The sequence below is a fragment of the Streptomyces sp. NPDC021020 genome (assembly GCF_044333285.1).
Classification (GTDB): Bacteria; Actinomycetota; Actinomycetes; order Streptomycetales; family Streptomycetaceae; genus Actinacidiphila.
In genome coordinates this window covers 1-54248 of the sequence record NZ_JBIRQQ010000010.1, presented here as the reverse complement: position 1 = coordinate 54248, position 54248 = coordinate 1, and the positions used below count along the sequence as shown (strand labels likewise).

Sequence of the window (54248 nt, the reverse complement as noted above, 5' to 3'; positions counted from 1 at the left end):
GTGAAACAGGCGGCGCCCTCCGCCGGGCGCGTGGACCGAGGTCAGGCCCGCGCCTTCGCGCCGGCTCGCCGCCCACGCCGCTACCGGGGAGGTTTGTCATGCCGAGCGTGTCCACGAGTGTTTTCGTGCCGAGGCCGGACACCGAGGTCTTCGACTTTCTCGCCGACGCCCGCAATCTCGCCCTCTGGAGCTCCGGTGTGACCGCCGTCGACTCCGACGACGTGGTGCCCGGCCGCGACGCCGCCTACCGCTACCGCTACCCCGGGCGGCGACGCCCGCACCGGCTGGTGTGCGCCGACTTCCAGCCCTCGCGCCGCATAGTCTTCCGCGGCCAGCGCATGTGGAGCCCGCTGGGCACCCAGGTGCCGGTCTACGGCTTCGACCTCATCCCGCACGCCGACGGCACCATGGTCCGGCTGTCGGTCACCAGCTGCCTGAGCGCGGCGCTGCTGCTGCTCGCCCCTGTCGTCGCGATGGCCTGGCGCCGCGACCTGCCGGTGGACGCCGGGAAGTTCCGCGACCTGCTCGGCGGCGCCGTGCCCGCAGCGGCCGCCCTGAAGAGCCCGGCGCTGCCTGCCGCCGGAGCGTCCGCGGGCCCGCCCGCCGGACCCGCGGCCGGGGCTCCTGCACCGGCCGCCGGAGCCCTGCCCGCGTCGTCCGCGCCCGGCGGATTCGACTACGCTCATTGAGTGTTAAACTAAACCTCGTGGCGCGGCGCTCCCCCGAGCCCGCCACTGCGACCGCCCCGGCCTGGTCCCCCCGTCCCGGCCGGGGCTCCGCATGTCCGGGGGCCCGTCAGGCCCCCTCCCGCTCACCGGCGGCGGCGTCCGCGGCCTCCTCGCCGACCCGGGAGAGCTTGTCCGGGTTGAGCACCAGGTAGATGTCGGTGACCTTGTCGTCGACCGGATCCAGGTCCACCACCATGACCGCGGTGGGGGAGTCGTCGGTGACGACGACCACGGACGGGTCCCCGTTGACCTGCCGGTAGCGGATGTCCGCCGACCGCGGCAGCCGGTTGGCCGCGTAGCCGGTCAGCAGCCGCGCCACGTTCTCCTGGCCCGACACCGGCCGTACCAGCGCGCCCGGCAGGCCGCCGCCGTCCGCCCACAGCGTCACGTCCGGGGCCAGCAGCGTCATCAGGCCCGCCAGGTCGCCGCCCAGCGCCGCGGCGATGAAACGCTCGGTCACCTGCCGCTGGAGGCGCCGGTCGGCCTGGTAGCGCGGCCGCCGCGCCTGGACGTGCTCGCGCGCCCGGTGCGCGAGCTGCCGCACCGCCGACGGGCTGCGCTCCAGGATCCCGGCGATCTCGGTGTGCGCGTAGCCGAACACCTCGTTCAGCACGAACACCGCCCGCTCCAGCGGCGTCAGCGTCTCCAGCACCACCAGCACGGCCATCGACACCGACTCCCCGCGCAGTGCCGCGTCGGCCGCGTCCGCCGACCGGGTCGCCTGCGAGGAGTCCGCCACCTCCGGCGCCGCCTCGGTGAGCAGCGGCTCGGGGAGCCACGGCCCGACGTACGTCTCCCGCCGCCGGCTGATGCTGGCCTGCCGGGCGAGCGCCTGGTTGACGGCGATCCGCACCAGGTACGCGCGCGGGTTCACGATGTCCGCCGCGCGGCCCGGCTCGTTGCGGCGCGTCCAGGCGAGCCAGGTCTCCTGGAGCACGTCCTCGGTGTCCGAGGCGCTGCCGAGCATGTTGTAGACCACCGAGAAGAGCAGCTCGCGGTGGCTGACGAACTCCGCGGTCGCGCGGTCGTCCTCGCCGCCGGTGCCGCTGGTGCTTCCCGTGGTGTGTGCGGCGTGCGTGGCCGGTGTGTCGGACACGATGAAGGCCTCCCGTGGTGCGATTCCCCGTCACCCGTTCAGAGGGCGCGCACGGCCTCCAGCGTGACATCACGCGCGCGGGTGTGACGCGCGTCTCCCCACGCGCCGCGGATGTCACACTCCGCGCGCCGGGAACCTCCTATGTCCGTGGGCCGCCGCGCCGGCCCGCACCCCTGCCGTGCCACCGGGCGGCGGGACCACCGGACAGGAGAGGAAGCGGGCCGCCGTGACCGACCGCCAAGCCGAAGAGATCGATTTCAGCATCATGTACGCGACCCACCGCGCCTTCCGCCGCGACCTGCAGCGGCTCGCGGCCGCGGCGGAGGCCGGCCGGGGGCGCGCATCGCAGGCGCTGGCCGGCTGGGAGAACTTCAGCAGGCAGCTGCACCACCACCACTCCGTCGAGGACGCGGCCCTGTGGCCGCAGGTCGAGGCCAAGATCACCGGCCGCCCCGACGCCCAGCAGCTCATGAAGGACATGGAGGCCGAGCACGCCGAACTCGGCCCGCGCATCGACTCCGTCGACGCCGCCCTGCACAGCACCGACCCGGACCTCGCCGCGAGGATCGAGGACCTCTACCAGGTCATGGACAACCACTTCCGGCACGAGGAGGACAGCGCGCTGCCCCTCATCCAGGAGGTCCTGACCCCCGCGGAGTGGCGGAAGTTCGGCCTCGCCAACGCCCGCAAGTTCGGCCTCAAGGGTGTCGCGAACTACGTCCCCTGGGTCCTCGACGGCTCCACACCCGCCCAGGAGCGCGAATTCCTCGGCGCCTTCCCCCCGCCGGTCCGCGTCGCCAACAAGCTGTTCTGGCAGCGCTCCTACGCGAAGAAGGCCCGCTGGCAGTCCTGAACGTCCAGGCCGGGCGGGCGCCTGCCCGCCCCGTCACCCGCGTCAGTACCTGAGCACCGCCGCCACGTGCCCGACGTCCGCCAGCTCGCCGTCCGGCACGAACCGCACCCGCGCACCCGTGTCCAGCGCCTGCTCGGCGATCTCGTCGACGATGTCGTCCCTGGCACCCCGGTCGCCCGTCGCGGCCGGGACCAGGTGGTCGCCGTCGTCGCGCACCGTCGCGCGGTAGCCGTCCTCGATCGCCACCAGCGCCACCCGGGCCTCGGCCACCGACTGCCACACCTCGTCCACACCGCCCGCGAAGGCCTTCCGGCTGCGGGCCTGGTCCAGTTCGGCGAGCACCTCGCCGACCTCCTCCGCGGCCCGCTGCCCCGCCGCCTCGGCGAGCGCCTTGCGCAGCGCCTCGGCGGGACCCTCGGCCAGCCCGCCCTGCACGATCCGCCCCGCGGACTCCTTGACCAGCTTGCCCGCGTCGTCCAGCGCGGCCAGCGCCTCCGACTCGGCGACGACGTACAGCGGCTGCGGGTCGGCGGCCAGGACCACACCGGCCTTCTCGGTCACCTCCCGCAGGAACTGCCGGGTCGACTCGTCGTTGAAGATGCTCGGCGTGTCGCCGATGCGCTCCTCGCGCTCCGGGTCGAAGTCCTCCTGCACCCGGCGGATCGGGAAGGACCCGGTGACCTGCTCGGGCGCCCGCCCCTTCGACCCGCTCCACATGGTGGCGACGTCGGCGGACAGCGCCAGCACCCAGTACGGCTGGTTCGCCACGTGCGCGGCCACCAGGTTCCGCGTCAGGAAGGTCTGCGCGAGCAGCACCCGGGCCGGGACCGTGCGGGCGAGCGTCCACACCTGGTGCTCGCCCGGCGCGGCGAAGATCGCCAGCCCGTCCTCGGCGTGCACCAGGTCGACCTCGCCGAGGGCCTGGTCGAGCTGCCCGATCACATCGATCCGGTCCGCCCGGGAGACCTCGGGATCGTTGTGCACCGCGTCCTTGGCCTCCTCCAGCAGATTGCGCAGCCGTACGGCGTCCTGGGCGTTGTCCGGCTCGCGGCGGTGCGTGGGGAGCAGGATCGAGACGGCCGGATACGGCCGGGGACGGCGCAGGTCGGCGAGGACGGCGGGACTGATCGGCGCGTGCATGTCGGTGCCCTTTCGGCGGCTGCAACATCTGCCGGAGACGTCCCCCGGGGCGTCTCTTCGTCCCTTCCTGGATATATCAATGTGCGGCCCCCCGCAGCTTGTGGGCGTCCCGCCGCCCTCCCGGCCGGGCGCCGCGGGCCGTCACCCGTACGGCCCGCCGGGCGCTGCGGGCACCGCCGGGACCCCGCACGGTGAGGGGGACCGGGTCGCCGCCCGGGGAGCAGAAGGGGAGCCCGTGACCCGGAACCGGATACGCGTCCCGGCCGCCGGCCGGCTGCGCGCCGCCACCGCCGCGGCGCTGGTCGCCGCGGCCGCGGGCGGCCTCGTGCTGGTGGGCGGCTGCGACGACTCCTCGGGCGGAAGCTCGCCGTCCGGCACCCGGCTGCCCTCGGCGGTGCGCTCGGCGGTCTCCAGCGGAGCCGCGGCCGCCTCGTCCGCGGCGTCCTCGGCCGCCGCGGCGGCCTCCAGCTTCGCCGCCTCGGCCGGCGCGGGCGCGACCAGCGCCGCCGCGTCCTTCGACGCCGCCGTCGCCAAGGCCGCCGGGCAGGGCAACGCGATCGACTCCGTGCAGCTCACCACCGTGCCGCCCGCGCAGACCGGCGGGCTGAACGCGGTCGTCGTCGGCATCGCGAACAGCACCGACAAGACCGCGTCCTACGCGGTCAAGGTCGAGTTCGCCGACTCCACCGGCCACGTCGTGGACAGCTCCGTGGTCGGCGCGACCGGCGTCGCCGCGGGCAGGAGCACCCAGACCATCGCCTTCACCACCAAGGACCGCGGCACCGTGCTCACCCCGCGGGTCGCCAAGGCCCAGCGCTTCTGACCGCCCCCTTCCCGGCGGCCCTGCCCGAAGCCGCCCCCGCCGGGTATCCGGGCGAAGTCCCGGCCAGGGGGCCGCCGCTGACGTTGTCGGACCCGTGTGCGAAGCTTCCGACTTCGGGGTGAGGGGAGGCGGCGGTGGACGGGCAGGACACCACAGCCGGGACGGACGGGCAGGCGGAGCCGCCGGAGACGGCGGACGGAGCGGGACACCCCGCGCCAGCGCCGGTCGCCGGACGGGGGAGCAGGACGGCGGCAGCGGGCACCGCGCTCGCGCTGGTCGCCGCCGCGGGCACCGCGCTGGGCGCGCTGCTGCTGCACCCGGGCCACTCGCTGCTCGCCAAGAGCGGCGGGCCGCTGGACAGCACCACCGCCGTGATCCTGCTCGCGCTGGCAGCCCTCGGCGCCGGACTGGTCGCGGCCGGCCGCTACCGGGCCCGCGTCGCCCGCCGCTACGACCTGCCGCCCTTCGAGCAGCGACTCTCCGAGGCCGTGAGCATCACCCTGGTCGCCGCCGCCCTGGTCGTCCCGCTGCTGCTGCTCCTCAAGCACCCCTTCCCGCACTCCTCGGCCACCCCGCCGGAGCGTGGCGAATTCACCGTCGCCCCGCCCCCGCTCCGCACATATCCGGTCCACGCCCCTCCGACGCACAAGCCCGGTCACGGCCCGTCGATCACCATCCCGCACCTGGTGGTCGTGCTGGCCCTCGTGGCGCTCGCGGCCCTGCTGCTCGTCGCGGGCTACCGGCTGTGGCGCCAGCTCTACGGGCCCGCGGCGCGGGAGGCGGCGGAGCCCTACGCCCACGAGCCCGACGAGCAGGAGGCGCTCGCCGAGGCCGTCGACTCCGGCCGCCGCGCGCTGCTCGGCGACGGCGACCCGCGCGCCGCCGTCATCGCCTGCTACGCGGCCATGGAACGGTCCCTGGCAGGCTCCGGCGTCGCCCGCCGGGCCTCCGACAGCCCGCAGGACCTGCTGGAGCGCGCCGCGGGCAGCGGTCTGCTCGGCGGCCCGCACGCCGCCGACCTGACCTCGCTGTTCCGCGAGGCCCGCTACTCCACGCACCCCATGGACACCACCCACCGCGACCGCGCCGCCGCCGCGCTGGACGCCATCGCCGCCCAGCTCGCCGAGGCCGCCGCCCGCGCGGCGGCGGCAGCCGAAGCGGCCGAGGCAGCCGCCGCGGGCCCGGCCGCCACGCCCGCCGACCGCCCGCAGGGCCGCGGACCGCAGCCGACGACGGGAGCCCACCGGTGAACGAGCCGCCCGAGCCCGGCACCCCCGGCTCCGTACGCCACTCGCTGCTCCTGCTCGGCGCGACCGGTGCGGCCGTCGTCGTCGTGCTCGCCCTCGCCGAGGGAGCCGCCGGCGCCGCCGCCGCGCTGGCCGTGTGCACCGTCGCGGGCCTGGCCGTCGCCCGCTACGCCACCGGCGCGGGCGCCCAGGACAGCGGCTTCCGGCGGAACGTACGGCTGCTCGGCAGCCGCGCGCCCGCCCTCGGCGAATGGCAGCGCATCGTCGACAAGTCGATCGGCGAGGGCGCCGACGTGCACTTCGTCGCCACGCTCCGCCCGCAGCTCCAGCGGCTCTTCGCCGCCCGCCTCGCCGAGCAGCACGGCGTGCACCTGCACCGCCAGCCCGAGCGCGCCAAGGCCCTGGTCGGCGCCGACCTGTGGCCCTGGATCGACCCGCACCGCCGCCCCGCGCGGCGACCCGACCACCCCGAGCGGGTGCTGCGCGCCCTGCTCGACCGGCTGGAGACGCTGTGACCGCGCCCGCGCCCGCGCCCCGCCGCCGCCCGTCCCATGTCCAGGCAAGGTGAGGAACCGCACGTGACCGAAGACCGCATCGCCGACGCCGCCGGCCCGTACGCCATGACGCCCCGGGAGGCCGGTGAGCGCGCCGCAGGCGTGCTGGCCGAGATACGCACCGCCGTCGTCGGCAAGTCCCGGCCGCTGGAGATGGTCATGCTCGGCATCCTCGCCGGCGGCCACGTCCTCATCGAGGACCTGCCGGGCCTGGGCAAGACGCTCATGGCCCGCTCCTTCGCCGCCGCCCTCGGCCTGGACTTCCGCCGCATCCAGTTCACCCCCGACCTGCTGCCCTCCGACGTCACCGGCGCGCCCTTCTACGACCAGCGCAGCGGCGACATGGTCTTCCGGCCCGGTCCCGTCTTCACCCATCTGCTGCTCGCCGACGAGATCAACCGCACCCCGCCCAAGACCCAGGCCTCGCTGCTGGAGGCGATGGCCGAGTCCCAGGTGTCCATCGACGGCAGCACCCGCCCGCTGCCCGACCCGTTCGTCGTCATCGCCACCGCCAACCCCATCGAGTACGAGGGCACCTACTCGCTGCCCGAGGCCCAGCTCGACCGCTTCCTGCTGCGCGTGCGCATGGGCTACCTGACGGCCGAGCAGGAGACCGGGATGCTGCGCGCCCGCATCGCCCGCGCCGCCCCCGAAGCCGTGCTGCGCACCCTGGGCAGCCCCAAGGATGTACTGGCCATGCGCGCCGCCGTCGAGCGGGTCGAGGTCGAGGACGACCTGCTGGACTACGTGGTCGCGCTCGTCGGCGCCACCCGCTCCCACCAGCACATCCAGGTCGGCGCCTCGCCCCGCGGCGGCCTCGCGCTCGTGCAGCTCGCCCGCGCCCGCGCGGTCCTCGACCTGCGCGACTACGCCACGCCCGAGGACGTCAAGGACGTCGCGGTGGCCGCGCTCGCCCACCGCGTCACGCTCAAGCCCGAGCTGTGGGTGCGGCAGATCGACGCCGACGACGTCATCGCCGAGATCGTGCAGTCCGTCGCCGCCCCGCAGACCCTGCCCCGCAGCCGCGTCGCCTCATGACGACCCGGACCGGCCGGTCCGCGGCCATCGAGCGGGCGCTCGGCGGCCGCGACATCTCCGACGGCGGGCCCACCGAGCCGCCGAGCCCGCCGCCCCCCGGCTGGCGGGCCTCGGAGAGCGCGCTGCGCCACGGCACCGTCGCCGCCGTCGCGGTCGCCGCCGCCCTGGTCACCGGGCACGCCTGGCTGCTCGCCGCGGCGGCCGTACCGCTCGCGCTGCTGGCCCTCGCGCTGCCCGCCGGCACCCGGCCGCGGCGGATCGACCCGGTCGTGGACGTCCAGCCGCGCCGCTGCTTCGAGGGCGAGCAGCTCACCGTCACCGTCACCCTCGGCCTCGACGGCACCGCCGGGCGCCTCGACCCGGGCATCACCCCCGGCCCCGGCCTGCGCCTGGACGAGCTCACGACCGGCCCGCGGCACCTGACCCTCCGGTGCACCGCGGAGCGCTGGGGCCGCTGGAGCGTCGGCACGGTCGACATCGACGTGTACGACGCGGGCGGCGCCGCCCGCCGCACCGTCCGCGTCGACCTGGGCGAGGTCGCGGTCTTCCCCGTCCCCAGCGCCGCCGGCGTCACACCCATCCCGGTCCGGCTGCCGCAGCGCCTCGGCGAGCACACCTCCACGCAGCGCGGCGAGGGCGTCGAGGTCACCGGCGTCCACCCGTACGTCGTCGGCGACCGGCAGCGGCGCATCCACTGGCCCGCGACCACCCGCCGCGGCGAGCTGCAGCTCCACCAGTTCGCCGCGGAGAAGGCCTCCGACACCGTCGTGCTGCTCGACGTGCTCGCCGACGTGCGCGACCCCGCGACCGGGGCGTCCTCGCTCGACGAGACCTTCCGCGCGGCCGCCGGACTCGTCCGCGCCTATCTGCGCACCCACGACCGCATCGGCGTCGTCTCGGTCGGCGGCGCCACCCGCTGGCTCCAGCCCGGCAGCGGCGGAACGTACTTCTACCGGATCGTGGAGAGCGTCCTGGACGTCCGCAAGGACCTCGGCTACCGCACGACGGGCCTGCGCCGCCTGCCGCCGCCCGCGCTCCCCGAGAACGCGCTCGTCTACGTCTTCACACCGCTCACCGACCAGCGCATCCTCGACGTCCTCGACCAGGTCAGGTCGCGGGCCAACCCGCTCGTCGTGGTGGAGATCCCCAGCGGCGACCCGGCCGTCGAACCCGGCGACTCCCGCGCGCAGCTCGCCCTGCGGCTGTGGCGCGCCGACCGCGAGGCGATGCGCTTCGCGCTCACCGAACGCGGCATCGCCGTCGTCACCCACACCCCCGGCGAGACGCTCGACCTCGCCCTCGCGCCGCTGCTGCGCACCCGGATCCGCGGAGGAAGCCGATGAGCCGCACACCGGGTGCCCACCGGCTGACCGCCCGCGTCCTCGGGGCCGCGCTCGCGGTCGCCGCCTGCAACCCGCCGCGCACCGTGACCGGGCCGCGGATCGGCTGGCTCCTCGTCGTCGCCGCGGTGGCCGTGGCGTGGTGGGCCGCGCCGATGGTCGACACCCGGCCCGTGCTGTCGTCCATGCGCTGGAAGGACGTCGCCGTCCACCGCCGCAACACGCTGCTGCCGGCGGGAGCGGTGCTGCTCGCCGCGGTCACCGCGCCGGCGGTGTGGCTGGCCGCGTGCGTGGTCGGCCTGCTGGCCGCGTATCTGCTCGTCACGGACGCCTGGACGATGAGCGCGTCCGCTCCGCCGGGCACCGACCGCCTGCGGCCCGCGGCCGCCGCGGCCGCGGCCTGCGCGGTGACCTTCGCCGCGGCGCAGGCCCCGCTGGCGGACACGTCCTGGGCCCGCCTCCCCGCGGCCCTCGCGGTCGCCGCGACCACCACCTGCGTCGCCCTGGCCCTCCGCCACCGCTGAGCCGGCCCCTCCGGGGCCTTTCGCGCCACGGGGTGCTGCTTGCGGCCGGTCTCCGCACCGTCCCGCCGGTGGGGGCCGGCCGCGCAGTTCCCCGCGCCCCTGTGTGTGGCCGGCCTACGCTGCCACGCCCCGGCGCACCTACCTGTATCGGTTCAGTAAATGTGCCGCCCAGCGGCAAACTCCCCGCTTCCCATCAGCGCTTGACGTGCTTTACCGTTTAACACGCCAGCCGCCGCCGTAGGCAGAGGAGAAGCGATGAAGGACGTCACGCCCCTGGTCGACGGCTGGAGCCTCCGCCTGCCGCGCGCAGGCGTCACCGGCCTCGGCGGGGAGCCCGGCGGCGCTGTTCCCGCCGTCGTACCGGGCTGCGTCCACACCGACCTGCTCGCCGCCGGGCTGCTGGCCGACCCCTTCCTCGACCGCAACGAGACCGCCGCCGCCTGGGTCGGCCGCGCCGACTGGACGTACGCGTGCGTGCTGCCGCCCGTCACGACCGCCCACGAGCGCAGCGACCTGGTCTTCGACGGCCTCGACACCGTCGCCGCCGTCTCCCTCGGCGACACCGCGCTCGGCAGCACCCGCAACATGCACCGCGGCTACCGCTTCGACGTCACGGCGCACCGCCCGGCCGCGGCGGGGGTCCCCCTGACCGTCGCCTTCACCTCGGCCTACACCGAGGCCGAGCGCGTGCGGGAGCTGCTCGGCGACCGGCCCAACTCCTACCCCGAGCCCTTCCAGTACCTCCGCAAGATGGCGTGCTCGTTCGGCTGGGACTGGGGCCCGACCCTGGTCACCGCCGGGATCTGGAAGCCGGTCCGGCTGGAGCACTGGTCGACCGCCCGGCTGGCCCGGGTCACCCCGCTGGTGACCGTCGAGGACGGCACGGGCCGCGTCGAGGCCCGCGTCGAGCTGGAGCGCACTGCCTCCGGCGAGAACCGCCCGCTGGTGCTGCGGGTGCGGGTCGGCGAGCACAGCACGCAGACCGCCGTACCGCCCGGCGCCGGGCGTGTCACCGCCGTCGCGGAGATCCCCGACCCGCGGCTGTGGTGGCCGCGCGGCTACGGCGAGCAGCCCCTTTACGACTGCGAGGTCACCCTGACCGACCCCGCGGCGGCCCCGGGGGAGGACGGCACCCTCGACCGCTGGCAGCGCCGCGTCGGCTTCCGCACCGTCACCCTCGACACCTCGCCCGACGCGCACGGCAGCGCCTTCACGCTGGCCGTCAACGGCACCCCCGTCTTCGCCCGCGGCGTCAACTGGATCCCCGACGACGTGCTGCCCACCCGCGTCGACGCCGCCCGCTACCGCCGCAGGCTGCGGCAGGCCGCGGACGCGGGAGTGGACCTGGTGCGGGTGTGGGGCGGCGGGCTCTACGAGAGCGACGACTTCTACGACGCCTGCGACGAGCTGGGCCTGATGGTGTGGCAGGACTTCCCCTTCGCCTGCGCCGCCTACCCCGAGGAGCAGCCGCTGCGCTCCGAGGTCGAGGCCGAGGCCCGGGAGAACGTCTCCCGGCTCGCCCCGCACCCGAGCCTGGTGCTCTGGAACGGCAACAACGAGAACCTCTGGGGCTTCCGCGACTGGGAGTGGGAGCCCGAGCTGGCCGGTGACTCCTGGGGCGAGGGCTACTACCTGGGCCTGCTGCCCCGCGTCGTCGCCGAGACCGACCCGACCCGCCCCTACTGGGCCGGCAGCCCCTGGTCGGGCTCGTGGGAGCACCACCCCAACGACCCGCGGCACGGCACCGCCCACTCCTGGGAGGTCTGGAACCGCGAGGACTACACCGACTACCTCGACAGCGTGCCCCGCTTCGTCGCCGAGTTCGGCTGGCAGGCCCCGCCGGCGTACGCCACCGCCCGCCGTGCGCTGAGCGACGAGCCGCTCGCCCCCGACTCGCCCGGCATGCTGCACCACCAGAAGGCCGAGGACGGCAACGGGAAACTCGCCCGGGGCCTGGCCCGGCATTTCCCCGTCCCCGCCGACTTCGACACCTGGCACTACCTGACCCAGGTCAACCAGGCCCGCGCGATCGCCACCGGTATCGAGCACTGGCGCTCGCACTGGCCGCGCTGCGCCGGCACCGTGGTCTGGCAGCTCAACGACTGCTGGCCGGTGACGTCCTGGGCCGCGATCGACGGCGACGAGCGCCCCAAACCGCTCTACCACGAGCTCGCCCGCCTGTACGCCGACCGGCTCGTCACCGTGCAGGCCCGCCCCGGCGGGCAGGTCGCGGCCCTGGTCAACCAGGCGGCGGGGGAGTGGACCGGCGAGGCCGTACTGCGCCGCGTCGCGGTGGACGGCACGGTGCTCGCCGAGGCCCGGCTGCCCTTCGCCGCCGCGCCCAGGACCGTCGCCGAGCTGCCCGTACCCGACGAGCTGCTGCCCGCGGCGGAGGGCGGCAAGGAACTGCTGACGGTGCAGGCCGGCGCCGAGCGGACCTGCTGGTTCCCGGTCCGGGACAAGGACTTCGCCTACCCCGAGCCCGCCTGGGACCTCGACCTCGCCGTCCGCCCCGACGGCAGCGCCCAGGTCACCGTCACCGCCCGCGTCCTGCTGCGCGACCTGCTGCTCCAGGCCGACCGGCTCGCCCCCGGGGCGAGCACCGACCGGGGCCTGACGACGCTGCTGCCGGGCGAGAGCGCGGCCTTCACCGTCACCGGCTGGGACACCCCCACCCCGCAGGCCGCCGCCGCCGCGCTGTTCAGCGTCAACGCGGCCGTACGGCAGCCAGGCGGGAGCGCCGGGGACCGCGAAGACGGCGGCCGGTGAGCGGTCCGGCCCTCCCGGGCGATCCGCCGCCGCGCCCCACGATCAACGACGTCGCCGCCCTCGCGGGCGTGTCCAAGGGGGCGGTGTCGATGGCCTTCAACGGCCGCCCCGGCGTCTCCGAGGCGACCCGCGCCCGGGTGCTCGCCGCGGCCGGCGCGCTCGGCTGGGAGCCCAGCCTGTCGGCCCGCGCCCTGTCCGGGGCGCGGGTCGACACGGTGGGCCTGGCCATCGACCGACCGGCGCGCATGCTCGGCCTCGAACCGTTCTACATGGAGTTCATCTCCGGGATCGAGAGCGTGCTGGCCGACCACGGCGTCTCGCTGCTGCTGCGGGTCGTCGGCGATCCCGACGAGGAGATCGAGGTGCAGCGCACCTGGTGGCGCTCGCGGCAGGTGTCCGGCGCGATCCTGGTCGACTTCCGGCGCGGCGACCGGCGCCCCGCCGAGATCGCCGCGCTGGGCATGCCGGTCGTCGCCGTCGGCCACCCGACGCTCACCGGCGGCCTTCCCGCGGCCTGGACGGACGACGCCGCGGCCGTCACGGACGCCGTGCGCTACCTGGCCGCGCTCGGCCACCGCAGGATCGCCCGGGTCGGCGGCGCCGCCGAGCTGGGCCACACCGCGATCAGGTCCGCTGCCTTCGAGGCCGCCGCCAACGAACTGGGCCTGGAGCAGTGGACCGGCGTCGAGACCGACTTCTCCGGCGGCGAGGGCGCCCGCGCGACCCGTACGCTGCTGGCCTCGCCCCGCCGCCCCACCGCGGTGCTCTACGACAACGACCTGATGGCGGTCGCCGGGCTGTCGGTGGCCGCCGAGATGGGTTTCGCGGTGCCGGACGACCTGTCGCTGCTGGCGTGGGACGACTCCCAGCTGTGCCGGCTCACCCGGCCCATGCTGTCGGCGATGAGCCATGACGTCTTCGGCTTCGGCGCCGAGGTGGCCGGCCGGCTGCTGGCGCTGCTCGGCGGCGGGCGGCCGCGGACGGGGCCGGTCGCCACGCCGGTTCTCACCCCGCGTGGCAGCACGGCCCCGCCGCGTCACCCTACTTCGTCGCGCCCCGGGTGAAGCCGTTGTAGATGAAGCGCTGGAGGAAGAGGAAGACCACCAGCGTCGGCACGATCACCAGGATCGCGCCCGCCGAGATGTCCTCCCAGTGCGCCCCGAAGGGCCCCTTGAAGCGGAAGAGCGAGGTGGAGATCGTCCCCAGGTTGTCCGAGGGCATGTAGAGGAAGGGGATGTAGAAGTCGTTGTAGACGGTGATCCCCTTGATGATGACCACGGTGGCGACGGCCGGTTTGAGCAGCGGCAGGATGATCCGCCAGTAGATCGTGAAGGCGTTGGCCCCGTCGATGCGCGCCGCCTCGTCCAGCGACACCGGGATGCCCCGGATGAACTGCAGGAAGATGTAGATCGAGACGATGTCGGTGCCCATGTAGAGCAGGATCGGCGCCCACCGGCTGTCGAACAGGCCGAAGTCGTTGACGATCTTGAAGGTGGCCACCTGGGTCGTCACGCTCGGCACCAGCGAGCCGATCAGGAACAGCGCGATCACCAGCCGGCGCAGCCGGAAGTGGAAGCGGTCGATCGCGTAGGCGGCCATCGAGCCGATCAGCACCGTCCCGGCGATCGAGAAGACCAGGATGAAGGCGGTGTTCCAGAACGCCCGCAGCATCTTCCCGGCCCGGAAGGCCGTCACGTAGTTGTGGTAGTTCAGCCAGTTGTGCGGCAGCGTCAGCGCGCCGCTCCCGTCGGCCATCTCGCGGGAGGTCTTGAGCGACGTCAGCAGCACCGCGACCAGCGGCAGCAGCACCACCACGCAGGCGGCGACGAGCGAGAGGTACATCAGCGTCCGGGCCACCGTGCGGCGGGCCCGCGTCCCGGCGTCGGCCGACTCCGTGTCGGGCGCCGCGGGCGCCCTGCGGACGAGAAGCGAGGTCATACGAGATCGTTCCTCTCGTCGGGCACCACGATCCGCTGGAGCCAGGTCACCAGCAGGATGATCACCAGCAGCGCCACGGCCGCTGCGGAGGCGAGCCCCATCTTGTTGAACTCGAAGGCCAGCTTCACCGTCTGGATCACGAAGGTCTGGGTGCCCGCGGCGCCGCGCGTCATGATGTACGGGATCTCGAACGCCGACAGCGAACCGGAGATCGCCAGGATCGCGCTCAGGCTCAGCACCGGCTTGATGCCCGGCGCGATGATGTGCCGGAACTGCTGCCAGCGGTTGGCGCCGTCCAGTTCGGAGGCCTCGTACAGCTCACCGGGGATGGACTGGATCGCGCCCAGGAAGAGCACGAAGTTCAGGCCCATGAAGCGCCACACGGACACCCCGGCGAGCGAGGTGTTGCCCATCCGCCCGCTGCCCAGCCAGAAGTGGTGGCCGTGCGCCCCGAAGGCGCTCAGCACCGTGTCGAGGGTGCCGTGCGGCTGGAAGAAGTACAGGAAGACGAAGCCGATCGCGACACCGTTGAGCAGGTAGGGGAAGAAGAGGATCCCCTTGAAGAGATTGCGGAAGCGCACGTCGAAACTGAGGACCGTCGCGAAGTACAGCGCGAGGACGATCTGCACGACGGAGGCGACCAGGTAGTAGATGCTGACGAAGAAGACCTGGAAGAGCTCGGGTCTGGTGAACAGCTCCACGTAGTTCTTGGTCCCGACGTAGTTGCGGTCCGGGCTGACGCCGTCCCAGTCGGTGAAGCTGTCCCTGATCATGTTCCCGACCGGGATGTAGGTGAACGTGATCAGCAGAGCCAGCGGCACCGCCAGGTACAGCCATGGCGTCACGGTCCGCCAGACCCGAGCGCGGCTCACAGGCTCGCGGTCTTCTGCGCGGCCGACCACTTCTTCGCGAGGTCCGCGAAGATGCCGGGCAGATCGCCGCCGGCCGCGCCGCGGGCGACGTCGATCAGGTGCTGGCGGTAGTCGGGCTTGTCGGTCATGCCGATCTCGGACTGGTTGTCGATGGTGGTGACCTTCGCGGCCTGCGCCTGCGACATCTGGACGAACTGCACCCCGGCGTCCTGGAAGGGCTTGAGGGCGCTCGGCATCTCACCGCCCTTGAGCGTCGGGACGGCCTGGTTGTCCTGCACGTAGCCGGACTTGTCGGTGAACCAGTCGATCCACGCACGCGCGGCGGCCTTGTGCTGGGAGTGGATGTTCACCGCCTCCTGGTAGTCGGGCGCCACCGGCGTGCAGAACTTGCCGTCCTTCTGCGACGGGAAGGGCATGTAGCCGATCTCGGCCGGGTCCTTGCCCGCCTTCTTGGCCGCGTCCTGCATCTGCACGATCGCCCACGACCCCAGCCACATGGTGCCGATCTGACCGGTGGCCAGCAGGTTCTTGCTGTTCTCCCAGTTGGTGGTGGTCGGGTCCTGCTCGGCGAGCTTGTCGTGCACGATGTCGTACAGCAGCGTGTCGCCGACGTTCAGGTCGCTGCCGGCCTTCCACGGATCGGGGTCGCCGGCCGGCTCGTCGGTCGCCTTGGCGTCGCAGGTGACGGCGCCCTGGACCTGCGTCCACGCGGTCAGCGGCCAGCCGTCCTTGTAGTTGGTGTAGTACGGCGTCGCCTCGGTCTGCGACTTGATCGCCTTCAGGTCGGTCAGGAACTGGTCGGGCGTGGTGGGCCAGTCGGTGACGCCGGCCTGCTGCCACACGGTCTTGTTGTAGACGAAGCCGTCGGCGTTCGCGAAGTTCGCGATGCCGTAGACCTTGCCGCCGACCGTGGCCTTCTCGGTGAAGGTGTACTTCTTGCCCAGCTCGTCCGCCGTGCCCAGCGAGGCGAAGAACTTCGGGTAGTCGTCGGTCTTGACGGCCGCCGGGATCATGAGCACGTCGCCGTAGTTCGACGTGTTCATCCGGATCTTGACCTCGCCCTCGTAGTCCGTGATCCCCTCGAAGGTGACGTGCACCTTGGGGTAGATCTTCTGGAACTCCGCGGCGTACTTCTTCATCGTCCCGTCCTGCACCAGGTCGGTGCGCTGGGTCAGGACCTTGATGTCCCCGGTGACCTTGGACGGATCGGTCGGCGAGGCGGCCGACCCACCGCCGGACGACGAGCCTCCGCCACCGCAGGCCGTCGCCAGCAGCGCCATCACGGCGACCAGCGGACCGGCGAGTGCTGTGCGCTTCATCTGCTCCCTCTCCGTTTCCACGACGTCCGACCGAGACCAGCAGGACGGCGGCGGATCAACTTAAGCGATTCAGTTGGAGAACGACCGCACTATTGCATTGGGTTGTGGGCCGGTAAAGACGCTGATTCCGCGCTGATGCTTAACCGTTACATACCGGTTCAGTAGGAGGGCCGCCCGGCCTGCGGTAGGTTGGGCGCCGACCGGCGGCGAGGCCGCCGGCGCGCGCCACGGCATGCAGGGGGAGGTGGGACCGATCACCGCGCGTACGCACCGCACGTTCCCGCCGTACGGCCGCGGCCCCGGGGCTTCCTGACCGGTTCCGCCGGCCGCCGTACCCCGCCGAGAGGCCGCCATGCCGCACACCCCGGAAACCGCCGGGCCCGCGCCCGCCACCCCGCAGCCCGCCGAGGACCTCACCCACGCCGCCGTCACCGCCCGGCTCAGGGCCGCGGGCTGCGTCTTCGCCGAGGACGAGGCCCGCATCATCCTGGACACCGCCGCCACACCCGCCGAGGCCGCCGCGATGACCGCCGCGCGCGCCGCCGGGCGGCCGCTGGAACACGTCGTCGGCTGGGCCGAGTTCTGCTCCCTGCGGATCGAGGTCGACGCCGGCGTGTTCGTCCCGCGCCGGCGCACCGAGCTGCTGGTGCGCGAGGCCACCGCGCTCGGCCGGGCCGCGCTCGCCGCGCGCGGGCGGGTGGTCGTCGCCGACCTGTGCTGCGGCTCCGGCGCGGTCGGCGCGGCCCTGGCCGCGGCCCTGGGCCGTACCGAACTGCACGCCGCCGACCTCGACCCGGCGGCCGTCGCGTGCGCGGCCCGCAACATCGCCGCGGCCGGCGGCCTGGCCCACTGCGGCGACCTCTTCGCGGCGCTGCCCGCCGCGCTGCGCGGCACGGTCGACGTGCTGGCCGCCAACGTGCCCTACGTGCCCACCGGCGCGGTCGCCCTGCTCCCGTCCGAGGCCCGCGACCACGAGGCCCCCATGGCCCTCGACGGCGGCCCCGACGGCCTGGACGTACTGCGCCGGGTCGCCGCCGACGCGGCCGGGTGGCTGGCCCCCGGCGGCTCCGTCCTGGTCGAGGCGGGCGAGCGGCAGGCCGGTACGGCCGCGGGCGTCCTCGCGGCCGGCGGCCTGCGCACCCGCACGGCCACCGACGACGACCTCGGTGCGACGGTCGTCATCGGCACCCGGCCGCAGCACTAGACCGAAGGCCCGCACCCCGGGTGCCGGGGTGCGGGCCTTCGGCCGCCGCTGCCGTGCGGGGGTCAGTCCGGCTGTTCGGCCGTCCGCAGTCCCGCGGACCACTTCTCCTCGATGTTGCCGAACTTCCACACCGCGACCGCCACCGCCCAGGTGGCGAAGAACAGCCCGACGATCACGTAGCCGACGATGTTGAGGTCCAGGCCGCCGATCCAGTCCCAGAAGGCGCCGTGCAGCCCGGCCTTGTCGCTGACCAGGCCCAGCAGCTCCACGGTGCCGATGATGAGGGCCACCGCGACCGACAGGCCGGTGATGGTCAGGTTGTAGTAGACCTTGCGGACGGGCTTGGAGAAGGCCCACTCGTAGGCGAAGTTCATGAACGAGCCGTCGATCGTGTCCAGCAGGCACATGCCCGCCGCGAAGAGGACCGGCAGGCACAGGATCGCGTACCAGGGCAGCCCGGAGGCGGCGCCGGACCCGGCCAGCACCAGCAGGGCGATCTCGGTCGCGGTGTCGAAGCCCAGGCCGAACAGCAGCCCCAGCGGGTACATCTGCCAGGGCTTGGTGATCGACTTCATCACCCGGCCGAGCAGCCGGTTCATGAACCCGCGGTTGTTCAGGTGCTCCTCGAGCGCGGCCTCGTCGAAGTGCCCGCCGCGCATCTGCCGGAAGACCTTCCAGATCCCGGCCAGGATCAGCAGGTTGATGATCGCGATGGCGTAGAGGAACGTCCCCGAGACGGTCGTCCCGATCCAGCCGGTGACGGAGTGCAGCTGGGAGTCGTCGTTCTCGACCGGGTCGGAGAGCGACTTGATGCCCAGCGACAGCAGCACGGCCAGCCCGAAGACGATGCTGGAGTGGCCCAGCGAGAACCAGAAGCCCACCGACAGCGGGCGCTTGCCCTCGTGCATGAGCTTGCGGGTGGTGTTGTCGATCGCCGCGATGTGGTCGGCGTCGAAGGCGTGCCGCATGCCGAGCGTGTACGCGGTCACACCGATGCCGATGCCGAAGGACTTGGTGCCGACGCTGTAGTGCTCCGGCGCCACGATCGCCACCAGCGTGAACCAGCCGATCACATGGAGGGCGACGATGAACGCCGCCATGCCGCCGAGCCGGGTCCACTCCGCCCGGGTCATCGAGTGCTTCATCCGTCGCAGACGTGATCCGGCGGGGGCCGGGGCCTCGGTGGTGCTGCTCATTCCTTCGTCCTCCGGGGAGCGGCCGGTGTGGTGCTTACCGCATCAGACTACTAGTTGCGAACGATGTGCAATAGGCCGCCCCCGGCCCCGGAGAGCTTGATCACACACGCGGAACCCCTGGTGATCGCCGATTCGCCCTGATTGACGCATGACAGAACGGAGCCCTACGCTCACGGGGTAAGTGATGGCATGGGGAAGCCGGTGGAACTCCGGCACGGTCGCGCCACTGTGATCCCGCCGCCGCCTTCGGGCGAGACGGGGAGTCAGACACCCGCTCATCACGACGCCCAGCAGACCAGGGACGCACGATCCCCGAAGGAGGGCTCATCTTGAGCAGCATTTCCCCTGCCCGCCCCGCCGCCACACCGGTTGTCCTGCCGGTCACCAAGGCCGCGCTGTGGCTCGTCGGCGCCACGTTCCTCGCGCTCGCCGCCTACTACTTCATCGGCGTCGACCAGGGTGCCGTCTCCGTGTTCGGCAAGGACATGCACATCCACGAGTTCGTCCACGACGCACGCCACTTCCTCGGCTTCCCCTGCCACTGACGGCCGGCCGGTCCGCCGCCCCGAGGGCGGCGGACCGTCGCGCCCGGAAGCCCCCGCGTCCCCCCATCCCCTCGCAACGGACAACTCGACATGGAAAAGAAACTCGTGCTGCGCGGCGTCCTCGCCGGCGCAGTCGCCGGGCTGCTCGCCTTCGTCTTCGCCCGCATCTTCGCCGAGCCGTACATCGGCAAGGCCATCGACTACGAGAGCGGCCGTGACGCCGCGCAGACCGCCCTCGACAAGGCGGCCGGGATCGCACCCGAGGCCGCGGGCTCCGACCTGTTCAGCCGCACCGTCCAGGCGGACGTCGGCATCGGCGTCGGAATGATCGTCTTCGGCATGGCGATGGGCGCGCTCCTCGCCGTCGCCTACACCGTCTGCCTCGGGCGGGTCGGCGGGCTGCGCGCCCGCAACCTCGCCCTGCTCGTGGCGGGCGGCGGATTCCTCGGCATGTACCTGGTGCCGTTCCTCAAATACCCCGCCAACCCGCCGGCCATCGGCCACGAGGAGACCATCAGGGCCCGCAGCGGCCTCTACCTGATCATGGTGGTGTGCTCGGTCGCCTTCCTCGTCGGCGCCGTCTGGCTGGGCCGCCGGCTCCAGGCGCGCTTCGGCAACTGGAACGCCACGCTGCTGGCCGGCGCCGCGTTCGTCGTCGCCATCGGCGTCGTCATGCTCCTCCTGCCGTCGCTCGGGCACCTCGGCTGGAACAAGGAGCACTACGGCGACCACGCCACCGAGACGCCCCAGCCGCTCACCGACGCCAAGGGGAACATCGTCTTCCCCGGCTTCCCGGCCGACGTCCTCTTCGCCTTCCGCTTCTACTCCGTGGGCGCGCAACTGCTGCTGTGGTCCGCGCTCGGCCTCGTCTTCGCGCCGCTCGCCGAACGCGTCCTGCGCCCCGCGACGGCGGGCGCCCCCGTACGCGGAACGGCTCCGTCGCCCGCATGACACCTCCCGCACCACGAACGAAGGACGCGGGCGCGGTGGTCGCCGAGATCACCGCGCTCGGGCCCTTCTTCGCCTTCACGACGCACGAGGACACGGCGGCGGGTACGGCGTCCGCGCCCGGCGACGCGGGGTGGCAGGCCCTCGACGGGCCCGCCGTCGCCGACCGGGCCGAGGCCGTACGCGCGTGGCTGGCCGCCGCGAGCGGGCGGCGGCCGGACGCCGTCGAGGCCCGCGTCGGCGCGTCCGTCGCCCACCTCGGCCTCGCCGCGCGCCTGGTGTCACCCGCGCTCGCCGCCGCCGTCCTGCACGGCGTGCTCCTGGACCACCCGCTCGCCGCCGCCCGCTGGCGGCCCGTCCTCGGCGGCCCCGTACCCCTCTCACTGCCCGCCGCCGCGCTGCGCGGCCCCGTCCGGCCGCCCGGCCCGCTCGCCGACGCCTTCGCCGCCCGGCTGCACGACGGGCCGCTCGCCGAGCTCGCCGCCCTCCACGTCCCACTCGGCGTCTCCCGGCACATCCTGCTGGGCAACACCGCCTCCGCCGTCAACGGCGCCGCGGCCATGATCGCCGCCGCCCGCCCGGAACTGGCCGCCGCCACCGCGGAGTTCGCCGCTGCGCTGCTGGACCGCGAACCGCTGCGCGCGCAGCGCGACCGCACGGCCGCCGGCGCCTTCCGCCGCCGCAGCTGCTGCCTCATCTACCGGGCCGCCCCCGACCGCCGCGGCGCCCTGTGCGGCGACTGCGCCCTGCACACTCCCACGGACACCCGCCCATGAGACACGTCCACGTCATCGGCATCGGCGCCGGCGACCCCGCCCAGCTCACCCTCCAGGCCGTCGACGCGATCGGCCGGACCGACGTCTTCTTCCTGCTCGACAAGGGCGACGCCAAAGCCGACCTGACGGCCCTGCGCGAGCTGATCCTGCGGCGGCACGCGACCCGCCCGCACCGCGTCGTCACCGCCCGCGACCCCGAGCGCGACCGCACCGCGCCCACCCCCGGCTACGCGCCCGCCGTCGACGACTGGCGCGCCCGCCGCGCCGCCCTCTACCGCCGGATGATCGCCGACGAACTGCCCGACGGCGGCACCGGCGCCTTCCTCGTGTGGGGCGACCCCGCCCTCTACGACAGCACCCTCGCGATCCTCGACGAGATCCGCGCGGAGAACGGGCCCGCCTTCGAGTGGACGGTCGTCCCCGGCGTCAGCAGCGTCGCCGCGCTCACCGCCCGGCACCGCGTGACCCTCAACCAGGTCGGCGGCCCGGTCCACATCACCACCGGCCGCCGGCTCGCCGACCACGGCCTGCCCCCCGGCGCCGACGACGTGGTCGTGATGCTCGACGCCCGGCACGCCTTCACCGCCCTCACGGAGGAGGGCCTGCACATCTACTGGGGCGCCTACCTCGGCACCCCCGACGAGATCCTGCTGTCCGGCCCCCTCGACACCGCGCTGGCCGCCCGCATCACCGCCACCCGCGCCGAGGCCCGCGCCCGCAAGGGCTGGATCATGGACACCTACCTCCTGCGCAGACCGCGCGGCACGACCCCGGAACCGGCGGCCCCGCCCGCCGCCGGCACCGCCGGCCCCGCTCCGGACCGCGGGCCCCGCTGATGCTGCGGGTCCTCGTCCTGGGCGGCACCGGCGAGGCCCGGGAGCTGGCCGCGCTGCTCGCCGGTGACGCGGGGCTGGACGTCACCACCTCGCTCGCCGGGCGCACCCCGCGGCCGCACCTGCCCGCCGGGCAGGTCAGGTCCGGCGGCTTCGGCGGCGCCGAGGGCCTCGCACGGTGGCTGCGCGAGCACCGCACCGGCGCCGTCGTCGACGCCACCCACCCCTTCGCCGCCCGGATCAGCGCCCACGCCGCCCGCGCGGCCCGCACCGCGGGCGTACCGCTGCTGGCGCTGCGCAGGCCCGGGTGGGCCGCGCGGCCCGGGGACCGGTGGCAGTGGGCGGCGGACACCGCCGAGGCCGCCGCGCTGCTGCCCGCGCTCGGCCGGCGCCCCTTCCTCACCACCGGCGCCGGTGAGCTGGCCGCCTTCGCCGCGCTGCCGCTGCACTTCCTGGCCCGCACGGTCACGCCGCCGCCCCCGCCGCTGCCCGCCCGCTGCGAACTGATCACCGCCCGCGGCCCCTTCACCACCGAGGGCGAACGCGCCCTGCTGCGCGAGCACCGCATCGACGTCCTGGTCACCAAGGACAGCGGGGGGCCCGCCGCCAAACTCACCGCCGCCCGCGAGGAGGCCGTCCCCGTCCTGATCGTCCGCCGCCCCCCGCCGCCCCCGGGCGTCCCGGCCGTCACCACACCGGAGGCCGCCGCCCGCTGGCTGCGCGCCCGCTGACCGCCCGTCACCAGGCCGGGCGCGACGACGCCGTCCGGCCCCGGGGCCGGACGGCGTCGTCGCGCCCGGGCGTACGGGCGCGCTCAGTCGATGTCGACCCGGCCGTTGGCCCCGTCCTGGCCCTTGCCGCGCACCTGCACCTCGGCCGACGGGTGGGCGGCGGGCGCACCTTCCGCGCGCAGGTTCTTGCGGACCGAGTCCAGGATCGTCAGGCCCTGCCCGACGAGCCCCGCGGCGATCTCGCCGAGGCCGTCCGCCCCGTTGAGGACGTTGACGTTGGCGCCCTGCAGGCCGCTTGCGGCCTCCTTGACGATCTGCGGCAGCTGGTCGATGATCATCCGCTCCAGCGCGACCCGGTCGTGCGACGCGGCGGCCGCCGCCTGGATCCGCATCCGCTCGGCGTCCGCGACGGCCAGCACCCGGATCCGCTCCGCCTCCGCCTCCGCGGGCTTGACGATCTCGGCGACCAGCTGCTGCTGGCGCAACTCGGCGGCCCGCAGCGCCAGTTCGGTCTGCGCCGCGATGACCTCCTGCTGGGCGTGCGCCTGCGCGAGCGGCCCGGCCTGCGCCGCCTGCGCCTGGGCACGGTCGACCTGCGCGGTGAAATCCGCCTGCACCACCGCGGTCTGCCGGGCGTACTCCGCCTGGTTGCGCGCCGCGGCCTGCTGCGCCTCGACGGCGGCCTGGGTGGCCTGCGCCTGGGCGATCTGCGCCTGCCGCTGGATGGCGGCCTTGTGCGGCGCGGCCATCGCCTCGATGTAGCCCGTCTTGCCGTCGTCGATGGACTGGATCTGCAGCGAGTCCACCGTCAGGCCGATCTTGGCCATCTCCGTCTTGGACGTCTCCAGCACCTCGGTCGCGAGCTTCTGCCGCTCGGTGACGATCTCCTCGACCGTCATCGAGCCGATGATGGACCGCAGATGGCCCGCGAAGATCCGCCCGGTGAGCACCGACATCTGGTCCTGGTCGGACAGGAAGCGCTGCCCGGCGTTGACGATGCTCTCGTGGTCGTTGCCGACCTTGAAGGCGATGACGGCCTTCACGGTCAGCGCGATGCCCTGCCGGGTCACGCAGGTCTCGGAGACCTCCGCCTCGCACATCGCCAGCGTCAGGAACCGGGTCTTGCGGAAGACCGGCAGCACGAACTTGCCGTGCCCGGTGACCACCCGGAACGGCGCGCCGCCGAGCCCGCGGCGGCCCCCCGAGATCAGCATCGCCTCGTCTGGGTCGGGAACGCGATAACCGAACATCTCCACCTACTCCTTCGTCTGCGCGGCTCAGCCGGCCGGGGCGTCGAACGGATCGGCCCACCTGATCACGTCGACCTGCCGGGTGCCGCGGGAATCCACCACCAGCACCCGGCTTCCCCGCTCCAGCGGTTCGTCGGACCACGCGAGGAAGGTCTCGGTGCCACCCCTGACACGTACCAGTACCTCACCGGGCCCCGCGGTTCCCCGCGTGCCCAGGAGCAGTTCCCCGATGCAGCCGATCACGGCCTCGTCCCGCGCCACCACCGGCCGCGCTCCCCTCGTCGTCCTCGCGCCGCCGTCCCGCGGTCCCCCCGCGTGCCCGGCCCGCTCCATCCTCCCACCACGTGCCGCCCCCGGGCCCCTGGCGTGCCGGAATGTGCCAGGGTTGCGCCCATACACGCAACGAGCGGGAGGCTGGATGTTCCGGGGCTTCACCACCCCCCTGACGGGTCGGACCGAGCGGGACGAATCGGGGGTCTCGTCACCGTGGGCGTTCATCCGCACCGAGTCGGGGAGCGCCGCGGTGCTGCTGGCCGGGACGCTCGCGGCGCTCGCGTGGGTGAACATCGCGCCGGACGGCTACGCGTCCTTCTGGGAGACCCGGCTGTCGGTGCGGCTCGGCTCGCACGGCGTCGACATGGACCTGCGCGAGTGGGTCAACAGCGGCCTGATGACGCTGTTCTTCCTCGTCGTCGGCCTCGAGGCGCGCCGCGAGTTCGACATGGGCGAGCTGCGCGACCGCCGGCGGATCCCGCTGCCGCTGCTGTGCGGGCTGTGCGGCATGGCCGTCCCGGTGGCGATCTACCTGGGCGTCAACGCCGGCGCCTCCTCCGCGCACGGCTGGGGCGCGGCGATGTCGACCGACACCGCCTTCGCGCTGGGCATGCTGGCGCTGCTCGGCTCGCGCTTCCCGCGCCGGCTGCACACCTTCATCCTCACCGTCGCCGTCGTCGACGACTTCCTCGCCCTCGCGGTGATCGCCGTCGCCTACAGCGAGAAGGTGTCGTGGACGCCGCTGCTCGTCGGGGCGGGCGTACTGCTCGTGGCCGGCTTCGTCCGCCGCACCGGCACCCGCCGGGGCGGGGTGTACGCGGTGCTGGGCATCGCGGCGTGGGTGGCGTTCGTGCACTCCGGGGTGGACCCGGTGGTCGTCGGCCTGATCATGGGCCTGATGTCGTACGCCTACCCGGCGCCGCGCGACGCCCTGGAGCGGGCCAGCGGCCTCTTCCGGTCCTTCCGCGAGCAGCCCACCGCCGAGCTGGAGCGCGAGGCCCGGCAGGGCATCGCGCTGGCGCTGTCGCCCAACGACCGCCTGCAGCGCCTTTACCACCCCTGGAGCAGCTACGCGATCGTGCCGCTGTTCGCGCTCGCCAACGCCGGGATCGAGATCAACGGGTCGCTGCTGTCCAGCGCCTTCACCTCGCCGATCACGCTGGGCATCCTGCTCGGCTACGGGCTCGGCAAGCCCGTCGGCATCCTCGGCGCGTCCTTCGCCGCCGAGCGGCTCAGCCGCGGCCGGATGAAGCCGCCGGTGGGGTGGGCGGCCGTCGCCGGCGGCGGCACCATCGCGGGCATCGGCTTCACCGTCTCGCTGCTCATCGCGACGCTCGCCTTCGACGGTCGGCAGCTGGAGCAGGCCAAGATCGGGGTGCTCAGCGCGGTCGTCCTCGCGATGCTGTCGACGTCGCTGGTCGCGCTGGTCACCGCGCGGCTGCCGAAGGCGCGGCGGGCGAGGGCGCTGCTCGGCACCGCCGAGTCGGTCGTCGACCTGGCCGAGCCCGTCGACCCCGACCGCGACCACGTCCGCGGTCCGCTCGACGCGCCCGTGACGGTCGTGGAGTACGGCGACTTCGAATGCCCGTTCTGCGGCCAGGCCGAGCAGGTGGTGCGCGAACTGCTCGCCGACTTCGGCGACATCCGCTACGTCTGGCGGCACCTGCCGCTGCCCGACGTCCACCCGCACGCCCAGCTCGCCGCCGAGGCGGCCGAGGCCGCCTCGCTCCAGGGCGCCTTCTGGGAGATGCGCGACCTGCTGATCACCCATCAGGAAGAGCTGGGCGTCAAGGACCTGCTGCGGCACGCCCAGGACCTGGGCCTGGACGTGGACGCCTTCCGCGAGGCGCTGCGCGGCCGCCACGGTGCGGCCCGGGTGGAGGTGGACGTCGAGTCGGCCGACCTCAGCGGGGTGGCGGGCACGCCGACCTTCTTCGTCAACGGGCGGCGCCATCACGGGGCGTACGACATCGACAGCCTGTCGGCAGCCGTCATCGCGGCCCGGGACCGCGCCGTCCTCATCGACGGCGCATGGCCCGGGTCGTCGGACCGCTGACCTCCCGGCAGCCGGGAGCCGGTCTCAGCGCGGTACGGGGCGGACGGCGAGCGGGGCGTCCGGGGTCTGGTGGCCGCCGCTGGCGACCATCCGGACCTCGCCGTCCGTGCTGATCTCGGCGCGGACGATGCCGCTGTCGTCCTGGTAGATCGGGTAGCCGCCGGCGCCTGACCGGTCGGTGCGGTGCACGAGCACCGCGTCGTCCTCCACCGCCGCGGCGTGGAAGACCAGCTCGTAGGTCTCCGGATAGTCCATGGCTCTACCTCCGGGCATGGGCATGCCGGTCCCTTCCATCCTCCCTCATCCGCGCCCCGGCCGCGCGGGGAGCGTACGGGGAAGCGGCTGCGCCGCGCGAAGTGGCGCGTACCGGGCGGCGGTCGCACAGTGGAACGAGAGGGCCGAAGCGCCGGTGCGCGCCCGTAGGCCCGCCCGCCGGGCCGACGACAACGCCCGCAGCAGCCGCCCGCCCTTCTCACGTAAGGGGATTTTCATGGCAACCGACAACGCCTCCCGGTCCGTCTCCAGCCACCGCAGCGATGTCGGCGGCAAGACCACCATCGCGGACTCCGTGGTGGCCGTCATCGCCGGTATCGCCGCCCGCGAGGTCGACGGTGTCCACACGATGGGCGGCGGTGCCTCCCGCGCGATGGGCGCCGTACGCGACACGGTGTCCCGCTCCACCGACTTCACCCGCGGTGTCAAGGTCGAGGTCGGCGAGAAGCAGGCCGCGGTGGACCTCGACGTCGTGGTCCTCTACGGCACCGAGATCGACGACGCCGCCAAGCAGATACGCTCCCACGTCGCCAACGCCGTCGAGCGTATGACGGGCCTGGAGGTCGTCGAGATCAACATCAGCGTCCGCGACGTCTACATCCCCGGCGAGGAGTCGGACGAGGAGTCCGAGTCCCGGGTCCGCTGACGTCCCCGCACGCTGCTCCGGGCCCGGCCGCACCTGGTGCGCCGGGCCCGCGGCGTGCGCGGGGCCGGTGTCAGCGGGGCAGCACGGCCGCGAGGACGGCGCGGATCGGGGCGAGGTCCACGTCGGCGGCGATCGTCGCGGGCTCGGGCCGCTCGGTCGTGAGCGGCTCCATGCCGAACAGGGCACGCAGGAAGCGCGGGTGGACGGTGCGCGCGAGCAGGTCGTGCGCGATCCGGTCGGCGTCCTGCGGCCCGAGCCCGTAGCTCTCGCCGAGAAAACCGGCCAGCCGTGCGTGCACGGAGCCGATGATCGCCTCGTGGTAGCGGGCGGACGCCTCGGGCAGCCGCTCGGCCTCGGCGATGCCCAGCCGGCACATCCGCAAGGTGGGCTCCCACAGCAGCGTCTGCAGGAAGCGCCCGCAGTACAGGACCGCGGCCTCCGCGGGGTCCTCGGCGTAGTCGCCGGGCGTCCCGAGCCGGTCGAGGTACAGCTTGCGCACCAGGTCCACGACGGCGAGGAAGAGCTTGTCCTTGCTCTCGAAGTGCGCGTAGAGCGTGCGCTTGGACGTCTCGGCGCGGGCGGCCAGCTGATCCATCGAGGTGCGTTCGAAGCCCGTTTCCAGGAAGACGTTCTTGGCCGTGAACAGGATGTGATCCCGCAGTTCGTCGCCGCGCCTTGCCATGCGCCCTCCTGTGCAGCAAAGTAAACGGTACGGTAGAGTTTACTTGAGTCGAGGTCGAGGAGTCCGACATGATCGTCGTCACCACACCCACCGGAAGTATCGGCCACCAGGCCCTTGAGCACGTCATCCGTGCGGGCGCCCCCGTCCGGGTCGTCGCCCGTGACCCCTCCCGGCTGCCCGCCGCTGTCCACGAGCACGCCGAGGTCGTCAAGGGGGCGACCAACGACCCCGCCGCCCTCGCCGAGGCGTTCGCCGGCGCCGACACCGTGCTGTGGGTGATGCCGCCCGACCCGTCGGCCGCCAGCGTCCACGCCCACGTCATGGACTTCTCCCTCCCGCTGTGCGACGCGATCGTCGCGCAGGGCGTGCGCCGCGTCGTCGCCGTGTCCAGCCTCGGCCGTGCGGTCGCCCGCAACGCCGGGCAGATCTCCGCGGTCTTCGCGATGGACCACCTCATCGAGTCCACCGGCGTGCACTACCGCTCGCTCGGCATGCCCGGCTTCATGGAGAACACCCTCGGGCAGCTCGAACCGATACGGCACCAGGGCCTGTTCTTCGGCACCCTGCCCGCCGGCCGGAAGTCCCCCACCGTCGCCACCCGCGACATCGCCGCCGTCGCCGCCGGGCTGGTGCTCGACCCCGACTGGACGGGCCAGGAGAGCGTCGCGGTGCCCGGCCCCGAGGACCTCTCGCCCGACGACATGGCGCGCATCATGACCGAGGAGCTGGGCCGCCCCGTCGCCTACCGGCAGATCCCCGGCGAGGCCCTCGTCGCCTCGTTGACCGAGCACGGCATGACCCGGGCCTGGGCCCAGGGCATCGTCGGCATGTCCTCCGCCGTCGACGCCGGACTCTACGACGGCGAGTCCTACCCCGACCGGGCCGCCACCACCCCCACGACCTTCCGCCAGTGGTGCCGCGAGGTGCTGCTCCCCGCCCTGGCCTGAGGCTCCCCGGGCCGCACGACCCCCGCCGCCCGAACGCCGCGACCTGCGACGACGTGCGGCGGGCCGGACCGAAAACCGTTCGAGGACGGCGGCGGCGGGCAGGTAGCGTCGGCGGTATGGACCCCCTGACCGACGCCGAGCTGCGCGCCTCCTTCGTCAACTGCACCAAGGGCGAGGCCGGACGCATCAACCTCCCGCGGGATCTGAGCGCCCTGCCCTGGGCGGACCTGGATTACGTGGGCTGGCGGGACCCGGGCGCCCCCGACCGCGCGTACCTCGTCGCCCCCGCCTCTGCCCCCGGCGGCAAGGCGGTGGGCCTCACCCTGCGGATCGCCCCCGGCGCCCGGCGCAACCTGATGCGCAGCAGCCTGTGCGGCCTGTGCCTGACCGGCCACTCCGGCGGCGGCGTCGACCTCCTCGCCGCGCCTCTCGCGGGCCCCGCCGGACGGCAGGGCAACACCGTCGCCCTCTACATGTGCGCCGACCTGGCCTGCTCGCTCTACATCCGCGGCAAGAAGACCTCGGCGCTGGTCCGCCCCATGGAGGAGACCCTCACGCTGGAGCAGCGGATCGACCGCACCCGCCGCAACCTGGACGCTTTCCTCGCGAAGGTCACCGCGCGGGCGGCGTGAGCGGCGTGCCTCGGGCCGCCGGGCGGCGGCAACGGCGGGGCGGGCGGATGTCCGGCGTGCGGTACGTGAGCGGCGCCGCCGGGCCCGGCGGGTGCGGGGCGCGGTGGCCGGGTGGCCGCCCGGGGGCGCTTGACCGGGCGGCGGGGGGCGAACCGCCCGGGTGGGTTCCGCCGAGCCGCGACGGCGCGACCCGGGGCCCGGACGGCTACGCCGCGCCGCGTTGACCTGCGGCGTCAGCCGGGCGCCCGCGCGCTCCCCGGTTCGGGTGGATACGGGGCCCGCAGGCCCGTGCGGGGCGTACGGGCGGCCCGGCGGCCGGTAGATTCCCCGCCAGGGGGAGCACGCGAGGACTCGCGGTGGATAGCGACTTCAACCAGCCCCATCCATCCAGCCGGCGTGCTCTCCCGTCCACGTGCCGCGCGGCAGCGCGGAAGCGGACGCACCTACGGGAGGCACCGGTACCTCCGCGCCACGGCCCGGGCGGCGGCCCCCCGCCCCTCCGCCGGCGCGGGAAGGCTCCGGGGAGCGGCCGGCATGCCGGGCAGCACCTGGAGCGGCGCCCTCCCGCCGGTGCGGGAAGCGCTCCAGGGCCAGGGGCCGCCGGTGCGGCGCGGGCAGGCGCCCCGTCAGTGCGGGGACGGCTTGCCCTGGCAGGCGCAGGGCGCGGTGTAGGTGACGACCGCCCTCGCCGTGCCGGTCGCGTCCGGCGTGGCGAGGGCCGCGGTCGTGCCCGGCGCCGCGTACGACGAACCGGCGCCGCCCGCCCCGCCGTTCACGCCGCCCGCCCGTACGTACCCCGGACGGCCCCGTCCCGGGGCGCGCGGCCGCGCGCACAGCGGGTGCCGGCGCCGAACACCGCCGCGATCTCGGGCAGCGCCGTCAGCGCCCAGGAGGAGCCGATGTCCCGCCGGGCGGCGGGCCCACGCACGAGCGGACCGGCGCGGACGCCGCCCGTGCGGTGCTCCGGGCCGTGGCCCGATGGCGGACCCCCACCACGCCCGCCCGATCACAGCCCGACGGGCACCGGCGTCTCCGGAAGGCCGCCCGAGTCCAGCCCGGCAAGCAGTCCGCCCAGGTCGCGGGGGGAGAAGACGTCACGGCCGCGGTAGCCGCGGATGTCCTCGGGCCGCCACCACCGCAGCCCGGTGACGTTCTCCGCCGCGAGCTGCTCGTCCGTCAGCGCGCCGCGCGGGGCGAAGTGCGGGGTGCGGACGAGGAAGTAGTCGTTGACCACCCCGTCGTACCCCGGCGCGTGCGCGGGATCCACGACCACCTGGTGCCAGACGTGCGGCGGCTCGCCGTCGAGGGCGAGCCCCACCTCCTCGCGCAACTCCCGCCGCAGCGCGCCGAGGAGCGTCTCCCCGCTCTCGACGCCCCCGCCGGGCGCGGCCCACACCACCAACGTCCCGCCCGGCCGCGCGAAGGCGAAGCGGCACAGCAGGATGTGCCCGCCCTCCTCGTCGAGCAGCAGCGCGCGGACGGCGTGACGCAGATTCACCGGCGGCATGCGGCCACGATATCCCCCGGGGGAATTCGGCCGCCCTCGCCCGCGGCCGTCGCGCACCCCGCACCGGGACGGTCACCGAACGGCCGACGCGACCCGCTTCCCCCCGGACCAGCGGGGACGGACGCCCGCCCGCCGCCGCCCGCGCGCGCTCCGGCATGATGGGAGGGTCGGCCGGTCGCGGAGCCGGTCGCGGAGCGGGAGGTTCACGCAGATGCGCGGAAGCGTCGTCGCGGTCAGTTCCAGTGGCGAATACACGTTCACCAAGCCCAACCGCGGCGGTATCCGGCTGATCGCCGGCCTCGGCGTGGAGGGCGACGTGCACTCCGGTGTGACCGTCAAGCACCGCTCGCGCGTCGCCAAGGACCCCACCCAGGCCAACCTGCGCCAGGTCCACCTCATCCACGAGGAGCTCTTCGCCGAGGTCGCCGACGCCGGCTTCACCGTCGCCCCCGGCCAGCTCGGCGAGAACATCACCACCTCCGGCCTCGACCTCCTCGGCCTCCCGGCCGGCACGCTCCTGCACATCGGCGACACCGCCGTGGTGGAGGTCACCGGCCTGCGCAACCCCTGCCGCCAGATCGACGACTTCCAGCACGGCCTGCTCAAGCAGGTGGTCGGCCACGACGACGAGGGCAACGTCGTCCGCAAGGCAGGCGTGATGAGCGTCGTCCGCGAGGGCGGCACCGTCCACCCCGGCGACCCGATCACCGCCCACCTCCCGGCCACCCCGCACCTGCCCCTCGCGCCGGTCTGATCCCCCCGGCGAACCGCCGCCGCGCCGCGGGCGTCCTCCTTCGCACAAGGCGGCACACCGCCACGAGCGAGGGGGTTCTCATGGACGGCGACGGAGGGCACGGCGACGCGGGTCACAGCGGGCACAGCGGCCACGGATCCCACCACGGGCACCACCACGGGCACCACCACCACCACCACCGCGGCGCGTCCGGCGGGGATTTCGACGGAGGGCGCGGCCGCGGGTCGCGCCGGAGCGGGGGAGCCGGCCCCCTCCTGCTCCTCGTCGTGGTGGTGGTCGCGTTCTTCCTGCTCACCTGGTTCCACTGACGGCGCTGCCGCCGTGTGCCCCCCGCGGGGCACACGGCAACCGCGCGGCAGGACGGTCCCTCGCCCGGTGGCGGCGGGAGTGCGTAGCTCCGCGGTCGGCGCCGGAACCGGCCCCGGCTTCCTGTGAACCGCCCCGACCCCCTGGCGCGCGGCGCGCCGGGTACACGAGGATGGCCGCCATGCTCTTCGTCGTATGCGCCTGCGTGGCCTTCCTGACCGGCGCCTTCGGTACGGTACGGGCCGCCCTGCGCGGCGCGCGCTGCCTTCGGGCGCGCCGCAGCGGGCTGGAACTCCAGGCCGACGTGGTCGGCAACGACAGCCGGCCGACCGCGAACGCCGGCCGCTACAGCCTCACGCCCGTCGTGCGCTACCGCATCGACGGCCGCACGATCGTGTCCTCGCTCGTCAACGCCTCCGGCCGGCCCGGCACGAGCGGCGGCGCGATGACCGTCGTGGTCGACCCGGCCCGCCCGTACGAGCCCTACGACCGCTACCGCTTCCTCGGCGCCGCGGACGGCGGCGCCGTCCTGCTCCTCCTGCTGGGCACCGCCCTGCTGGTGTGGTCCCTGGTCCTGCTGTGAGCGGGCACGCCCCGCGTCACCCGGCGACACGCGCCGCGGCGGGATCGGCCAGGATCCGGTCCACTGCCTGTCCGGCCGTCAGGTCCGAGGTGTCCAGCCACAGCCCGCGGCGCGGTGTGCGCTCGCGCAGCTCCTCGTCGAGCAGCCCGACCGTCCAGCCGCCGCCGTAGCCCGTCTTCGGCCGCGCGGCCTCGCGCGCCGCGACCACGTCGGCCGCCGGGGCGAGGACGACCAGATACAGCGGCCTCGCGGTCACGGCGTCGAGGAAGAGCCCCAGGTGCTCGCCGAGGACGACGTCCTGGACGACCACCGTCCACCCCGCCGCCGCGTACAGGTCCGCGACCGCCGCCGAGGCCCGGTGACGCAGCAGCAGCTGCGCCGCGGCCTCGGGCGTCGGCCGCGGCGTGACGTCCTCCCGCCCGGACACGACCATCCGCCGGAAGCCGTCGCCGCGCAGGTGCACCGACCGCGGGAGCCGCTCGGCCGGCAACTGCGCGACGGTGGACTTCCCCGCCGCCATGACCCCGGTGACCAGCACCACCGCGCCCCGCAGCTCGTCCACCGCCGTTGCGCCCGGCCGTCAGCCGGCCAGCGGGACGATGCTCACCGCGCAGTAGTCGTACCCGTCCTGCTTGCCGCCGGGATCCTCCCAGACCAGCTCGACCCGCTGCCCCGCCGTCAGCGTGCGGAAGCCGTCCATCCTGATGTGCGAGAAGTGCCCGAAGCACCCGCCGGGCGTCTCCGGCGAGTCGAGCACCCCCCAGCCCTCCTCGTCGCTCCACTCCCGGACGGTCGCGATCACCATGAGGCCCACCATACGAGCCCGCCCCCGCCCGCGCGCCGGGATTTCCCGGTTCAGCTCCCCGCCGCCGTCCCCTCCTGCGGATAGGTGCTGATCTCGACCAGGTTGCCGTCGGGGTCGCGCAGATAGGTGCTGGTGAAGGGGCCGAGCGCGCCCGTACGCGGGACGGGCCCGGCCTCGACGGGGACGCCGCACGCGGCCAGGTGCTCCAGGATCCGGAGCTGCGGGTGCGGGGTGACCAGGCAGAGGTCGGCGCTGCCGGGGGTGGGGCGGGCGGCGTGCGGGAGGAGTTCGCGGCCGGCCTCGTGGAGGTTGATCTTGACGGTGCCGAAGGCCAGCGCGCGCCGGCCGCCGCCGAAGGTGACCGGCCGCATGCCGAGGACGCGCGCGTAGAAGGCGACGCTCTCCTCGACGTCCGCGACCGTCAGCACGAGATGGTCCAGTCCGCCGACCAGCGGTCCGCTCACGGGGCGGGGCGCGTATGCGCCCAGCAGCCGCGTGCAGGCGGCCTGGGCGGGGGCGGACAGCAGCCCGCGGGAGCGGGTGAAGAGATCGGCGAGGCCGGGGCCGTAGCGGGTCGCGAGGTCCGCGTTGTGCTCCACCAGGTCGAGTTCGTTCGCGGCGGTGATCTCCATCAAGGCCCGCAGGTCGGCCTCGGCGGGGACGCCCTCGGCGCCGGTGAAGCGGTCCCGGAAGACGAGAGGGGAGCCCTGGCCGAGCTGCGGGTAGACCGCGGAGCGGTCGCAGCTCGCGTAGAAGTAGACCAGCGCCTCGGCCCGTTCGCCGACGAGCGCCGCGAGCCGGGCGCGCTCGCCGGTGCCGAGCAGCGCCTCGTCGAAGCCGTCCGTCCCGTAGGCGGCATGGCACAGTCCCGCGGTGCGTACGGCAGGGTCGGCGCCCCATCCGTCCAGCACCGCCTCGACGCGCGCCAGGTGCGCCAGCAGGGTGCCGCCCGGGTGGGGGATGCGGTCGGCGCCCCGCTCGCGCAGGAAGTCCTCGATACGTGCCCGGTCGGGCTGCGGTTCTTTCCGACTCATGACCATGTCACGAGTTATAGTCGTGACGTGAACGCCGAGGCAAGCGACGCGGACGACGTCCCCGCCGCGGAACTGCGCTTCAACTTCCGCTCCGGCCGCCTGTGCCTGGCCTTCGTCGCCACAGTCGGCGAGCGCTGGCGCGGCCGGTACGAGCGGCTGCGCGAACCGTCGGACCTGGCCCGCTGGTACCGCGAGGCGGGCCTCCTCCAGGAGGCGCCGGCCGTCACCCGGCCCGGCCTGGAGTCCGCCCGCGCGCTGCGCGAGGCCGTCCACCGCATCGCCCGCGCGGTCATCGACGGGGAGCCGCCCTCGCCCGCGGACGAGGCCGCCGTCAACGCCGCGGCGGCCGCCCCGCCGCTGATCCCCGTCCTGAGCGGCGGCACCGGCCGGCTCACCCTCCCGGCCGCCCGCGGGCAGCAGGCGGCCCTCAGCTCGGTGGCCCGCGACGCCGTCGACCTCTTCTCCGGCCCGGCCGCCGCCCGACTGCGCGAGTGCGCGAGCCCGGAGTGCGCCCTGCTGTTCGTCGACACCAGCCGCCCCGGCCGCCGCCGCTGGTGCTCCAGCGACGCCTGCGGCGGCAGGGACCGCGCCGCCGCGTACCGCCGCAGGCGCGCCGGGACGCCGGAGAACTGACTGGCGGCGTACGCGGACCGGGGGAGGGCGGGGCGCCGGAGCGCCCCGCCCCCGAGCCCCCGGCGTGCCCCCGCGATTGTCAGACCCTCACGCCAAGATGACGGGTATGACGACAACTCCCGCCGTTGAGGCGTTGGCCACCCCTGCCCAGTACCGCGACACCGTCGCCCGTGTACGCGAGGCCGCCCGCGCCTACTACGGCGGGGACGGGGATTTCGCGGCCGAGAGCGTGCTGGACGACGCCACCTACGACCAGTGCCTGCTGGCGCTCGCCGCGTACGAGCAGGCGCATCCGGACGAGGCCGCGCCCGATTCGCCGACCACCCAGGTCGCGGCGGGGGCCGCACCGGCCGGCGATGTCGCGCATGGCGTGCCGATGCTGTCGCTGGACAACGTCTTCTCCGCCGAGCAGCTGGTCGCGTGGGGTGAGGGACTGCAACGCCGCCTGGGCCGCCCGGTCGAGGGCGGCTTCACCGTGGAGCCCAAGCTGGACGGCGCGGCGATCGCCGCCCGCTACCGCGACGGACGCCTCGTCCAGGTGATCACCCGCGGCGACGGCCGCTTCGGCGAGGACGTCAGCCACGTCATCGGCACCATCGACGGCCTGCCGGAAGAGCTCGGCACACCCGGCACCGTCGAGGTGCGCGGCGAAGTCCTCTTCACGCAGGAGCAGTTCGAGCGCGCCAACGAGATCCGCGTCGAGCACGGCGCCACGGTCTTCCGCAACCCGCGCAACGGCGCCTCCGGCACGCTGCGCGCCAAGGACCGCCCCTACCGGCTGGCGATGACCTTCTGGGCGTACGGCGCCGTCGAACTCGACGGCGGGGGCTTCCTGCCCGAGGGCGCCTCCCACAGCGAGCTGCTGGCACTGGTCTCCGCGGCCGGCGTGCGGACCACGCGCGAGAATCCGGCCGGGATACGGCACGTCGCCACGGTCGAGGAGGCGCAGCGGCGGATCGAGGAGATCCAGGCGCTGCGGCCTGCGCTGCCCTTCGGGATCGACGGCGTCGTCGTCAAGGCCGACACCGCCGCCGAGCAGCAGGCCGCCGGCTCCGGCTCGCGCTTCCCGCACTGGGCCGTCGCCTACAAGCTGCCCGCGGTCGAGCGCACCACCGTGCTGCTGGACGTCGAGTGGAACGTCGGCCGTACGGGCGTGATCGCGCCCCGCGGACGGCTGGAGCCCGTCGAGATCGACGGCAGCACCGTCGAGTACGCCACCCTGCACAACCCCGCCGACATCCGCCGCCGCGACCTCCACCTCGGCGACACGGTCACGGTCTACAAGGCGGGCGACATCATCCCCCGCGTGCAGGCCGCCGTCGTCCAGCTGCGTCCCGCGGGCGCGGTCGAGGTGCCGTTGCCCGAGGCATGCCCGAACTGCGGCAGCGACATCGACCGGAGCCAGGAGCGCTGGCGCTGCGTCAAGGGCGCCGCCTGCCGGCTGCCCGCGCTCATCGGCTACGCCGCGCAGCGCGACTGCCTCGACATCGACGGTCTGGGCAGGACGTACGTCACCTGGCTCGTCGACTCCGGCGCCGTCACCGACATCGCCGACCTCTACACCCTCGACCTCGCGACCCTCTGCGAGGCCGCCGGGAGCGACAAGCGGGGCGCCAAGCTCGCCGAGCAGATCCGGGCCGCGAAGGCCAAACCGCTCAGCCGCCAGCTGTGCGCGCTGGGCATCACCAACACCGGGCGCCGCCTGTCCCAGCGCATCGCCGCCCACTTCCGCACCATGGAAGCGGTGCGCGCCGCGTCCGCGGAGGCGTTCCAGGACGTCGACGGCATCGGCCCGGAGAAGGCCCCCGGCATCGTCGCCCAGATAGCCGAACTCGCCCCGGTCATCGACAAGATGATCGCGGCCGGCGCCACCATGGACGAGCCCGCGGCCGACTCCGCGGTGGACGGCCCGCTGACCGCCGAGGACGGCCGCCCGAGGAAGGTCGTCGTCACCGGCAGGATGACCGGCCCGCTCGCCGCCCTCAGCCGCACCGGCGTGAAGGACCTCGTCGAACGCGCCGGCGGCAAGGCCGGCGACACCGTCACCGCCGAGACCGCCTACCTCGTCGCCGCCCCCGCCGCGAACGGCAAGTTGAGCACCAAGGCCGCCAAGGCCGAACAGCTCGGCGTCCAGGTCCTCACCCCGGAGGAGTTCGCCGACCTGGTCGCCGACTACCTGCCCTGACGCGGGCGGACCGGCTACGTCCTAGGATGGCAATTTCCGTCCAGAGGGGGAGGGCTGATGATCATACGTATCCGCCGGCGGGGCAGGGGCGCCGTCGCCACGGCGGCCGCCGTGGCGGCCGCGGCCGTGCTCGCCGCGTGCTCGGGCGACGGGAAGCCGCCCGCGCTGTCGCAGGCCGGCCTGCACGACAAGGTGCGCTCGGCGGCCGGGGACTCCAAGCGGTGCCCGCTGGACTACGACCTGGACAAGGCGGCGTCGGCCGCGCACGTGCCCGGGGCCGCGAAGCCGGTCTCCGCGCACGTCGACCTGCCGGAGGACGCCGACAAGGACGCCGTGCTCAGCACCGCGCACGCCACCGACGTGGAGTGCGACTACACGCTGGGTTCCGGGACGGTGTCCGTCGAGACCCTCGCCGCCGAGAAGGGCAGTGCCGCCGCCCTGCTGGCCCCGCTGGTCCAGCGGGACGCGGAGCTGTCCTCCGACCAGCTGAAGGCGTACGTCGAGAAGGTGCAGAAGGCGCCCACCGGCACCCCCGTCGTCACCCCGACCGGCAGCGTCGCCCTCGTGCGGCTGCGCGGCGCCGGCACCGACAGCGTGGTGCTGATGGTCAGCTGCGGCACCGGCCAGGACGAGGGCGGCACGAAGCTGACCGCGGCGCAGGTCCGCGGGCTCGCACAGAACCTGGGCGGCCAGGCGCACTGGTGACGGCGCCGGTACGCCCACCGCGAGGGGACCGCGGGAAGGCTTCCCGGGCCCGGTGCCGCGGTCACATCGCGGTGGGCGTCCCCGCCGTTCCGGCACCTCGGAGCAGCGTGTCGACAACGCGCGCCGCGAGCGCGTCGGGGTCCGAGCCGGTCGCCGTCTCCGCGGCCGCCTCGTGGATGAGGGCGTAGTAGACGCGCCGGGTCCAGTCGAGATCGGCGTCGGCGCGCAGCACGTGCGCGTCCTGGGCGCGGCGCAGGAGCCGGATGCAGGTGGCGCGGACCTCGGCGTGGATGCGGGCCGCTTCGGGGTGGTCCGCGGCGGGGCGGTTCATGGCGAAGGACCAGTTCGTCTTCACCCGCAGCACGTTGGCGGTGATCTGGTAGAGGGCGACCAGGGGCGGGGCGCTGTCGGGCCGGGCGGCTCCGACGGCGTCGGCGAACTGGCGGGCGGCCCAGTCGGTCAGGGCGTGCAGGAGCGCCTCGCGGGTCGCGAAACGGCGGTGAACGGTGGTGCGGGCCACCCCGGCGGCGCGGGCGACGTCCTCCATCGTCGCCGCCGGATCGGCGGTCAGGACGCGTTCGGCGGCCTCCAGGATCGCCCGTATCGTCCGCTCGGTGTCGGCCCGGACCGCCCTCGGCGCGCTCGTCCGCTGCTGCTTCTGCACTGTCACACCGACACGCTACACCGGTGGCACTCTCAGAGGGGTTAGTTGCAACACGTGTGTTGCATGTAATAGCTTCGCCGCATCGAACGGGTAGCAACTCGCCGACCCGCATTCCCGCGTTCCCGGCGTCCCCCGTGTGCCACCACAGCGCCACCACAGCGCCACCACAGCGAAGAGGCGACCATGCAGCAGCGTGTTCTCGGCCGCACCGGCATCTCCGTCAGCATGTTCGCCCTCGGCACCCTGCATCTGGGCGCCTGGGGCAACAGCGACCACGACGAGGCGATACGCCTGGTCCACACCGCCCTGGACGGCGGCGTCACCCTCATCGACACCGCCGACCAGTATTCCGGCGGCGAGGCCGAGGAGATCCTCGGCAAGGCCCTGCGCGGCCGGCGCGACGACGTCGTGCTCGCGACCAAGGGCCACTTCCCCGTGCGGAGGGAGGACCGCGACCCGAACCGGCGCGGCAACTCCCGGCGCTGGCTGACCCGGGCGGTCGAGGACAGCCTCCGGCGCCTGGACACCGACCGGATCGACCTCTACCAGGTGCACCGCCCCGACCCGGCCACCGACATCGACGAGACGCTGTCGGTGCTGTCCGACCTGGTGCGGGCGGGCAAGATCATGGCCATCGGGACGTCCGACTTCCCCGCGGAGCAGCTGGTCGAGGCCCAGTGGGTCGCCGACCGGCGCAACCACATCCCCTTCCGGACCGAGCAGCCGCCGTACTCGCTGTTCGTCCGCGGCATCGAGGCCGACGTCCTGCCCACCGCACGCAGGTACGGGCTCGGCGTGCTGACCTGGAGCCCGCTCAACAGCGGCTGGCTGACCGGGCGCATCCGCCGGGGCGAGCGGATCGAACTCGACGCCTTCCGCCGCGTGGTCTCCCACAAGTTCGACCTCCAGCTGCCCGGCAACCGCCGCAAACTCGACGCCGTGGAGGAACTCCTCACCCTCTCGCAGGAGGCGGGCATCCCGCTGACCCGCCTCGCCCTGGCCTTCGCGGCGAACCACCCGGCAGTCACCTCGGTGCTCCTCGGACCGCGCACCGTCGACCAGCTGACCGACCAGCTCGCCGCCGCCGACATCCGCCTCGACGACGCGGTCCTGGACCGTATCGACGAGATCGTGCCGCCCGGGACCACCCTCAACCCCTCGGACGTCGACCACCAGCGGCCGGCCCTCGCCGCGTCGGAACGGCGCCGCCCGCTCGCCGCCTGAGCGCAGGCGGCGAGGAGGCCGGCCGCGCTCCGTCAGATCGTGCCGTTCTCCCACCACCAGGCGCGGCCCAGGTCGGCGCGGCTGTCGACGTGCTGGTGGTCCTCGGTGTACGTCTCCAGGCCGGAGAAGCCGCAGGTCTCGGCCCTCTGGTAGACCGTCTTGTTGGCGACGCCCGCGACGCCGAGGTCCGCGGCCGTCCCGTACAGGTGCATGCTGTCGGACGCGCCGCCCACCGAGGCGTTGTGCGCGATGCTGCGGAAGCCGGAGTTGACGGTGACGGGGACGTTGCCGAGCTTCTTGCGCAGGGCTTCGAGCTTGTACATCAGCCGCCGGGCGTTCTCCTTGGCGGCGGCCGCGCTGACCTTGCCGCCGCTGAAGGTCCCGCTCACCCGGTCGGTGAACTCGCTGAAGTTGAAATGGACGGTCGAACCGTCCGACTGCTGCAGGGCGTTGAGCTGCGCCTGGGTCGCCGGACCGGCGACCGCGTCCGACGCCAGACCGTACGCGGACTGGAAGAGCCGCACCGCGGTCGCGGTCCCGGGCCCGAAGTCCCCGTCGATCGCGACCCGGGTGTGCGCGGGGCCCGCCGACGCCCAGCCGGCCACCCGGATCTGCAGCTCGGTGACATCGGCGCCGGTCATGCCCTGCTGGAGGGTGCGCGGCCACGAGTACGCCGAGGCGCTGTGCGCCAGCAGGACCGGGCCCAGCACGGCACCCGCTCCGGCGGCCAGCGTGCCGCGCAGCAGGGTGCGGCGGTCGAAGGGGAAGGAAGACGAGGCCATCGTTGTCCTCTCGCTGGCCGGCCGGGGCGTTCCGCCCCGCGGAAGTGGCGGTCCAAGAATGCCGCTGGTGCCCGAGGTGCTCAAGGGGCAGGAGGGCGAACATCTGCCGGGCACCGGGCGAACGGACCGCCGCCCGCCGGGCGTACGGACCACCGCCGTCGAACCCGTCACCGCAGTCGGAAGACCTGGGCCGCCGTGCCGTTGCAGTCGTACAACTGGAGCGCGTCCCCCTGCCGCGCCAGCCCGCCGCTGTCGTCGAGGCAGCGTCCGGAGGAGGAGTTGAACAGCGTGCCGTCCGCACGGCTCGTCCAGGCCTGCGCGCCCGTTCCGTTGCAGTCCCACAGCTGGACGCGGGTCCCGTTCGCCGTGCCGCCGCCCACCGCGTCCAGGCACTTGCCCAGCGCGTGCAGCGTGCCGTCCCCGGGGGCCGACCAGCGCTGCGCGTCGGTGGAGTTGCAGCCCCACAGCTGGACGGGGGTCGTCGGCGCGGGATCGGCGTTCGCCACGTCCGCGCACAGCCCGCCGGGGCCGGTGAGCGGACCCGGCGGCAGCTTCCAGAGCTGCGCGCCGGTCCCGTTGCAGTCGTAGAGCTGGAGCTGCACGGCGCCGGGCGCGGTGTTGCTGTCGGGCACGTCGAGGCAGCGCCCGGACGCCGGGTTGAGCAGGCTGCCGTCCGTGCGGTGGGTCCACAGCTGCGCCGCCGCGCCGGTGCACGACGCGAGTGCGACGGGGGTGCGGTTCGCCGTCCCGCCGCCGGACGCGGTGACGCAACTGCCGAGCGTACGCAGGGTGTTGTCGGCGGCGAGCGTGAACTGCTGGCCCGCGGTGTGGTTGCAGCCCCACAGCTGGAGCGCCGTGCCGTCCGTCGCCGAACCGCCGCGCGCGTCCAGGCAGTTGGCCCCCGCCCCGACGACCTCTCCGGCAGCCGGGTTCGCCGTCGCGCTGCCCTCCAGCGCCACCGTGTGCGCGGTGCCCACCGGCAGCGCGGCCGTGGTCACCGTGACGGTCCGCCGCTGCGGGTTCCACGACCAGTCCGTCTCCGGCACCTGCACACCGTCGACCCGCACAGCGGTCGGCGCCGGGGAGTTCGACAGCCGCAGCGTGTACGCCCGCGAGGCCGGCGCCCCCGGCCAACTGCCGCTCTGCGCCCCGACGGTGAGCGTCCGGGCGGCGTCGCTCCAGGACAGCGGCGTCGTCGCCGACTGGCCGGCCGTGTAACCGGTGCCCTCGCCCGCGTCGGTGTAGAGCGAGGACGAACCGTCCCCGCCCGCGGCCACGTTGACCGTCAGCGCGGTCAGCGGCTGCTGCGCGCTGCCCGCGTAGTCGGTGCGCGTCGTCATCATCCCGCCGCTCCTGATCAGCACCGGGAACTGCCCGAGCGGGGCGGTCGCCGTCACCGTGGCCGGGCCGGTGTACGTGTGCCCGGTGAAGTAGTCGGTCCAGCTGCCCGGCGGCACCCACACCGACACCGAGCCGTTGCCGGAGGCGTCGTTCGGCGTGGTGATCGGCGCCACGAGCACGTCGTCGCCATACAGGTACTCGCCCTGCGCGCGGTAGGCGTCCTCCTGCGCCGGGTAGTCGAGGTACATCGGGCGGACGATCGGCACACCGGTCGTGCTCGCCTGGTGGGCGAGGGTGTACGTGTACGGCACCAGCGCCTCGCGCAGCCGCAGCGCCTGCGCCGCGGCGGTCGCCGCAGCCCCCGAGTAGTTCCACGGCAGCCGGTCGCCGTGGTCGGAGTGCAGCCGGTCGACCGGCTGGAAGGCGCCGAACTGCAGCCAGCGCACGTACAGGTCGTCGGCCAGGTGACCGCCGTGGAAGCTGCCGATGTCATGGCTGACGTTGGACAGCCCCGCCGCCGCCTCGTCGGCGGTGAAGCGCACCTCGTAGCCGAGCATGTCCCACGTCGCCGGGGTGTCCCCGGTGAACTGCATGCTGGTGCGCCGCTCCGACCACGGCCCCAGCGCGTAGTTGCTGTCGTCACCGCCCTGCTCGGAGCCGCCGATCCGGGCGAAGGAGAAACCGCGCAGGCCCCTGGCGGCCGCGTCGTCGGCGTAGGCCTGGTTGATCAGGTTGTCCGGCGCGACATGCGGGTCGCTCGCCGTCGAACCCCCGCACCCGCCGCAGTAGTCCAGCCACCACTCCCGTACGCCCTGCTGCTCGAAGGGCTGGTGCAGTCCCAGGTAGGCGCCGAGCTGGGCGCTGTTCGACCAGTCGAAGCGGTAGGTGCTCCCGCTGTCGAGGGTCAGCCCGCCCGCCGCGCTGTTCGCGGCGGCGAACCGCGGGTCGTTCTTGTCGATGCTCGGATGGATGTTCATCGCGACGGACAGGCCCTGCTGCTTCGTCCAGTCCAGGAAGGCCTGCGGATCGGGGAAGAGCGCGGAGTTCCAGTTCCAGCCGTTCCACTGGCTCGGCGACTTCCAGTCGGTGTCCACCACCAGCCAGTCGACGGGCACGTTGTTCGTCCGGAAGGCGGGCAGCAGCGAATTCTCGTAGTCGGCCGCGGTGTAGGCGTAGTAGCGCGAGTACCAGACCCCGTACGCCGAGCGCGGCAGCAGCGCGGCGCCGCCGGTCAGGGCGTTGAGGTCGGACAGGCCCTGCTTGTAGTCCTGGCCGTAGCCGAAGAAGTAGCCGTCCTGGTAGGGCGAAGTGCCGTGCGAGGGGCGGTCGGTGACGGTGTGTCCGGAGCCGAGCAGTGCGCTGCGGCTGTCGTCGAGCAGGTACCAGCCGCTGCGGTCCAGGATGCCGGGGTGCTCGGGTACGGGGAGGGTGCGCGGGTTGTCCAGCGTGCGCGACCAGCCGCCGAGCGTGTCGGCCGGCCCGGCACCGTAGCCGGTGGTGACCAGGCCGGTCTGCGCCGCCGGATACGCCGTGGTGGCCGGCGCGGTGACGGCGAGGCTGTCGATGTTGACCCGGCCGGTGTCCCCGGCGTTCTGCACCACGGACAGCGCGTTCGTGCCCGCGGCCAGGTGCACGGTGGCCGACGCCGTCGACCAGGCGTCCCACGAGGACGTCGCCGGAAGGCTCAGCGCGGGTCCCGCGGCGCCGTTCACCCGGGTGGACAGTGTGCCGGTGCCGCCCGCCGCGTTGGAGTAGCGGACCTGCAAGCGGTAGTCGCCGGCGGCCGGGATCTGCGAGACGTCCTGGCCGATCCCGCTCCCGGCGGCCTCGTAACCGGCCACGAACGCGCTGCCGGTGTGGCCCGTGTGGTCGTACGCGGCCGCCGCCCGCCCGCTGAACAGCGCGTCCTCCCCCTCGCACGCGGCGCCGAACGCGCAGTAGGACGGGAAGACCGGTTCGGCCCGCACACCCGTCCCGGCCAGCGTCACGGTGGTGTTGGCGGCGGTGAACGGCCCGCTGCCCTGCTTCCAGCGCAGCGTCAGCGCGCTGGTCCTGATCTCCCGGTAGCCGTCGGAGGTCACGTCGGTGGTGTACGCGGGCGGGCTGAAGGAGCGGTTGACGGCGTTGAACGTGGCGCCGTCCTGGAACACCCCGTCCCCCGCGTACTCCAGCCGCACCAGCGTCGGGGTCAGCACCTCGAACCGCGCGCTGCCGTCGACGACCGCCACCCCCGCCGCGCCGGCCGCGGTGGCGCCGCCGGCAACGGCCACCAGCATGGAGGCCAGCAGCGCGAGGCAGGCCGCGACGAGCGGCCAGACCCGGTGGGCGTACGGACGCGGGCGCGGTGCTCGTGAGGGGCGAGGACGCACGGGGACCTCCCGGGAGGGTCGCTGACATCGTTATCAGACATGCCAGGCAGGCGCGTTGAAACCCGGTCGGGGCGCGGGGCCGCCAACCGGTCCGGAGTCGCGCGGGTGCCACGGGCGGCCGACCGGTGGTCCGAGTGTCAACGCGCGACGCGAACATGTCAATGACTCGCTCGGCCCCGGAGGGGAGCCGGCCGGACCGCCGGGTCAGTCCCCGGCCGCGCCGTCAGGAACTCAGATGCTCGTGCAGCACCAGCCACCCGCCGTCCCGCCGTACGAGCACGTTCGTGCCCCGCCCCGCCCCCGAGCGGGCCTGCCCGTCGACCACCCCGGTCCAGGAGAATCTGTAGCGGCACACGGCGTGGCCGGGGGCGAGGGCGACCCACTCGACATCGCTGATCTCGTACGTCTCGTCGCGGATGGTCGCGAAGGTCCGCTCGATCGCCCCGGCGATCTCGGCACGGCCCCGGTGGGAGCCGTCCGAGAACCAGTAGACCGCGTCCTCGGCGATCAATGGCAGGACGCGTTGGAGGTCATGGCTGTTGGTGGCCTGCTCGTAGCGCCGCAGGAAGGCGGCGGGCTCGGCGGCGGGATCGGTCACGGGATGTCCTTTCGAGCGGGGGCGCGGAGCCCGGAACACCGGCCGGATCGCGCGACGAGATGCATGCCGACCGGGGGAACGACCGGGGAACGACCCGGGGAGGGTGAGCGGCCCGCGGGCCCCTCGAGTTCATTGTGCCCGGAAAAACTTCTCCACCGGTGCCGCGAAATGCGCCGGGGCGCATTCGGATCAGTTTCCGCCCCGTCCGGGTGAAATCCCTTGACGTCGAATTTCGGCTCTGCAAGACTCATATCTTGTTTCTTCGAGATTCCCATGGGGGGACATTCGGATGGCGGGCGCTTCGATTGCGTTGATCGGGATTGACGGAGCCGGAAAGACATCCCTGATGGGACCGCTGCGCGATGCGCTCACGCAGCGAGGTTTCACCGTGGCCGAGGTGAACTGGCAGAACGCACTCAGGACCACGGGGCCGGATTACCCGGGAATCAGCCTGGAGCAGCTCCACGTGGAGGCATGGCGTCTGTTCTTCGCCGACGGCGTGGCCGACGGCCGGAAGATCGACCAGGAGATTCCGCGCGACTATTCCGAATTCACCACCTCGGGAGTGCTGGAATCGCTCGCGGGTACACCGCAGGGGGCCCGCCAGTCGGGGCTGGTGGGGTCCGCGCTCGTCGAATTCGCCGTCGATTACCTGCTGCAGGCGGAGTTCGTCCGGCCGGCCATGGCGGAGGGAAAGGTGACGCTCTCCGACGGATTCGGGTTCAAGAACGTGACGAAGGTTCTCAAACTGGCAGGCGAAATGCCGCAGTCGGTGCGCAGCATCCCGCGCGAGAGCCTCGACGTACTGGTGGGAGCCGTGCGGGCCGCCTACGCGAGTCCCTTCCTCCAGCCGACCCTCGGCATCCTCCTGGACGCGGACCCCGCACTCACCTACGACTGGCGCACCCGCCAGGCCGGCGGACCCGGGTTCGGGGAGGACTACAGCGTGACCGGGCGCTCGGACCGCGATTCCTACGTCGAACTCCAGACGTACATGGCCGAGCAGTACCGCTCCGCGGCCGCCGAATGGGGCTGGCAGGTCGTCCCGGTCGACGGCCGGCCGCAGCGCGAGACGATCTCCGAGGCCCGGCGGATCGTCCTGGAGCATCCCGCCTTCCAGGTCTGACCGCAGATTCGCCCTGGCGCCGGACCCGCACACGCCTGAGCCGATGCGACGCTGCCGCCCGCGGTCTCGGACGATCTCGCAGGCGCGGCCCGGACGTGCACGCGGTGTCGGACCCGGTCCGTACGGGCGAGGCCCCGGACCGGCCGCAGCCGGTACCGGGGCCTCGCCCGCGGCGGGGACGGGTCAGCCGTTGGGGAGGATGACCGCCCGGCCGTTGATGCTTCCCTCGTGCAGGCGCTCGTACGCGCGCGGCGCCTCGTCCAGGGAGAAGGTCTCCGTGTGCACGGACACCGCCCCGTCGCGGGCCAGCGCCAGCACCTCCTGCAGCTCGGGGCGGGTGCCCCAGTAGGGGGCGCTGACCGAGACCTCGAAGGGCAGTACGCCGAAGCCGACCGGCAGCGTGCCGCCGCCGATGCCCACCAGCGACACCTCCGCCTCGACCGCGGCCACGGCTCCCGCGATGCGCACGGTCGGCGCGGCCCCGACGAAGTCGAAGACGGCCTGTGCGCCCAGGCCCCCGGTCAGCTCGCGTACGGCGGCGGGAGCGCCGTCGTCGGACAGCACCGCGGCGTGCGCGCCGACCTTCCGGGCCAGCGCCAGCTTGTCCTCGCTGACGTCCAGGGCGACGACGCGGGCCGGGCTCAGCGCCCGCAGCAGCTGGATCGCGGTGTGCCCGAGCCCGCCGGCGCCGATGACGACCGCGGTGGATCCCGGCACCAGCTTGGGCAGCGCCCGCTTGACGGCGTGGTACGGAGTCAGGCCCGCGTCCGTCAGCGGCACGGCCGCGACCGGGTCGAGACCGTCCAGGGGCACCAGGTGGCGCGGGTCGTCGACGAGGAGGTACTCGGCGATCGCGCCCGGCGCGCCCAGACCCGGCGGGCGGATGCCCAGCTCGTCGGCGCGCAGGCAGTAGTTCTCCTTGCCCTCGGCGCACTTGGCGCACCGGCCGCAGCCCCAGGGCCCGTAGACGGCGACCGCGTCGCCCTCGCGGACACCGGTCGTGCCGGGGCCGAGCGCGGCCACGGTGCCGACCCCCTCGTGGCCGAGGGTGAGGGGCAGCGGGTAGGGGAAGCTCTCCGCGGGCCAGCTCATGACGGCGATGTCGCTGTGGCACACGCCGGCGGCGGTGACCTTCAGCAGCACCTGGCCGGGACCGGGCTCGGGATCGGGGACGGTCACCACCTCGGGGGCGGCGCCGACGGTGCGGTACTGGAGTGCTTTCACGATGATCTCCTCTCCGGGACGTCAGACGGCGGTGTAGGCGCCGTCGACCAGGTGGTAGCTGCCGGTCACGAACGAGGCGCGGTCGCCGAGCAGGAACGCGATGACCTCGGCGACCTCCTCCGGCCGGCCCAGCCGCCTCGCCGGGTGCAGCGCGACGAGCGCGGCACGGGCCTGCTCGTCCATCCCGTCCAGCAGCGGCGTCTCGATGAAGCCGGGGCCGACCGCGTTGACGCGGATCCCCCGTGCGGAGTATTCGGCGGCGGCGGTTTTGGTGAGCCCGACGACGCCGTGCTTGGCCGCCACGTACGCGGGCGAGCCCGCGAAGCCGACCGAGCCCAGGATGGAGGCCACGTTGACGATCGCGCCGCCGTGCCCGGTCGCCTCGATCGCGGGCAGCTCGTGGCGCAGGCAGTAGAAGACGCCGTCGAGGTTGGTGCGGATCACCCGGTCGTACTCCGCGACGTCGTACGCCCCGGTCGGCGCGCTGGGTCCGCCGATGCCGGCGTTGTTCACCGCGAGGTCGAGGCCGCCGAAGGTCTCCACGGCGAAGCGGACGGCCGCCTCTGCCGACTCCGGGCGGGTGACGTCCAGCGCGGTGGCCGCCGCCGTGCGCCCCTCGGCGGCCAGGGCCGCGGCGGCCCGCTCGGCGCCGGGGATGTCGAAGTCGGCGAGGACGACGCTCGCGCCGCCCGCGGCGAGCTGCCGGGCCGTGGCCAGGCCGATGCCGGACGCCGCTCCGGTGACCAGGGCGGTACGCCCGGCGAACTCGGTGGATGTGGGGGTGGGGCTGGAGGTGTTGCTCATGGTGCTCTCACAAATCGGTAGTGCGTGTTTCCTCTGCGGTGCTGTGGGCGGCCGCCGAGGCGGTCTCCCTGGTCAGGGCGCCGTACGCCCGCTCGACGAGATCGGCGAGGCCGGTCCCGCCCACGTCGTCGGGACTGCGGGCCCAGGCGCGCAGCGCGGCGGTCAGCACTCCCGCCGCGGCCTCCACGACGACGGCGGGGCGCAGATCCTCCGGCCCGCGGGCACCGAGGCGCTCGGCGACGATGCGTACCGACTCGTCCTGGGCGTCGACGCGGATGCGCTCGTACGCGGCGAACAGCGTCGGCTCCCGGTCGAGCAGCCCGACGAGACGGCGCATCCGCGGGCGCAGGTGCGCGGCGGGCGCGTCCCGGTCGGCCAGCCACGCCGCGACGGCGCGGCGGTAGGCCAGCAGCGGCGGCTCGTCGGCCGGCCGCACGCGCAGCGCCGCGTTGATCCGCTCGCCGTCGTCGCGGACGAAGCCGAGGGCGGCGTCCTCCTTGCCGGTGAAATACCGGCTGAAGGTCCGCCTGGTGACATCCGCGCGCCCGGCAATGGCCTCCACCGTGGTGGCGGCCAGCCCGCGCTCCAATATCAGGTCGACCGCGGCCGTCGCGAGCGCCTCGCGGGTGCGGCGCGCCCGCAGCAGCCGCCGATCCGCCTCGGCGGCACTGCCCGGTTCCGTTTCGTCGGCGTCCATGTCTTCGACGGTACGCCCCGATGTCCCGGCGGGACACATGTCCCGATGAGACATATGTCCCACCGGGACGGTTCCGGAGCCCCTGCGGCCCGCTGGGAGGCGTACGGCGCCGGTCGGCCGGGGGAGAGGCCCCTACCGCAGTGACCGGCCGTCCGCAGTGCCGTCCGCGCCGTCCGGCTCGCGCGGCTCCACGCAGCACCTGCCCGGGCAGGGGGGCGAGGACACCGAGCAGCGGCCCGTCACGGCGCCTCTCCCAACGACGAGGGCTACGACGAACCCGTCCTTGCCCGGTCCATCCCGGTCCGCTCGGTCCGCTCGGTGTGCGAGCACCGCCTGCTGCCCTTCGTCGGCACCGCCATCGGCGGCTGCCTGCCCGCCGACCGGATACTCTGCCCGTCCGAACCCGCCAGCGCCGTCGAGCACTTCGCCTGCCGTCCGCAGGTCCAGGAACGCCTGAACCAGGCAGATCGCCGACTGGCCGAGCCCCGCGGCGACCCGCGACCGCCCCCGGTCCCGGCGGCGGCCCCAGGAGACAGGAAAGGCGCACCGTTGGAGATCTGGATCAACCCCGCCTGCTCGAAGTGCGCCTCCGCGCTCTCCCTCCTCGACGAGGAGGGAGCCGCGTACACGGTGCGGCGCTACCTCGACGACCCGCCCACCGCCGCGGAGCTGACCGCCCTGCTCGACCGGCTCGGCCTCGAACCGTGGGACATCACACGCACCGGCGAGGCGGCGGCGGCCGACCTCGGCCTGGACTCCTGGCCCCGCGCCGCCGCCTCCCGCACCCGCTGGATCGACGCGCTGGCCGCCCACCCGGCCCTGATCCAGCGGCCGATCATCACCGCGGACGACGGCACCGCGGTGGTCGCCCGCAGCCCGGAGGCCGTCCGCTCGACCCTGCCCTCCGCGGGCGGACGGTGACCCGGGCGCGGCGGGCCCTGCCGTAGCGGATTGTCGGCCCCGTCCCCGGCCGACGAGGACCCGGCACGGTTCGCCCGGCGAGTACGGAGCCGCCCGGTCGCCTCAGGCGGGCGCGTGGCCGGGATCCGCCTCGGCGGGGGTGTAGGGGGAGGCGAAGGTGAAGGCGCGGGGTGACGGCCCGTTGTCGCGGAGGTCGGCGAGCCGTTCGAGGGCTTCGGCGACGGTCGGCAGATGCCCGGCGGGGACCCACCACAGGACGAGGTGCGCCTCGACGTGGCGTTCGAACCATTCACGGCGGCGGCGCATGGCGTCCAGATGGCTGCTGCGGTAGGCGAAGTCCCACAGCGCCTCCATCGTCTCCCACACCGACAGGTTCACGATGACGTCGTCGCCCGCGGGCCGCATCCCGGTGGCGTCGGGCTGCCCGTCCTCGATCAGCCGCCACACGAAGCCCGGCGCGCGGTCGGCGGCGGTGTTGACGGGGACGAGCAGGTCCACGAAGGCCTGCATGCGCGGGTCGTCGAGGGGGTGCCGGAGGGTGGCGACGTTGAGCTCGGCGAGGTGGACGCGGGGCCCGTCGCCGACCGAGGGGCCGGCGGGGCGGGCCGAAGCCTGGGATGGGGTCATGACCTCATCCCAGCACGCCCTGCATTTCTATGTCAATGGCCGTTGTTTTTAGTGGTGTTCGACCACCACGCAGCACATCCCCGGCCGGGCGTCCATGCGTGCGCGGACCGCGCCGTCGCCCAAGAGTCCTTCCAGCAGTGCCAGGTTCATCCCGCAGACCAGTGGCGGAAAGCTCTCGGCGACAGCGTGGAAGGGGCAGTTGTGCATGCGTACGGCCGGCGCCGCACCTCCGGCGGCGTCCTCGACATGGGGCTCGTAGCCCCGGGCGGCGAGGAGTTCGGCGGCCTGGTCGAGGCTCGCGCAGGGCTCCGCGGCGCCGCGCAGAACCTCGCCGCGCCGCCGCGCGGCCTGGCAGAGGACGGTGTCCGCGCCCGCCTGCTCGGCCGCTTCGGCGAGGAGTTCGGCGGCGGTGCGGTAGTCGCGTGCGGGAAGCGACACCGACCGCTCCTTCCGCGAGCGCGTGTAGACCTTGGCCGGCCGCCCGGCCCCGGGACCCGAACGCCCGGTCAGCCGGCGGCTTCCGCTGTCCAGCAGTCCGGCCTCGGTGAGCTTGTCCAGGTGGTGTGCGGCGAGCGTCCGCCCCACCCCCGCCGCCTCGGCCGCCTCGTTGCGCCCCACCTCGCGGCCCTGCGCGGCCACGTACTCGTACAGCCGCCGCCGGACGGGGTCCTGCAGCACCGCGATCGCCTCGATGTCCTCCATCCCCGCATTCTAGGAACAACCCCGGTAGGAGATAGAGCCGGTCGTGCCGGCGACCGGCCGGCGGTGGGGCTCACCGTGCGAGGATGGGAGTCCGGACCGCGCGTCAGGAGGCGATTTCCAGGCCATGGCCGTGATCTACCGCACCACGCTCAAGCCGAACAAGCTGGAACTGCTCACCGGCTGGCTGCCCACCCGCCCCTGGTACCGCGGCGGCGGTGCCCCGGTGCTGGAGAAGTCGGGGGGCTTCCGGCTGGACGACCCGGCAGGCGAGGTCGGGATCGAGTTCATGGTGGCCACGGACGTCAGCGGCCCGGCACCGGTGCCCTACCTGGTGCCGCTGACCTACCGCGCCGCGCCGCTGGAAGGGGCCGGGCGCGCCCTCGTCGGCACGATGGAGCACGGGGTGCTGGGCAAGCGCTGGGCGTACGACGGCTGCCACGACCCCGTGCTCGTGAGCGAACTGCTCGCTCTGATCGAGGGCACCTCACCGGCCATGGCGCAGAGCGTGACGGACACCCCCGACCATGAGGTGAGCCGCTCGTGCACCGCCGCCCCGCTCGCCACGGGCGGCTTCATCCCCGAGCCCGCCGACGACCGGGAGGGCACCTGCCTGTCCCTGCCCGGCGGTACGGCGCTGCGCGTCCACCGCGCCCTCGTCCCCGCCCCCGGCCCCGTGGATCGGCTTCCCCTCCCGCCGGAGGCTGTCGGCCACGTCGCGACCGGCTGGCAGGGACCTGACGGCTCACGCCTGCGAGCGGTCCTGGTGACGGTGCTCGGCGCCTGACCGGGAGCGCGCGGGCGCGGCCCGCGTTCGCCGTCCCGTCCTGCCGGTGCTGCTCAGGACCCCGCCGGCGGTGTGTGCGGACGCGCGGCGGCGTCCGTCGGGTGCCTGTCGTCCCGGTGGCCGGGTGGTGTGGACGTGCCGGAGGGGTCGGTCTCGGTGGCGTTGTGCCGGTCGGGGCCGCCCACGGCCGTGTCCTCGGGCTCGCGGCCGGCGGACCGGCGCCCCAGGCCGTCCTCGGAAGCCGGTGCGGTGCCCGGTCCGCCGGTGGGGTCGGCGCCGGCCGGGGCGGCCTCGCGGGCCGGGTCGGTGCCGATGCCGTTGCCGGTGGCCGCCCGCGGGTCGTGGCCGGGGCCGGGCGTCGTACGCGGCGCCGTGGCCGCCGTACCGTCCGACCGCTCGGTCCTGGCGTTGTCCGGGTGGTGGTTCATCGTCTGCCTCATCTGTCGGGTGCGCTCCCCTTCGGCTACCCCGCTCTCGCGGTCTGCGTCACGTCCGGCGAGACGGGTTGCCGCCGGTCCGCAAGCGGAGCCGGGCAGGCAGTGGCGTGCCTCGGCCGTGCCGCCCCTGCCCGCCCGGCCGGTGGCCGACGCGCCGCGGGCGTCTCACACCGTGGCGCTCCTGAGCCCCGAAGTGTCGATGTAGTCGCGGACGTGGCTGATCTGCCCGTCGTGCACCCGGAGCACCAGGAGCCCGGGAACGCCGAAGGTGGCGCCCGTGGCCGGAATCGTGCCCACGACGACCTGCTCGGCGACGATCACCTCCGGGTCGGTGGTCTGGTGGACCGCGGTCCTGCGGATCTCCGCCACCTGTACGGGGCTCGCGCCCCAGGAGGCCCGGTAGCCGGCGCGCACAGCCTCGCGTCCCTCGAGGCTCGGCGGGAAGCCGGGGGTGGCGAAGGGGAATTCGTGCAGGGCGTCGGCGGCGTAGAGGTCGGCGAGGTCGTCGGCCGACTTGTCGAGCATGGCCTGGTAGTAGCGGTCGAGGACGTCGTACGGGCTGCGCGCGGCGGCTTCGGCGTTCGGCACGGGGCACTCCATTCGCTCAACGGTTGTTGACCCAATGGAGACTAGGCCGCACCCGATCGTTCGGTCAACGCCTGTGGAGCGAAGGGCTGTAGAATGAGCCGGTGCCCACCGCCCAGCCGTCCCGTGCCGAGCGCCGCCGCGCCACCGAGGCGCGGATCCTCGCCGGCGCCCGCGAGCTGTTCGCGGAGAAGGGGTTCGACCGCACCACCATCCGCGCCGTCGCGGCGGCCGCGGGCGTGGACCCGGCCCTGGTCATGCAGCACTTCGGTTCAAAGCGGGAACTGTTCACCCGGGCCGTCCAGGTCGATCCCGCGGCGCCCGCGGCCACCGGCCCGGAAGGGCTCGCCGAGCAGCTGCTGGCCACCCTCGGCCCCAAGCTCGGCGCGCTGCCCGAAGGCACGCTGGCGATGATGCGGTCGATGCTCACCGACCCCGGCGCGGCCGACCAGGTCCGCGCCCGCCTCTCCGAGCAGGCCGACGCCGTCGTTGCCGCGATGCCGCCCGCGGAGGATGCCGAACTGCGTGCCGCGCTGGCCCTCACCACCCTGCTCGGCGTGACCGTCGGCCACCAGCTCCTCGGCCTCCCGGCCCTCGCCGGCGTCTCCGCCGACCGCATCGCAGCCCTCCTCCGCCCGGGCATCACCGCTCTGACGGAACCGCCGGGCCGAGAGCTGGGGGACCGGCCGAACGGCGCGTGACCGGCGTGGCGGTGTCCCCACCACCCTGGGCCTGCCGAGGTGCGGGAGGCGGGCAGGTGGCGCGGGCGTGATCCCCGCTGCATCGGCGGGGCGCTCCGGCGGTACTGCCCCGGTGCCCGGCCGTAGTCGCGTTTGAGGGCCTTGGCGAAGGCGAATTCCGAGGTGTAGCCGACCCGCTCGGCGACGACCCGCACCGGGACGCCGCCGTCCGCACGCAGCGGCCCGGCGGCGGTCGTCATCCGCCACCAGGTGAGGTAGGCCAGGGGCGGGCGGCCCGCGAGGGCGGCGAAGCGCCGGGCGAAGGTGGCCCGGGACATACCGGCCTGCGCTGCGGGAGCCGCGACGGTGGCCGTGGACATGCCGGGGTCGTTGAGGAGCGCCGCCCACCCCGTGGCGGTGGGGGCCGCGGCCTGCTCGTCGAGCCAGGCCCGCAGGATGAACAGCAGCAGCATGTCGACGAGCGAGGTCAGGATCGCGGTGGTCCCGGCCTGCGGGGCGGCCAGTTCGCGGACGGTGGCGCGCGGCGAGGTGTGCCAGCCGACGTCGGGCAGTTCGTCGAGCACGGGATGTGTCCGCTCGCGGTCGAAGTAGGAGGCGGCGCGCAGCATTGTGGCCGTGGCGCCGGGGCCGTCGATGTGCACCTGGTCGAGCGGGGTGTCGCCGTCGCCGGGGCGCGGCCGGAATTCCACCACCGGGCTGCCGGGACGGTCGGCCAGGGCGTAGCCGGTCGCGCGTGGCAGGAAGACGATGTCCCTGACGTTTGAGGGCCTGCGGTTCGCCGCGGGCGGGCGTCAGCCAGCACGGGCCCCGCAGGACGACATGGCAGCACCGTCCTGTGGCCCCGGGGAGGAAGAGAGCACGTCTGGGTGGGTGTGGGGAGCATGGGGGTGTCGGGCGGATTCTTCGCGGGCGAGGAA

The 54248-nt window shown here is 74.1% G+C and carries 57 protein-coding genes, 2 pseudogenes and 1 riboswitch; of the genes and pseudogenes, 32 read left to right on the top strand and 27 right to left on the bottom strand.

Annotated elements, in window-relative coordinates:
* Nucleotides 1–107: 107 nt before the first annotated feature.
* Nucleotides 108–689: an SRPBCC family protein gene (locus ACH4SL_RS28085; RefSeq protein ID WP_398450458.1), complete on the top strand. Its 582-nt coding sequence runs from the start codon at nucleotides 108–110 to the stop codon at nucleotides 687–689.
* Between the two features lie 106 nt (nucleotides 690–795).
* On the opposite strand, the gene sigJ is transcribed toward ACH4SL_RS28085, so the two are convergent.
* A complete protein-coding gene (gene sigJ, locus ACH4SL_RS28080) occupies nucleotides 796–1824 on the bottom strand; it encodes an RNA polymerase sigma factor SigJ (RefSeq protein WP_398450456.1) in 1029 nt (342 codons plus the stop codon).
* A 226-nt stretch (nucleotides 1825–2050) separates the two neighbouring features.
* On the opposite strand from sigJ, the gene ACH4SL_RS28075 reads away from it, so the two are divergent.
* Nucleotides 2051–2677 carry a hemerythrin domain-containing protein gene (locus ACH4SL_RS28075; RefSeq protein ID WP_398450454.1) on the top strand — a complete coding sequence of 209 codons (627 nt, stop codon included), beginning with the start codon at nucleotides 2051–2053 and terminating at the stop codon, nucleotides 2675–2677.
* Between the two features lie 42 nt (nucleotides 2678–2719).
* Here ACH4SL_RS28075 and ACH4SL_RS28070 read toward each other — a convergent pair whose 3' ends face one another.
* The gene (locus tag ACH4SL_RS28070) at nucleotides 2720–3817 is read right to left on the bottom strand and encodes a chemotaxis protein (protein ID WP_398450452.1); all 1098 of its coding nucleotides are present in this window, start codon (nucleotides 3815–3817) and stop codon (nucleotides 2720–2722) included.
* 235 nt (nucleotides 3818–4052) lie between these two features.
* Here ACH4SL_RS28070 and ACH4SL_RS28065 point away from each other — a divergent pair, with 235 nt between their 5' ends.
* The 8 genes from ACH4SL_RS28065 (at nucleotide 4053) to ACH4SL_RS28030 (ending at nucleotide 13176) form a co-directional block, all read left to right on the top strand.
* Nucleotides 4053–4640: a hypothetical protein gene (locus tag ACH4SL_RS28065; protein WP_398450450.1), complete on the top strand. Its 588-nt coding sequence runs from the start codon at nucleotides 4053–4055 to the stop codon at nucleotides 4638–4640.
* A gap of 134 nt (nucleotides 4641–4774) precedes the next feature.
* On the top strand, nucleotides 4775–5890 hold the full coding sequence (locus ACH4SL_RS28060) for a DUF4129 domain-containing protein (protein ID WP_398450448.1): 1116 nt from the start codon (nucleotides 4775–4777) through the stop codon (nucleotides 5888–5890).
* A complete protein-coding gene (locus ACH4SL_RS28055) occupies nucleotides 5887–6402 on the top strand; it encodes a hypothetical protein (RefSeq protein ID WP_398450446.1) in 516 nt (171 codons plus the stop codon). Before ACH4SL_RS28060 ends, ACH4SL_RS28055 begins: the two co-directional genes overlap by 4 nt.
* 105 nt (nucleotides 6403–6507) lie before the next feature.
* Nucleotides 6508–7479, top strand: a complete 972-nt coding sequence (locus ACH4SL_RS28050; protein WP_398450995.1) for an AAA family ATPase — start codon at nucleotides 6508–6510, stop codon at nucleotides 7477–7479.
* Nucleotides 7476–8822 carry a DUF58 domain-containing protein gene (locus ACH4SL_RS28045; protein ID WP_398450444.1) on the top strand — a complete coding sequence of 449 codons (1347 nt, stop codon included), beginning with the start codon at nucleotides 7476–7478 and terminating at the stop codon, nucleotides 8820–8822. Before ACH4SL_RS28050 ends, ACH4SL_RS28045 begins: the two co-directional genes overlap by 4 nt.
* Nucleotides 8819–9343 (top strand): hypothetical protein, encoded by a 525-nt coding sequence (locus ACH4SL_RS28040; protein WP_398450442.1) that lies wholly within the window; start codon nucleotides 8819–8821, stop codon nucleotides 9341–9343. The genes ACH4SL_RS28045 and ACH4SL_RS28040 overlap by 4 nt, the downstream gene beginning before the upstream one ends.
* Before the next feature lie 255 nt (nucleotides 9344–9598).
* Complete coding sequence (locus tag ACH4SL_RS28035) at nucleotides 9599–12112, top strand: glycoside hydrolase family 2 protein (RefSeq protein WP_398450440.1); 2514 nt, start codon at nucleotides 9599–9601, stop codon at nucleotides 12110–12112.
* Complete coding sequence (locus tag ACH4SL_RS28030) at nucleotides 12109–13176, top strand: LacI family DNA-binding transcriptional regulator (protein ID WP_398450438.1); 1068 nt, start codon at nucleotides 12109–12111, stop codon at nucleotides 13174–13176. The genes ACH4SL_RS28035 and ACH4SL_RS28030 overlap by 4 nt, the downstream gene beginning before the upstream one ends.
* Here the strand turns inward: ACH4SL_RS28030 and ACH4SL_RS28025 are convergent.
* The 3 genes from ACH4SL_RS28025 to ACH4SL_RS28015 form a co-directional block, all read right to left on the bottom strand.
* Complete coding sequence (locus tag ACH4SL_RS28025) at nucleotides 13154–13954, bottom strand: carbohydrate ABC transporter permease (RefSeq protein ID WP_398450993.1); 801 nt, start codon at nucleotides 13952–13954, stop codon at nucleotides 13154–13156. The genes ACH4SL_RS28030 and ACH4SL_RS28025 overlap by 23 nt on opposite strands.
* Nucleotides 13955–14046: 92 nt before the next feature.
* Nucleotides 14047–14952, bottom strand: a complete 906-nt coding sequence (locus ACH4SL_RS28020; RefSeq protein WP_398450436.1) for a carbohydrate ABC transporter permease — start codon at nucleotides 14950–14952, stop codon at nucleotides 14047–14049.
* Nucleotides 14919–16241, bottom strand: coding sequence for an ABC transporter substrate-binding protein (locus ACH4SL_RS28015; protein WP_398450434.1), 1323 nt, complete (start codon nucleotides 16239–16241; stop codon nucleotides 14919–14921). The genes ACH4SL_RS28020 and ACH4SL_RS28015 overlap by 34 nt, the downstream gene beginning before the upstream one ends.
* A 352-nt stretch (nucleotides 16242–16593) precedes the next feature.
* Between ACH4SL_RS28015 and ACH4SL_RS28010 the strand changes: the two genes are divergently transcribed.
* Nucleotides 16594–17445 carry a putative protein N(5)-glutamine methyltransferase gene (locus tag ACH4SL_RS28010; RefSeq protein ID WP_398450432.1) on the top strand — a complete coding sequence of 284 codons (852 nt, stop codon included), beginning with the start codon at nucleotides 16594–16596 and terminating at the stop codon, nucleotides 17443–17445.
* 62 nt (nucleotides 17446–17507) lie between these two features.
* Here ACH4SL_RS28010 and ACH4SL_RS28005 read toward each other — a convergent pair whose 3' ends face one another.
* A complete protein-coding gene (locus tag ACH4SL_RS28005; protein ID WP_398450430.1) occupies nucleotides 17508–18641 on the bottom strand; it encodes a HoxN/HupN/NixA family nickel/cobalt transporter in 1134 nt (377 codons plus the stop codon).
* 162 nt (nucleotides 18642–18803) lie between these two features.
* A riboswitch (cobalamin riboswitch) is annotated at nucleotides 18804–18935 on the top strand.
* 35 nt (nucleotides 18936–18970) lie between these two features.
* Here ACH4SL_RS28005 and ACH4SL_RS28000 point away from each other — a divergent pair.
* From ACH4SL_RS28000 to ACH4SL_RS27980, 5 genes are all read left to right on the top strand, one after another.
* Entirely contained in the window at nucleotides 18971–19186 is a 216-nt protein-coding gene (locus ACH4SL_RS28000) for a CbtB-domain containing protein (protein ID WP_398450428.1), read from the top strand.
* A gap of 90 nt (nucleotides 19187–19276) precedes the next feature.
* Nucleotides 19277–20137, top strand: coding sequence for a CbtA family protein (locus ACH4SL_RS27995; RefSeq protein ID WP_398450426.1), 861 nt, complete (start codon nucleotides 19277–19279; stop codon nucleotides 20135–20137).
* Entirely contained in the window at nucleotides 20134–20910 is a 777-nt protein-coding gene (locus ACH4SL_RS27990; RefSeq protein WP_398450424.1) for a hypothetical protein, read from the top strand. Before ACH4SL_RS27995 ends, ACH4SL_RS27990 begins: the two co-directional genes overlap by 4 nt.
* Nucleotides 20907–21746: a precorrin-6A synthase (deacetylating) gene (cobF, locus tag ACH4SL_RS27985; protein ID WP_398450422.1), complete on the top strand. Its 840-nt coding sequence runs from the start codon at nucleotides 20907–20909 to the stop codon at nucleotides 21744–21746. Before ACH4SL_RS27990 ends, cobF begins: the two co-directional genes overlap by 4 nt.
* Before the next feature lie 2 nt (nucleotides 21747–21748).
* A complete protein-coding gene (locus ACH4SL_RS27980) occupies nucleotides 21749–22474 on the top strand; it encodes a cobalt-precorrin-6A reductase (RefSeq protein ID WP_398450990.1) in 726 nt (241 codons plus the stop codon).
* Between the two features lie 83 nt (nucleotides 22475–22557).
* Here the strand turns inward: ACH4SL_RS27980 and ACH4SL_RS27975 are convergent, their stop codons facing one another.
* Nucleotides 22558–23724: an SPFH domain-containing protein gene (locus ACH4SL_RS27975; protein WP_398450420.1), complete on the bottom strand. Its 1167-nt coding sequence runs from the start codon at nucleotides 23722–23724 to the stop codon at nucleotides 22558–22560.
* 27 nt (nucleotides 23725–23751) lie between these two features.
* Nucleotides 23752–23985: a hypothetical protein gene (locus ACH4SL_RS27970; RefSeq protein WP_398450988.1), complete on the bottom strand. Its 234-nt coding sequence runs from the start codon at nucleotides 23983–23985 to the stop codon at nucleotides 23752–23754.
* Nucleotides 23986–24142: 157 nt separating this feature from the next.
* On the opposite strand from ACH4SL_RS27970, the gene nhaA reads away from it, so the two are divergent.
* On the top strand, nucleotides 24143–26053 hold the full coding sequence (gene nhaA, locus ACH4SL_RS27965) for a Na+/H+ antiporter NhaA (RefSeq protein WP_398450418.1): 1911 nt from the start codon (nucleotides 24143–24145) through the stop codon (nucleotides 26051–26053).
* 24 nt (nucleotides 26054–26077) lie between these two features.
* Here the strand turns inward: nhaA and ACH4SL_RS27960 are convergent, their stop codons facing one another.
* Nucleotides 26078–26308, bottom strand: a complete 231-nt coding sequence (locus ACH4SL_RS27960; RefSeq protein ID WP_398450416.1) for a DUF6296 family protein — start codon at nucleotides 26306–26308, stop codon at nucleotides 26078–26080.
* Between the two features lie 235 nt (nucleotides 26309–26543).
* Between ACH4SL_RS27960 and ACH4SL_RS27955 the strand changes: the two genes are divergently transcribed.
* Entirely contained in the window at nucleotides 26544–26972 is a 429-nt protein-coding gene (locus ACH4SL_RS27955) for an Asp23/Gls24 family envelope stress response protein (protein WP_398450414.1), read from the top strand.
* Nucleotides 26973–27042: 70 nt separating this feature from the next.
* On the opposite strand, the gene ACH4SL_RS27950 is transcribed toward ACH4SL_RS27955, so the two are convergent.
* Nucleotides 27043–27654 carry a TetR/AcrR family transcriptional regulator gene (locus tag ACH4SL_RS27950; RefSeq protein ID WP_398450412.1) on the bottom strand — a complete coding sequence of 204 codons (612 nt, stop codon included), beginning with the start codon at nucleotides 27652–27654 and terminating at the stop codon, nucleotides 27043–27045.
* A 68-nt stretch (nucleotides 27655–27722) separates the two neighbouring features.
* Between ACH4SL_RS27950 and ACH4SL_RS27945 the strand changes: the two genes are divergently transcribed.
* Both ACH4SL_RS27945 and ACH4SL_RS27940 read left to right on the top strand, forming a co-directional pair.
* Nucleotides 27723–28601: an NmrA family NAD(P)-binding protein gene (locus tag ACH4SL_RS27945; RefSeq protein ID WP_398450410.1), complete on the top strand. Its 879-nt coding sequence runs from the start codon at nucleotides 27723–27725 to the stop codon at nucleotides 28599–28601.
* Between the two features lie 116 nt (nucleotides 28602–28717).
* Entirely contained in the window at nucleotides 28718–29233 is a 516-nt protein-coding gene (locus ACH4SL_RS27940; RefSeq protein ID WP_398450408.1) for an FBP domain-containing protein, read from the top strand.
* Between the two features lie 626 nt (nucleotides 29234–29859).
* On the opposite strand, the gene ACH4SL_RS27935 is transcribed toward ACH4SL_RS27940, so the two are convergent.
* Both ACH4SL_RS27935 and ACH4SL_RS27930 read right to left on the bottom strand, forming a co-directional pair.
* Entirely contained in the window at nucleotides 29860–30009 is a 150-nt protein-coding gene (locus ACH4SL_RS27935) for a hypothetical protein (protein ID WP_398450406.1), read from the bottom strand.
* Nucleotides 30010–30239: 230 nt separating this feature from the next.
* Nucleotides 30240–30740: an NUDIX domain-containing protein gene (locus tag ACH4SL_RS27930; protein ID WP_398450404.1), complete on the bottom strand. Its 501-nt coding sequence runs from the start codon at nucleotides 30738–30740 to the stop codon at nucleotides 30240–30242.
* 211 nt (nucleotides 30741–30951) lie between these two features.
* Here ACH4SL_RS27930 and ACH4SL_RS27925 point away from each other — a divergent pair, with 211 nt between their 5' ends.
* The 3 genes from ACH4SL_RS27925 to ACH4SL_RS27915 all read left to right on the top strand — a co-directional run bounded on the left by ACH4SL_RS27925 (nucleotide 30952) and on the right by ACH4SL_RS27915 (nucleotide 32383).
* Nucleotides 30952–31494: an MOSC domain-containing protein gene (locus ACH4SL_RS27925; RefSeq protein ID WP_398450402.1), complete on the top strand. Its 543-nt coding sequence runs from the start codon at nucleotides 30952–30954 to the stop codon at nucleotides 31492–31494.
* A gap of 80 nt (nucleotides 31495–31574) precedes the next feature.
* Nucleotides 31575–31802 (top strand): hypothetical protein, encoded by a 228-nt coding sequence (locus ACH4SL_RS27920; RefSeq protein ID WP_398450400.1) that lies wholly within the window; start codon nucleotides 31575–31577, stop codon nucleotides 31800–31802.
* A 179-nt stretch (nucleotides 31803–31981) separates the two neighbouring features.
* Nucleotides 31982–32383, top strand: coding sequence for a DUF3592 domain-containing protein (locus ACH4SL_RS27915; protein WP_398450396.1), 402 nt, complete (start codon nucleotides 31982–31984; stop codon nucleotides 32381–32383).
* A gap of 16 nt (nucleotides 32384–32399) precedes the next feature.
* Here the strand turns inward: ACH4SL_RS27915 and ACH4SL_RS27910 are convergent, their stop codons facing one another.
* From ACH4SL_RS27910 to ACH4SL_RS27900, 3 genes are read right to left on the bottom strand one after another with little or no spacing between them, the layout of a single operon-like run.
* On the bottom strand, nucleotides 32400–32936 hold the full coding sequence (locus tag ACH4SL_RS27910) for an AAA family ATPase (protein WP_398450986.1): 537 nt from the start codon (nucleotides 32934–32936) through the stop codon (nucleotides 32400–32402).
* A 27-nt stretch (nucleotides 32937–32963) separates the two neighbouring features.
* Complete coding sequence (locus ACH4SL_RS27905) at nucleotides 32964–33188, bottom strand: cold-shock protein (protein ID WP_398450394.1); 225 nt, start codon at nucleotides 33186–33188, stop codon at nucleotides 32964–32966.
* 50 nt (nucleotides 33189–33238) lie between these two features.
* Entirely contained in the window at nucleotides 33239–34222 is a 984-nt protein-coding gene (locus ACH4SL_RS27900) for a VOC family protein (protein ID WP_398450392.1), read from the bottom strand.
* Between the two features lie 27 nt (nucleotides 34223–34249).
* On the opposite strand from ACH4SL_RS27900, the gene ACH4SL_RS27895 reads away from it, so the two are divergent.
* The 3 genes from ACH4SL_RS27895 (at nucleotide 34250) to ACH4SL_RS27885 (ending at nucleotide 37745) form a co-directional block, all read left to right on the top strand.
* Nucleotides 34250–34855, top strand: coding sequence for a CGNR zinc finger domain-containing protein (locus tag ACH4SL_RS27895; protein WP_398450390.1), 606 nt, complete (start codon nucleotides 34250–34252; stop codon nucleotides 34853–34855).
* Nucleotides 34856–34961: 106 nt separating this feature from the next.
* Nucleotides 34962–37040 carry an NAD-dependent DNA ligase LigA gene (ligA, locus tag ACH4SL_RS27890; protein WP_398450388.1) on the top strand — a complete coding sequence of 693 codons (2079 nt, stop codon included), beginning with the start codon at nucleotides 34962–34964 and terminating at the stop codon, nucleotides 37038–37040.
* 57 nt (nucleotides 37041–37097) lie between these two features.
* The gene (locus tag ACH4SL_RS27885) at nucleotides 37098–37745 is read left to right on the top strand and encodes a hypothetical protein (RefSeq protein WP_398450386.1); all 648 of its coding nucleotides are present in this window, start codon (nucleotides 37098–37100) and stop codon (nucleotides 37743–37745) included.
* Between the two features lie 61 nt (nucleotides 37746–37806).
* Here the strand turns inward: ACH4SL_RS27885 and ACH4SL_RS27880 are convergent, their stop codons facing one another.
* Complete coding sequence (locus tag ACH4SL_RS27880; RefSeq protein WP_398450384.1) at nucleotides 37807–38415, bottom strand: TetR/AcrR family transcriptional regulator; 609 nt, start codon at nucleotides 38413–38415, stop codon at nucleotides 37807–37809.
* A gap of 177 nt (nucleotides 38416–38592) precedes the next feature.
* Between ACH4SL_RS27880 and ACH4SL_RS27875 the strand changes: the two genes are divergently transcribed.
* Nucleotides 38593–39633 (top strand): aldo/keto reductase, encoded by a 1041-nt coding sequence (locus ACH4SL_RS27875; RefSeq protein WP_398450382.1) that lies wholly within the window; start codon nucleotides 38593–38595, stop codon nucleotides 39631–39633.
* Between the two features lie 32 nt (nucleotides 39634–39665).
* Here ACH4SL_RS27875 and ACH4SL_RS27870 read toward each other — a convergent pair whose 3' ends face one another.
* The 3 genes from ACH4SL_RS27870 to ACH4SL_RS27860 all read right to left on the bottom strand — a co-directional run bounded on the left by ACH4SL_RS27870 (nucleotide 39666) and on the right by ACH4SL_RS27860 (nucleotide 44723).
* Nucleotides 39666–40415: a D-Ala-D-Ala carboxypeptidase family metallohydrolase gene (locus ACH4SL_RS27870; protein ID WP_398450380.1), complete on the bottom strand. Its 750-nt coding sequence runs from the start codon at nucleotides 40413–40415 to the stop codon at nucleotides 39666–39668.
* Nucleotides 40416–40582: 167 nt separating this feature from the next.
* Complete coding sequence (locus ACH4SL_RS27865) at nucleotides 40583–44125, bottom strand: ricin-type beta-trefoil lectin domain protein (protein WP_398450378.1); 3543 nt, start codon at nucleotides 44123–44125, stop codon at nucleotides 40583–40585.
* Nucleotides 44126–44348: 223 nt separating this feature from the next.
* Nucleotides 44349–44723 carry a YybH family protein gene (locus ACH4SL_RS27860; protein WP_398450376.1) on the bottom strand — a complete coding sequence of 125 codons (375 nt, stop codon included), beginning with the start codon at nucleotides 44721–44723 and terminating at the stop codon, nucleotides 44349–44351.
* Nucleotides 44724–45012: 289 nt separating this feature from the next.
* On the opposite strand from ACH4SL_RS27860, the gene ACH4SL_RS27855 reads away from it, so the two are divergent.
* Nucleotides 45013–45849: a hypothetical protein gene (locus ACH4SL_RS27855; RefSeq protein ID WP_398450374.1), complete on the top strand. Its 837-nt coding sequence runs from the start codon at nucleotides 45013–45015 to the stop codon at nucleotides 45847–45849.
* Between the two features lie 183 nt (nucleotides 45850–46032).
* Here the strand turns inward: ACH4SL_RS27855 and ACH4SL_RS27850 are convergent, their stop codons facing one another.
* From ACH4SL_RS27850 to ACH4SL_RS27840, 3 genes are read right to left on the bottom strand one after another with little or no spacing between them, the layout of a single operon-like run.
* The gene (locus ACH4SL_RS27850) at nucleotides 46033–47073 is read right to left on the bottom strand and encodes an NAD(P)-dependent alcohol dehydrogenase (protein WP_398450372.1); all 1041 of its coding nucleotides are present in this window, start codon (nucleotides 47071–47073) and stop codon (nucleotides 46033–46035) included.
* Nucleotides 47074–47094: 21 nt separating this feature from the next.
* On the bottom strand, nucleotides 47095–47877 hold the full coding sequence (locus ACH4SL_RS27845; protein WP_398450370.1) for an SDR family NAD(P)-dependent oxidoreductase: 783 nt from the start codon (nucleotides 47875–47877) through the stop codon (nucleotides 47095–47097).
* A gap of 7 nt (nucleotides 47878–47884) precedes the next feature.
* Nucleotides 47885–48574 (bottom strand): TetR family transcriptional regulator, encoded by a 690-nt coding sequence (locus ACH4SL_RS27840; protein WP_398450368.1) that lies wholly within the window; start codon nucleotides 48572–48574, stop codon nucleotides 47885–47887.
* Between the two features lie 252 nt (nucleotides 48575–48826).
* Between ACH4SL_RS27840 and ACH4SL_RS27835 the strand changes: the two are divergent.
* A pseudogene (locus tag ACH4SL_RS27835) lies at nucleotides 48827–49052 on the top strand (GTP cyclohydrolase I); the annotation flags it as partial.
* A gap of 71 nt (nucleotides 49053–49123) precedes the next feature.
* The gene (locus ACH4SL_RS27830; protein WP_398450366.1) at nucleotides 49124–49495 is read left to right on the top strand and encodes an arsenate reductase family protein; all 372 of its coding nucleotides are present in this window, start codon (nucleotides 49124–49126) and stop codon (nucleotides 49493–49495) included.
* Nucleotides 49496–49597: 102 nt separating this feature from the next.
* Here the strand turns inward: ACH4SL_RS27830 and ACH4SL_RS27825 are convergent, their stop codons facing one another.
* Both ACH4SL_RS27825 and ACH4SL_RS27820 read right to left on the bottom strand, forming a co-directional pair.
* Nucleotides 49598–50122 (bottom strand): DUF3291 domain-containing protein, encoded by a 525-nt coding sequence (locus tag ACH4SL_RS27825; RefSeq protein ID WP_398450364.1) that lies wholly within the window; start codon nucleotides 50120–50122, stop codon nucleotides 49598–49600.
* A gap of 48 nt (nucleotides 50123–50170) precedes the next feature.
* Nucleotides 50171–50824, bottom strand: a complete 654-nt coding sequence (locus ACH4SL_RS27820) for a helix-turn-helix transcriptional regulator (protein WP_398450362.1) — start codon at nucleotides 50822–50824, stop codon at nucleotides 50171–50173.
* Nucleotides 50825–50948: 124 nt separating this feature from the next.
* On the opposite strand from ACH4SL_RS27820, the gene ACH4SL_RS27815 reads away from it, so the two are divergent.
* Nucleotides 50949–51608: a 1,4-alpha-glucan branching protein gene (locus ACH4SL_RS27815; RefSeq protein ID WP_398450360.1), complete on the top strand. Its 660-nt coding sequence runs from the start codon at nucleotides 50949–50951 to the stop codon at nucleotides 51606–51608.
* 53 nt (nucleotides 51609–51661) lie between these two features.
* Here the strand turns inward: ACH4SL_RS27815 and ACH4SL_RS27810 are convergent, their stop codons facing one another.
* Complete coding sequence (locus ACH4SL_RS27810) at nucleotides 51662–52048, bottom strand: hypothetical protein (RefSeq protein WP_398450358.1); 387 nt, start codon at nucleotides 52046–52048, stop codon at nucleotides 51662–51664.
* Nucleotides 52049–52210: 162 nt separating this feature from the next.
* A complete protein-coding gene (locus tag ACH4SL_RS27805) occupies nucleotides 52211–52633 on the bottom strand; it encodes a nuclear transport factor 2 family protein (RefSeq protein ID WP_398450357.1) in 423 nt (140 codons plus the stop codon).
* A 101-nt stretch (nucleotides 52634–52734) separates the two neighbouring features.
* On the opposite strand from ACH4SL_RS27805, the gene ACH4SL_RS27800 reads away from it, so the two are divergent.
* Entirely contained in the window at nucleotides 52735–53331 is a 597-nt protein-coding gene (locus ACH4SL_RS27800; protein ID WP_398450355.1) for a TetR/AcrR family transcriptional regulator, read from the top strand.
* Between the two features lie 107 nt (nucleotides 53332–53438).
* Here ACH4SL_RS27800 and ACH4SL_RS27795 read toward each other — a convergent pair.
* Nucleotides 53439–54080 (bottom strand): annotated as a pseudogene (locus ACH4SL_RS27795) (AraC family transcriptional regulator); the annotation flags it as partial.
* Nucleotides 54081–54248: the final 168 nt, after the last annotated feature.

Bases quoted from the DNA above. Each gene is read 5' to 3' on its own strand.
- ACH4SL_RS27820 (WP_398450362.1), bottom strand. From the start codon at position 50,824: ATGGAGGACATCGAGGCGATCGCGGTGCTGCAGGACCCCGTCCGGCGG.
- ACH4SL_RS27810 (WP_398450358.1), bottom strand. From the start codon at position 52,048: ATGAGGCAGACGATGAACCACCACCCGGACAACGCCAGGACCGAGCGG.
- ACH4SL_RS27825 (WP_398450364.1), bottom strand. From the start codon at position 50,122: ATGACCCCATCCCAGGCTTCGGCCCGCCCCGCCGGCCCCTCGGTCGGC.
- ACH4SL_RS27955 (WP_398450414.1), top strand. From the start codon at position 26,544: ATGGCAACCGACAACGCCTCCCGGTCCGTCTCCAGCCACCGCAGCGAT.
- ACH4SL_RS27945 (WP_398450410.1), top strand. From the start codon at position 27,723: ATGATCGTCGTCACCACACCCACCGGAAGTATCGGCCACCAGGCCCTT.
- ACH4SL_RS27815 (WP_398450360.1), top strand. From the start codon at position 50,949: ATGGCCGTGATCTACCGCACCACGCTCAAGCCGAACAAGCTGGAACTG.
- ACH4SL_RS28045 (WP_398450444.1), top strand. From the start codon at position 7,476: ATGACGACCCGGACCGGCCGGTCCGCGGCCATCGAGCGGGCGCTCGGC.
- nhaA (WP_398450418.1), top strand. From the start codon at position 24,143: ATGTTCCGGGGCTTCACCACCCCCCTGACGGGTCGGACCGAGCGGGAC.
- ACH4SL_RS27950 (WP_398450412.1), bottom strand. From the start codon at position 27,654: ATGGCAAGGCGCGGCGACGAACTGCGGGATCACATCCTGTTCACGGCC.
- ACH4SL_RS27900 (WP_398450392.1), bottom strand. From the start codon at position 34,222: ATGAGTCGGAAAGAACCGCAGCCCGACCGGGCACGTATCGAGGACTTC.
- ACH4SL_RS27840 (WP_398450368.1), bottom strand. From the start codon at position 48,574: ATGGACGCCGACGAAACGGAACCGGGCAGTGCCGCCGAGGCGGATCGG.
- ACH4SL_RS28025 (WP_398450993.1), bottom strand. From the start codon at position 13,954: ATGTACCTCTCGCTCGTCGCCGCCTGCGTGGTGGTGCTGCTGCCGCTG.
- ACH4SL_RS28010 (WP_398450432.1), top strand. From the start codon at position 16,594: ATGCCGCACACCCCGGAAACCGCCGGGCCCGCGCCCGCCACCCCGCAG.
- ACH4SL_RS27870 (WP_398450380.1), bottom strand. From the start codon at position 40,415: ATGGCCTCGTCTTCCTTCCCCTTCGACCGCCGCACCCTGCTGCGCGGC.
- ACH4SL_RS28050 (WP_398450995.1), top strand. From the start codon at position 6,508: ATGACGCCCCGGGAGGCCGGTGAGCGCGCCGCAGGCGTGCTGGCCGAG.
- ACH4SL_RS27990 (WP_398450424.1), top strand. From the start codon at position 20,134: ATGACACCTCCCGCACCACGAACGAAGGACGCGGGCGCGGTGGTCGCC.
- ACH4SL_RS27885 (WP_398450386.1), top strand. From the start codon at position 37,098: ATGATCATACGTATCCGCCGGCGGGGCAGGGGCGCCGTCGCCACGGCG.
- ACH4SL_RS27855 (WP_398450374.1), top strand. From the start codon at position 45,013: ATGGCGGGCGCTTCGATTGCGTTGATCGGGATTGACGGAGCCGGAAAG.
- ACH4SL_RS27995 (WP_398450426.1), top strand. From the start codon at position 19,277: ATGGAAAAGAAACTCGTGCTGCGCGGCGTCCTCGCCGGCGCAGTCGCC.
- ACH4SL_RS27930 (WP_398450404.1), bottom strand. From the start codon at position 30,740: ATGCCGCCGGTGAATCTGCGTCACGCCGTCCGCGCGCTGCTGCTCGAC.
- ACH4SL_RS27960 (WP_398450416.1), bottom strand. From the start codon at position 26,308: ATGGACTATCCGGAGACCTACGAGCTGGTCTTCCACGCCGCGGCGGTG.
- ACH4SL_RS27975 (WP_398450420.1), bottom strand. From the start codon at position 23,724: ATGTTCGGTTATCGCGTTCCCGACCCAGACGAGGCGATGCTGATCTCG.
- ACH4SL_RS28005 (WP_398450430.1), bottom strand. From the start codon at position 18,641: ATGAGCAGCACCACCGAGGCCCCGGCCCCCGCCGGATCACGTCTGCGA.
- ACH4SL_RS27940 (WP_398450408.1), top strand. From the start codon at position 28,718: ATGGACCCCCTGACCGACGCCGAGCTGCGCGCCTCCTTCGTCAACTGC.
- ACH4SL_RS27915 (WP_398450396.1), top strand. From the start codon at position 31,982: ATGCTCTTCGTCGTATGCGCCTGCGTGGCCTTCCTGACCGGCGCCTTC.
- ACH4SL_RS27875 (WP_398450382.1), top strand. From the start codon at position 38,593: ATGCAGCAGCGTGTTCTCGGCCGCACCGGCATCTCCGTCAGCATGTTC.
- ACH4SL_RS28015 (WP_398450434.1), bottom strand. From the start codon at position 16,241: ATGAAGCGCACAGCACTCGCCGGTCCGCTGGTCGCCGTGATGGCGCTG.
- ACH4SL_RS28040 (WP_398450442.1), top strand. From the start codon at position 8,819: ATGAGCCGCACACCGGGTGCCCACCGGCTGACCGCCCGCGTCCTCGGG.
- ACH4SL_RS27845 (WP_398450370.1), bottom strand. From the start codon at position 47,877: ATGAGCAACACCTCCAGCCCCACCCCCACATCCACCGAGTTCGCCGGG.
- ACH4SL_RS27920 (WP_398450400.1), top strand. From the start codon at position 31,575: ATGGACGGCGACGGAGGGCACGGCGACGCGGGTCACAGCGGGCACAGC.
- cobF (WP_398450422.1), top strand. From the start codon at position 20,907: ATGAGACACGTCCACGTCATCGGCATCGGCGCCGGCGACCCCGCCCAG.
- ACH4SL_RS27925 (WP_398450402.1), top strand. From the start codon at position 30,952: ATGCGCGGAAGCGTCGTCGCGGTCAGTTCCAGTGGCGAATACACGTTC.
- ligA (WP_398450388.1), top strand. From the start codon at position 34,962: ATGACGACAACTCCCGCCGTTGAGGCGTTGGCCACCCCTGCCCAGTAC.
- ACH4SL_RS28070 (WP_398450452.1), bottom strand. From the start codon at position 3,817: ATGCACGCGCCGATCAGTCCCGCCGTCCTCGCCGACCTGCGCCGTCCC.
- ACH4SL_RS28035 (WP_398450440.1), top strand. From the start codon at position 9,599: ATGAAGGACGTCACGCCCCTGGTCGACGGCTGGAGCCTCCGCCTGCCG.
- ACH4SL_RS27905 (WP_398450394.1), bottom strand. From the start codon at position 33,188: ATGGTGATCGCGACCGTCCGGGAGTGGAGCGACGAGGAGGGCTGGGGG.